Raw genomic sequence first — 46,023 nt, forward strand, 5'->3', positions numbered from 1 at the left:
GCGTCAGGCACTTTCGAGCATTGCCGCATCATTTAGCAACCGTTGAATGCGCTGGCGAGTCTCCTCTGGAATACCTTGCACAGACGAGTCAGGTCCGGGCCTGTTTGGCTGCTGCTGGGTGCCCGCGATGACCCGCACGACCATGCCCAAATTTCCTGGTGTCACGATGTCGATGGCTGCGCGATCACCCAGGTCCGGATGTGGGCGGGTCAGCATCCGGTACAGGTCCCACGGATCCGCATGCGGGCACTGGTTCATGAGCACCTGTGCCAGCTTGTGCTTGAGGGGTACCAGCTGCCAGTCGGGCACGCGTTGCCCGCGGTTGCCCAAGCTGATGGACAGCAGCTTGCCCGCCTTCAGCTCGCGGTTGATCTGGTCCTTGGACTTCCCGGCCAACTTGCCGAACAGCGGGACCGGCAGACTGCTCGGCGATTCGTAGATGACCAGCATTTCCTCGCGCTCGCGCTGGATGACAGACACCTCCGGCTCTGGCGCATGCGTCGGGGGCGGTGGTACCTGCGACAGTCGCTGGAATGTGATTCCCCCGTCGTTTGGCGTCACGACGATGGGTTCGGCCACCACAGGCGGAACGGATGCCGCAGAAGCAGCAGCGACGATGGTGTTGGGCTTGTCCTCCTCTGCCATGGCCGGCACGCCCTCGATATGGATCGTGAGGTGCGCGCTGGCCGCTTCCACTTGGCCCTGTTCGAGCAGATCGAGACGATCCGCCCAGTCCTGCATCATCCGGCGGCGCGGCTCAACATACTTGGCGTGGTTGTAGGCCGAACTCACCTTGTTCGGGTCCGAGTGCGAAAGCTGCGCGTCCACCCAAATCTTGGGATAGCCGATCTCGTTGAGCGCCGTCGAGATGGTTCCGCGGATGCCGTGACCGGTCAGTTGATCCTCGTAGCCCATTCGTTTCAAGGCCGCGTTGAGGGTGTTCTCGCTGATGCGCTTCTTGAGTTCGCTGCGGTGCGTGAGCAGATGGACCTGGGCCGGCCTCATCACACCCAACAGGTAGCGCACGATCTCGATGGCCTGCACGGACAACGGCACGATGTAGGGCGGAACGTCCTGCGGGCGCTTGCCGGCCTTGCGCATCTCGTCTTGGAGTTGCTTGACGATCTGCGGCGGGATGATCCACAGGCCACGGTCGAGATCGAACTGGTCCGGGGTCGCCAGCCGCAGCTCGCCGGTACGCACGCCGGTCAGGAACAGCAGCCGGATGCCGAGTTGGGTCTGCCAACCACGAGGGTTGTAGAGCCTGAGCTTGTGCAGGAACTCGGGAAGCTCCGGAAGATGCAGGTAGGGGTTGTGGTTCACCGGGGGCTTGGGCTCGGCCACCACGTCCAGGTCGGAGGCCGGATTGGCTTCCAGCCCCTCCACGATGACGAGGGCATAGCGGAACAACTGCCCCAGCCAGGTGCGGACCTTCTCGGCAGTGGTGAACGCCTTGCGCTCCTCGATCCTCGCCAGGACGCCCAGGAGTTGGGGCCGGCGAATGTCGTAGATCGACATCTGCTTGAGGCTAGGCAGCACGTCCTTGTTGAAGATCCGCAGGATTTGCGACAGCGTGCTGTTCCTGCCCTCCTTGATTTCCTTGCGGCGATGCTCGACCCACGCATCGAAGACGGCCTTGAAGGTGTAGTCGGCCGCAAGCTTGACCGCGTGTCGCTTCTGTTTCCGATCGGTATGGGGGTTGACGCCCTTTGCCAGAAGCGCCCGGGCTTCGTCGCGCAAGGTGCGCGCTTCGCGCAAACCGATCTCGGGGTAGTTCCCCAGGGAGATGCGCTTTTGCTTGCCGAGCCAGTAATAGCGCAAATGCCACGACTTGCCGCCGGTGCGGGCGACCACCAGGCCGAGGCCATCGGTGTCGGGGATGCTGTAGGTTTTCTCGGCGGCCTTGGCTTGCCGCACGGTCAGATCAGAGAGTGTCATCATCAAGCTCCTAAGTCTTGGACTTAGGCCCGATGCTGCTTGTCATCCCGATCCAACCCCAGCAACAACCCGGAACCGGCACGACCCGCATTCTTTGGCCTTGTTTTTGGCCTCAAAAATGGTGGCTGTCAGTGGACTTTCGTGGCTTTCGCTGGAATGAAAAAAGGAGCCGAAGCTCCTCTTTTCAATGACTTACAGACGTCAGTGGAAGTCTGTAGATCATAAATTGGAGCGGGAAACGAGACTCGAACTCGCGACCTCAACCTTGGCAAGGTTGCGCTCTACCAACTGAGCTATTCCCGCAGATTCTTCGACCTGCGTCGAAGGAGCGCTATTGTGTCCAAATTCCTTCACGTCGTCAACAGTCTTCACACGATGCGGTCACGGGCGTCCGCGCTGGGGTACGCTGCCCCGCCCAGTTGCCTTCGGCCATGTTCCTTCGCGGCAAGCCCCTGTTGATCGCCCTGCTGCTGCACCTGCTGGTGGCGCTGCTGTACTGGGCGCTGATTCCGCTGGGGATGAACACCTATCGCGACCATTTCGGATTCACCTCCCATCGCGACATCGGCCTGGGCATCGCCCAGTTCCACCTGTTCTGGATGTTCCTTGCCGCCCAGCCATTGATCGCAGCCCTGCGGCCACTGTTCGCGAAGCTGCTGGTACTGGCGATCCCGCTGGCGTTCGTGACCTGGACGCTGATGCACAACCACCCGCTGCGCCTGTTGTACTTCACCATCGGGCCCGGCCTGCTGGCGCTGGGCGCCATCGCGGTGAGCCTACGTTATTCGTCGCTCGGAACCTCACGCCCCACCACGGACATCGCCGATGCCTAGACGCTACGTCCGCCTGTTCTGGCTGCTGGTCTCGCTCACCTGGCTGGCGCTGATCGCCGCGCTGGTCAATGCCGGCTTCACCCCTGACTACTGGCTGCTGCATCGCCTCGAAGGCATCGAGCCGCGCTACCCCACCAGCAGCGTCATCGTGTTCGCGCTGCTCGGAACGGTGGAGCTGGTGGTGACCACACTCATCGTGCGGCCCTGGAAGCTGAAGCGGCTGTGGCTGCGCCTGCTGATCGCCTTCGCCCTGCTGCTGGCGTGGTCGGTGCCGTGGATGCTGTCGGCCATGCACCAGCCGCCCGTGCACGGCATGCATCTGCTGTGGTTGCTGCTGCTGGACGTGGGGCTGCTGCTGGCACTGTGCGGGGTGTCGCTGGTCAGCGTCCTCGGACGCCTTTCCACCAGGAAGAAGGCCCGGATTGCGGTTCCGTAAGGCAATGGCTTCGAGTGCTTTGACGTTTCATCTTTCGGACCTTTTGCATGGATAGCGGCAGGCCAATCCAGGAAGGTTGAAGATCCTCCAGCAATGACCGCCTGAATCGTGCCCTTGCCCCTCGTATTCCGCGCCTCCCCAGCCTTCTGGATGTTCGCGTTCCTCATCTGGCTGCTGCTGGTTTCCGCACTCATCCATGCCGGCTTCCAGCCGGATCATTGGCAGCAGCCTGACACCGTGTACGGAGTCGTGCCGTATCCCACAGGATCCGTCATTTCCTTCGCATTGATCATCCTGGCTGAGATCGTTGCAATGGGCCTGATCGTGCAGCCATGGAGGTTCGGACGCCTGTGGCTGCGAATGCAGCTTGGCATATTTCAATGGCTGGCCTGGACGGCCTACTGGAGCGCGATCTCCATGCATCAATCACCCGTACGCGGCGTACATCTGCTCTGGTTGATTGCCGCCAGCGCCATCCTACTGCTTGCGCTGTTCGTGATCGTGCCGGCCTCGCTGTGGCCGCGCCTACGCCGCTGGCTCGGGAGCTGAGGCCGACGCCTACTTCCGGAACTCCACCCGCACATGCTGGCCGAAGCGCGCCTTGGCCGCGCCGTCGAACTCCAACACGCACTCCACCACCTTGGCCACGCCGCGCCCGGCGTCTTCGGGAAGGCGCGCCTGCGCGAACACCGGGCTGATCCGCACCACGCGTGCGGACGGCAGCGTACTCGTGTTCTCGGCACCATCACTGTCCGGCACCACGGTGGCCTTCATGCCCACCTGCACGGCATCGGCATAGGCGGCGCTCAGCTCTGCACGCACCTGCAGCGGGCGCGCCGGCAGCAGCGAGATCGCTGGCTTGCCCGCCTGCACGAAGGCGCCGAGGCCCGGCACCTGGCCGACCACGGTGCCGGCTTCGGGCGCGCTCAACGACATCTGCTGCAGTTTCAGTCTGGCGTGTTCCAGCTTGTGCTGGGCCATGTCGACCTGCGCGCCGGCCACGTCGACGTCGGCACGCACGCCGGCCAGCTGCTGCCTGGCCGCGTCGGCCTGCTGATTGGACGACACGCCTTCGCTGGCGCCGGTAGACAGGCGGGCAGCATTGCGCTCCAGTTCGCGCAGCTGTGCCTGGCCGCCCTTCAGCCGGTCATTGGCCAGCGCGAGATCGGCGGTGGCCATCGCCACCTCCTGCTGCAGCAGCGCACCGTCCAGCGACAGCAGCAACTGCCCCTTCTTCACCGTGGCGCCCTCCTTCACCGGCGCGGCGGTGATCGATCCATCCACCGGCGGCGCCAATGCGATCAGCCCGCCCTCGACATCGATGATGCCGCGCGCCACCGCGACCTTGCCGGCGGTGGCAGTGCTTGCTTTACCTGCAGGTGCCTGGGCGGGCGCGTCTTTGGAACAGGCGCCAAGCAGCAATGCCGCGGACAGGGCCAGGCTGAGGGGGAGCAGGTGCGACGTCTTGGTCATGGGGCGGACTCTACAGTTTCGTTCTGGCGGCGGTCATCACGGACCATGCCGTCTTCCATGGCGATCACCCGATCGGCATGCCGGATCAGGCGCGGATCGTGGCTCACGCACAGCACGGTGGCGCCATGCGCACGTGCGTAGCGATGCAGAATGTCGATCACGCGCTGGCCGTTCTCGGCGTCCAGCGCGCTGGTGGGTTCATCGGCGAAGATCAGCGTCGGTGATTTGGCGAAGGCGCGGGCGACGGCCACGCGCTGCTTCTCGCCGCCGGACAACTGCGCCGGGCGCATATGGCTGCGATGGATCAAGCCGACTTCTTCCAGCGCCCTGCGCGCCAGCGGCTCGCTTTCGCGATTGCTCATGCCACGGTAGCCCAGCGGCAGCTGCACCTGCTCAAGCGCGGTCAGCGCCGGGAACAGGTTGAAGCCCTGGAACACAAAGCCGACATGGTGCAGGCGGAAACGCTCGACCTCGCTGCGGGTCATGTGACCCACATCCTGGCCCAGCGCATGCACGCGGCCACCATCGGGTGAAGACAGGCCGGACAGCAGCGACAACAGCGTGCTCTTGCCGCAGCCGGACGGGCCCGACACCAGGGTCAGCTCGCCGGGGTAGATGTCCAGCGACAGGCCGCGCAGCACCGGTACCTGCACATCGCCGGACATGAAGCCCTTTTCCAGTGCGTCGGCCTGCAGGGTCGGGGCGACGGCGGGTGTGGAAGTCATCGGCCGGTCCTCAACGCAGCAGCAACGATGGATCGGAGCGGACCACGCTGCGGACCGCCATGATGCTGGACAGCATGGCCATCACCGCAACCAGCGCCACGCAGCCGATGATGACCATCGGCGTCAGCTGCACCGGCACGCGCTGGGTCTGCGCGATCAACAGCACGACGGTGCTGAACGCCGCCGCCAGCAACATGCCAACCCCACCGATCAGCAGCGCCTGCTCGAACACGACCCGCGCCAGCGCGTAGCGGCCGGCTCCAAGCGCATTGAGCGTGGCGTATTCGCGCACCGAGCCGGCCACCACCGAAGCAAACGACTGGTTGGTGATCACCGCGCCGACGAAGCAGACGATGACCGCCATGAACAACACCGCGATGCCGGCGCCGGTATCGAACAGCCAGTACTGCTGCGATCGGCTGGCAAACTCGGGCGCCGTCCAGAACTCGACCGGCGTGGCCTGGCCCATCGACGCGGCCAGACGATCGCGCACGCGGTCGGCCAGCTCCGGCGAACGCAGGCCCGCCACGAAATAGGTACTGCCTTCATGCGGGTCGGTACCGGCAATGGCACGCGCGGTATCCAGCGACGCCAGCACGTTGACGCCGCCAGGGCCGCGCAGCCCCGGCTGTGCGGCAACCACGCGCACCGCCTTGCCGTTGATCCAGGCACGGTTGTCCTGCAGGTCCACGCCCAGCGTATCCAGATCGGCACTGTCGACGATCACCGCGCCCGGCTCGCGCAGCTGCGCGCGCAGGTCGGCCGGCAGGATGCGCGCGAACATCATCGCGTCATCCTGGGTGGAGATACCGGACAGGTAGACCGACACGTTACCGGTACCCTGCGCGCTGGAGCGCCATTCGCCATCGACCCATTCGTAGGGTTCGACGCGGGTGACATCCGGGTCCATGCGCAGGTGGCTTTCCACGTCCGCGCTGATTGCATGGCCGTAGTTGACGCTCTGGGTGCCGGGGAAACCGGCCCAGATGTCGGCCGAGGATGCCTTCACATAGATCGCGGCGGTACCGAAGATGCCCAGCACCAGCGCCGCCTGCACGATCAGCAGCACGCCGGCGAAGCACATCGCCAGCACCACCGGCAGGAACCGGCGCCACTCATAGGCCAGGGTTTTCCGCGCCAGCGCGATCATTGCGGTTCGCCCTCGCCCTCGACGGGCAGCGGCGCGCCGCCAAGTGCGCGATACAGGGAGGCGAATGCCAGCACGCGCGCGCCCTGCGCACCGATCAGATCGGCCTGCGAAGACAACGCAGCGCGCTGGTTGTCGAGGCCATCGAATTCGCTGGACAGGCCCAACTGCACCTGCCGCGCCTGGCGCTTGACCTGCTGGCCGGCGGCATCATTGGCCGCACGCAGCGACTGGATGCTGCTGTCCTGGCGTGCCAGGCTGCCCAGTGCGCCCTCCACTTCGCTCACCCCTTCCAGCACCGCCTTGCGGTAGCCGAGCAGCGCGGCATCCAGCTGTTTCTCATCGGCATGGAACCGCGCGCGGCGCTGGCCCCAATCCCACAGCGGAATATCGATGTACGGGCCGATGGAGGGACTGGAATCGGAATTGGAGCGGGCGTTCTGGGTGAGGTTGTAGGCGTACAGGATCGAACCGCCGAGGCTGACCCGCGGATACATCGCGGCACGCGCGGAACCCTTGCTTGCCGCAGCCTGCATCACTTCCGATTCGGCCAGCAGGATCTGCGGACGGTGACGCAGCAGGTCGGCCGGCACCTGCTGCAGCGAGAATGCGCCCAGCTTCGGCGGCGTGCGATACGCACGCCAGGCCGGGTCCGGGCCATCGCGGCCCAGCAGCAGGGCCAATGCACGGGCGGCATTGTCCGCATTCTCGCTGGCCTGCGCCGTGGCCGCGCGGGTGGCTGCCTGGCGAGCCCGCAGCCGATCAAGTTCGCCTGGCTCATCCAGGCGCAGGCGCTGGCGAACCAGCGCCAACTGCTCGCCGCGATCATCCACCGCCTGCTGCCGGGCCAGCAGGTCCTGCTGGGCCTGCGCCACGGTCAGATCCAGGTAGCTGCGCACCACGTCGGCGATCACCGCAACCTGCGCAGCACTGCGCAGCGCCTCGGCATTGCCTGCCGAAGCCTGCGCGCTCAACTGCGCACTCTCGGCGGCACCGAACAGGCCCAGGTCCCAGATCGCTTCAATGCCCGCATGGAAGTAGGTATCGACGGCGGCGGCGTCCTGCACCTGCTTGGCGCTGGCCGAGATCTCCGGCAGGAAGCGCGAGTCCGACGTGCCGGCGACGATCCGCACCGCCTGCAGGCGCAGCGTGGCCTGCTGCAGGTCGAGGTTGCCGGCAATGGCCTGGTTCACCAGGCCATCCAGCGCCGGGTCGGCCAGCACCTTCCACCATTGCCTGGCGTCCACCGCCACGCCCTGCCCCTGTGGCAGCTGGGCCCAGGCGCTGGGCGTGCGGTCGGGCAGGTCCGGCACCGGCACCGACATGCAACCCGCCAGGGCCAGGCTGGCCAGCAGTGCGCCGGGGCGCAGCACCGCCTGCAGGGAAAATCCGCGCCCGGTCCTGGGCACTGCCACTGGAGTGATACGCCTGACCACCAGCCCGCCAACGTGTAGAAGGAGCATGAAGGCTACCGTGCGATTGTGGAGCGAACATGGAGAATTGGTCCGAAAAACGTCACAGCACGCGTGCGGTTCAGGCAACGCTGATGCTGGCCTTTCGCCAGCCTTTCAGCACGCGCGACGCGCAGAACGCTGGTGCAGATTCCAAGCCATTGAACCCTGCTGCCACCCACCCTCGAGCCTTGCACCCGCGATCGTCCCCACGACCGCATGCCCCGCCATTCCGATTGCGACACTGATGTCGGGATCATCCCGCAGGCGCACTGATACCACGCCCTCCATGAAGATGCCGTGGCGCGGCTGTGGCGACTGCAGCTGCCAGCATCGCGACAAACGAAAAAACGCCCCCTTGCGGGAGCGTTTTTCCTGAATCTGGAGCGGGAAACGAGACTCGAACTCGCGACCTCAACCTTGGCAAGGTTGCGCTCTACCAACTGAGCTATTCCCGCAGATTTCGTTCGACCTGCGTCGAAGGAGCGCTATTGTGTCGATATTGCTGCACGGCGTCAACAGGAATTTTCACGTGGCGTAAGCGGCCTGGCTTGGGCGCCCCGGCCTGCTCCCTTCACGTGCGAAGACCGCGACGGTGGAAGTAGATCTGCTCGGCGAGGCGCCGCGTGGCTGCCGTATGCAGCAGTACGTTGAGGGGCCAATCGGCCTGCAGATGATCCATCGCCCAGCCCAGCAGGCGCTTGCCATGGAACGCCGGCGCCACCTGCCGCGCCACATGCTCCGGCTGTGGGCCGGTGCCGCGCAGATGCCGGCCAATGGCATCGCCCACGGCCCAGCCATGCCGCCACGAGGAGTGGATACCGCCGGCCGAGAGCGGCGAGACGATGCCCGCGGCGTCGCCGGTCAGGATCACGCCAGGGCCGGTGATCGGGCCGTCCGGCCGGCCGCACGGCACCAACCCGGCGCGGGTGGCCGAAGGCCGCGCGGCGGGCGGAATGCCGACCACATCGCGCACGTGCCCAAGGAAGCCATCGATATCCGGCGGCCGCACCTGTGCCGGGTCATGGCGCAGTGCCAGGCCCACCTGCAGGCCCGTCGGATTCTGTGCGACCCAGCCGATATAGCCCGGTGCGAAGCGCTTGCTGACGAAGCAATGCAATGCATCGCCCTGTGGCAATTGCAGGCCAGCGAACTCGCGTTCGACGCCGTAAAGGTTGTCACGCACCCGACCGAGGCCGGTGCGCTGGGCCACGCGCGAACGCGCGCCATCGGCACCGACCAGATAGGCGCAGCGCCCCACTCCTTCCACATCCCAACCTTCGCCACTGCGGCGGGCACCGGTGAAGGACTGTTGCAGGTGCAGGTCCACGCCGTTCGCACGCAGTTCGCTGGCCAGCCAGCGCATCAGGTTCGGCGTATCGGTGGTGAGGAAGTAGTAGCCGGGTGCAGTCAGCAGCACGTTGCGCAGGTTGGGCGCGTACAGGCGCACATCCGCGACGCGTTGCAGCAGGTGCTCCGGCATACGCCCCAGCCACGTCTGTTCCATCGCTTCCTTCACCACGATGCCGGTGGTGTGCAGGCGCTCGCCGGGATCGGCCTTGCGTTCCAGCACGCACACGCGCAGGCCGTACTGGGCAGCAGCCAGCGCACAGGCGGCACCGGCGAAACTGGCGCCGACGATGACCACGTCCTGGTCGTAAGCGGAGGGAATGTGGGGCATTGCTGCAAGGCCTGCTGGAAATCAGGGATGCAGCTTCAAGCCAGCGCATGGCGGGGCGATGGGGTGACGGTGAAGTGGGGATGAAGCGGTGCTTTGCACGTGCTGCGCCATGAGGAGCACCACTCCCTTCAGGGAGCGGTGCTTGCTGAACGTCCTGGCGCTGTCAGGCAACCACGATGCGAAGCGGGTCGGCCAACGCCAGGATCTCCGCACGCTCACCACTGGGCGGATAGATCCATTCGGTGTTGATGCGGGTCTTCAGCGCCTTGGCCTCCGCACCGAAAAGCACCACCTGGCGGTCCCAGCCCTCGGTGTAGACGGCGCCCCACGGCCCCAGGTCCAGGCAGGTCACGTACTTGGGCTGCGCGTAGGGAATCATCGCCTCCCCGATCAGGTCGGCGGCCGCATTGTGGCCGGCCGAGCGTCCCAGGTTCATCGCGTGCTGGCAGGACATCATCGCTACGTTGCCATCGTCGTCCGTGGCGGCGTGCGCGCAGTCGCCAGTGGCGAATACCGCGTCGACACCCGTCGCCTTGAGGGTGCGATCGACGTGCAGGCGACCCACGGCGTCGTGCTGGCCGGGGATCTGTGCGGCCAAGGTGCTGGCACGTGCACCGGCCGTCCAGATGACGGTCGCGGCGTCGATGCGTTCACCGTTCTCGAGGGTCACGCCTTCGGCATCCACGTGGGCCACGCCCGAACCCAGCCGCCACGACACGCCCAGCTCGGTCAGGGCCTGGGTGATGACCGGCCGTGGGCCTTCGCCGAGGTCCGGACCCAAGGCCTCGGCACGCTCGACCATGATGACGTTCACTGCGGCATCGGCACCGAGCACGTCGCGCAGGCGGTCCGGCATCTCGGCTGCGGTTTCGATACCGGTGAAGCCGGCACCCGCGATCACCACCGTGTTGCGTCCTGCGTTTTCGGGGCGATCGGCAAGATGCTCCAGGTGCACCTGCAATCGCGCCGCGTCGGCGATCTGATCGACATTGAAGGCGTGCTGCTGCAGGCCCGGAATCGGCGGGCAGTTCAGGCGGCTGCCGGCGGCCAGCACCAGGCGATCGTAGTGCAGCGTCTGCGATGCGGCATCCGCACCATGGCCCACCACCTGCACCTGCTGGTTGGCAACATCGATGTGCTCGACGCGGCCGGCAAGGTAGTGCACGCCGACGGCATCGAAGATCGGCTGCAGCGGGGCCTTCATGCGCTCCGGCCCCTTTTCGTACAGGCGTGGGCGCACATGCAGCTCAGGGGACGGCGCTACCAGCACGATCTGCACATCATGGCGCGCGGCCTGATCGAGAAGACGGGCGGCGGCCAGCGCGCTCCACATGCCGGCAAAGCCGGCGCCGATGACAACAATGCGTTTGGACACGGAGGTAAGTCCTTCTGGGAAATGAGATTCAGGCACCCATGCGCGTGGATGGCAGGGGCGTGAGTGATGTGGTGCGCCGGCACGCCACATAACGCGGATCATATGAGTCCGCGTTATGTGACGCAAGCAGTCGATGGCGGACCGTTCAGGCCAGCACGCCCCTGCCGTGCGCGTTCCCCCAGCCACAACGCCAATGAAATCAATGCCCTGCATGGGGCACTACTCGCTTGCGGCCAGTAACTCAGGCCCCTATAGTCCGCGTTACATTTTTCTGGACCGGTCCCATGGCCCACATCGGAACGGGCGTCGAGTACGCCCTGCACTGCCTGCTCTGGCTGGTCCCGCCGCTGGAACAGCGGCCCAGCAGCCGCGACCTGGCCGAACTGCAGGGCGTGCCGGCAGCCTTCATGGCGAAGATCTTTCCGAAGCTGGAGAAAGCCGGCATCGTCGAGTCCACCGGCGGCATCCGCGGCGGCTACCAGTTGGCGCGTGCGCCCGAGGACATCAGCGTGCTGGATGTGGTCGACGCCGTTGAGGGACAGAAGGCGCTGTTCGACTGCCAGGAGATCCGCGGGCGCTGCGCGCTGTTCGATGGCAACCCACCGCGCTGGGCCAACCGCGGCGTGTGCGGCATCCACGCGGTGATGATCAATGCGCAGAAGGCCATGCGCGAAGAACTGGCGCGTTCCAGCCTGGCGTCGATTGCCGAGGGCGTGCAGGGCAAGGGACGCCCGGCGAGCTTTGCAGGCGATGTGCAGGACTGGTTTGCCGACCGCCAGATTGCACGCGAAGAAGCGCGCATCACCGGCATGCGCGCACGCACGTCGGCACAGGACGATGATTGATCGCAGTGGCGCGCACGCAAACGAAAAACGCCCCCTTGCGGGAGCGTTCTTCTTGAATCTGGAGCGGGAAACGAGACTCGAACTCGCGACCTCAACCTTGGCAAGGTTGCGCTCTACCAACTGAGCTATTCCCGCTTGGGAGGCGAAATTCTACCTGTTCCAGGAATGGCGTCAAGCGGTTTTTTTGGCGTATGCGAGGCACCTGGCAGTGCGTATCCACGCCTGGCATGGATGCAGCATTTCCAGTAGATCCACGCCATGCGTGGATGTCGCGCCCGATCAACCGTTGCCCAGCTTCTTCTGGCGCGAACGTTCGCGTGCGGCGCGTTCGTCTTCGCGCAGGCTTGGCCAGGCGGCGTGCAGGTACTGCAGGCCCGACCACAGCGTCAGCACCGCCGCAATCGCCAGGGTCCAGTCGCCGATGTGGAACACCGGCCAGCCCATCCAGATGTCTTCCACTGGCACGTTCGGTGCCACCGAATAGAGCAGGCACAGCAGCGCGACCATCTGCGCGGTGGTCTTGACCTTGCCGATCATCGCCACGCGCACCTTGGCACGCTGGCCCAGCTCCGCCATCCACTCGCGCAGCGCCGACACCGCGATCTCACGGCCGACGATCACCGCCGCCCAGAACGCCATCCACGGCGTCGGGTGGCCCTGCACGATCAGGAACAGCGCCACCGCCACCATCAGCTTGTCCGCGACCGGGTCGAGGAAGGCGCCGAACGCCGATTCCAGCTGGTAACGGCGGGCAATCCAGCCATCGAGCCAGTCGGTGATCGCGGCCAGGCCGAAGATCGCCGCCGAAGCGAAGTTGGTCCAGGTGTAGGGCAGGTAGAACACCAGCACCAGCACCGGGATCATCACGATCCGCAACAACGTCAGCCAGGTGGGGAGGGTCAACTTCATGGCGTGCGTGCTTCTCTCTCTACTCGGCCGCATCGGGCGTGGCCAACCCGTGCAGGTTAGCGTAGATACGCGCCGCGAGGGCGTCATTGATGCCTTCCACCTTGGCGATTTCCGCTTCGCCGGCGGCTTTCAGGCCCACAAGGCCACCGAAATGCTTGAGCAGGCTGGCACGGCGACGCGGCCCGATGCCGGGGATGTCCTCCAGCTTGCTGGTCATCCGCGCCTTCTGCCGGCGACCGCGATGGCCGGTGATGGCGAAGCGGTGCGCCTCGTCGCGCACCTGCTGGATGAACTGCAGCGCCGGATTGGCCGCACCCGGCCGCAGTTCGCGCCCATCTGGCATCACCAGCGCTTCGTGGCCGGCGCGGCGTTCCACGCCCTTGGCCACACCTACCAGCAGCACCCCTTCCACGCCGAGGTCGGCCAGCGCGGCCTGGGCCTGCGCCAACTGGCCGGCGCCACCGTCGATCAGCAGTACGTCCGGCAGCACGCCCTGCTCTTCCACGGCACGGCGGAAGCGGCGGTCGATGGCCTGGCGCATGGCGGCGTAGTCATCGCCCGGCTCGATACCGCTGATGTTGAAGCGGCGGTACTGCGCGCGCACCGGGCCAGCAGCATCGAACACCACGCAGGAGGCCACGGTGGCTTCGCCGAGGGTATGACTGATGTCGAAGCACTCCACCCGCTTGACCGGCTCGGCCAGGCCCAGCATGTCGCGCAGCGCGTCGCTGCGCGCGTGCTGCGCGTTGCGGCTGTTGAGTTCGGTGGCCAGGGTCAGCTGCGCGTTGCGGCTGGCCAGTTCCACGTAGCCGGCACGCTCGCCACGCACGTTCCACTTCAGCTGCACCTTGCGTTCGGCCGAGGCCGACAGCGCGGCGACCAGCAGGTCGGCATCGGGAATTTCGCGATCCAGCAGGATCTCGCGCGGCGGCTCGAATTCGATGTAGTACTGCGAGACGAACGCGGCCAGCACTTCCTCGGGGCTTTCCTCGCCATTGGTACGCGGGAAGAACGGACGGGTGCCCAGGTTGCGCCCATCACGGAACGCCAGCAGCAGCACACAGGCCTGCGAGCCCTGCATGGCCACCGCCAGCACGTCCAGGTCGGCGGCGCGGCCGTCCACGTACTGACGGGTCTGCATGCTGCGTAGTGAGGAAATCAGGTCGCGCAGGCGTGCGGCCTGTTCGAATTCCAACGCCTCGCTGGCCGCCTGCATCTGCTCGCCCAGCTCGCGGGTCAACTCATCGCTCTTGCCTTCCAGGAACAGCGCGGCACGACGCACCGACTCGGCATATTCTGCTGGCGCCACCAGTTCGACACAGGGCGCGCTGCAACGGCCGATCTGGTACTGCAGGCACGGTCGCGAACGATTGCGGAACACGCTGTCTTCGCAGCTGCGCAGCTTGAACAGCTTGTGCATCAGGTTGAGCGTCTCGCGTACCGCAGTGACACCCGGGTACGGCCCGAAATAGCGGCCGGGAATGGCACGCGGGCCGCGATGCAGCGCGATGCGCGGCCAGTCCTCGCGGGTCAGCAGCACATGCGGGTAGGTCTTGTCGTCGCGCAAGGAAACGTTGTAGCGCGGCGACAACGACTTGATCAGCTGGTTTTCCAGCAGGAGCGCCTCGGCTTCCGAGCGCGTGACAGTGACGTCCATGCGCGCGATCTGCGAGATCATCGACATGATCCGCGCGTTCTTCGGGCTGCCATTGAAATAGCTGCCGACGCGGTTGCGCAGTGCACGCGCCTTGCCCACGTACAGCAAGGTGTCGTCGGCCGCGTACATGCGGTACACGCCGGGTGCGGTGCTGAGATGGGCCGCGAAGGCCTTGCCATCAAAGGCCGGGGCGGGAACGTCGGTCATTCGCTGATCGGTACTTCGCTGAGCACGCCACTTTCAGGGTCCAGGCGCAGCACGGCGTGGGCATCGGTCTCGGCGATCCACACCGCGCCGGCGCCCACCGCCAGCCCGGCCGGGCCCTGCAGGCGACGCGGCAGCGGCTGGGTGGTGAGTTCGCCGCCGCCCAGGCGAAGCGTGCGCAGGCGGCCATTGCCGGAGTCGGCGATCCACAGCAGCGGAGCGTCCGGACTCAAGGCAATCGCCTGCGGGAACTGCAGGCGGGCCTGCGCGCGCGGGCCATCCTCATTGCCGAAGCGCCAGGGCCCCTGCCCGACCAGCGTCTGCACCAGGTCGCCGCGCAACTGCAGCGCACGGATCGAGGACCCCAGCGCGTCGGCCACGTACAGCACCTGCTGCACCACCGCCAGCGCGCTGGGCTGGGCGAAGGCGGCCAGGTGGCCACTGCCGTCGCGCTCGTCGATGGCACCACTGCCGGCGCGCCACTGCAGGCTGCGCTGACCCAGGTGATAGCTCCAGATGCGGTTGTCGCCGGCCATGGCGATATGCAGCTGGTTGTCGGCGATGGCCAGGCCGATCGGATGGTCCAGCGATACCTGCCGCGCCTGCGCAACCGGGCCCTCCACCGGCGCGCCGGGGCGGCCGTTGCCGCACAGCGTGTCGACGATGCCGGTGAGCAGGTTGATGCGTCGCACCGCATGGTTGCCGGTATCAGCCACGTACAGCGCGTCGCGTTCCAGAACCAGCGCCTGCGGTCGATGGAACGCCGCCTCGGCAAGGTTGCCATCCATGAAATCGGCGGTACCCAGCCCGAACTGGCGCAGGATGCGGCCACCATGGCTGCATTCGAGGATGCGGTGATGGCCGCTGTCGGCGATGTACAGGCGCTCGGTGCTGACGGCCAGCCCCAACGGAAAACGCAAGGCCTGGCGCGGCTCCGGATGCAGTTCGCTGCCTCCCCGCGGCGGCGCCGAAGGGGCGCCCTGGCACAGCGCGTTCAAGGCACGCTCAAGCTCACCGGGCGCGCCCTGCCCGACCAGCCGTTGCTGCTCGCGGCCCTGCGCGTCCAGCAGCACCATCGTTGGCCAGGCGTTGATGCCGAAGCGACGCCAGCCATCCCAGTCGGCATCCAGCAGCACCGGCATCGTCAGGCCCTGCCGGCGCAGCAGCTTCAATGCGGCCCCCGGGTCGCGCTCGAAATCAAAGCGCGGCACCTGCAGCACCAGCGGCTGCAGCTTGCCCGGGTGGCGTGACAGCCACTGGCCGAATTCGGCCAGCCGCTGCGCGCTCCAGGCGGAGGCGGCGTTGACGAACAGCAGCGCCACCGGCCGACCGCGCAGTTCGGTCAGGGTGCAGGGGGTGGCATTGAGCCAGGTGGCGAACTCGGGCAGGTCCGGGACGGGCTGGACGTTCATGGCCCGATTATGCCGGAGTCGGCGTCATGCAACAGTCGTGCCACGGCACGTTCTGCCGCAGTGTCGACCAGCGTCCAGACCTGCTCGAAGTGATCGTTGCCACCGGCGTAGGGATCCGGGATCGCCACCCGCCCCTGCCCGCCCGACCACGGCAGGTACAGCGCCAGCTGCTCGCGCTGGGCGGGTGCAGCCAGGCGACCGGCATCGCGCAGATTGGCTTCGTCGGCGCACAGGATCCAGTCGAAACGGTCGAAATCCACGGCCTGCAGCTGGCGTGCACGCAGGCCGCCAATGTCCACACCGTGCCCGGCCGCGCAGGCGATCGCGCGCCGGTCCGGTGGCTCACCGACGTGCCAGTCACCGGTACCGGCCGAATCGACCTGCACCCGCCCGGCCAGCGGCGAGGCGTCCAGGCGTGCGCGCAGCGCACCTTCGGCCATCGGCGAACGGCAGATGTTGCCGAGGCAGACGACCAGCAGTTTCATCGCGCGCCCATCGCCTGCAGCAGCGCTTCGGCGCGCTCGAGGTCCTCGGGAGTATCGATGCCCGGCGGGAACGGTTCCGGCGAGATCGCCACGCTGATCGCATAGCCGGCCTCCAGCACCCGCAGCTGTTCCAGCGATTCGACCTGCTCCAGCTGGCCCGGCGGCATCGCCGCGAACTGCTGCAGGAAGCCGGCGCGATAGCCATAGATGCCGATATGGCGCAGCCAGGCATGGCCTTCCGGCAGGGTGTCGCGGCTGCGGGCGAAGCCATCGCGGTGCCAGGCGATCGGCGCACGGCTGAAGTACATCGCCTCGTTGCGCACGTTGCGCACCAGCTTGACCACGTTCGGGTCGAACAGGGTGTGCGCGTCCTCGACGGTGGTGGCAAGGGTCGACATCGGCGCATTGCCGCCGACCAGCGCGTCGGCCACTGCGCGGATACCAGCCGCAGGCGCGAAGGGTTCATCGCCCTGCAGGTTCACCACCACGGTGTCATCGGCCCAGCCGGCAATGCGCGCGCACTCGGCCAGGCGGTCGGTGCCGGACGCGTGCGAGGTTGCGGTCATCGCCACCTTCACTTCAGCCAGCCCGGACAGCGTGTCGGCGATGCGCTGGTCGTCGGTGGCGACCCAGACCTCGCCAGCGCCCGCCTGCAGCGCGCGGCGCGCCACGTGCAGGACCAGCGGCTCACCGCCCAGCAGGCGCAGCGGCTTGCCCGGCAGCCGCGATGCGGCATAGCGGGCCGGGATGGCGACGACGAATTCGGTCATGCGGGCGGTACTCGGCAGGCTCGTTGCAACAGGAATGCGGCCGGCGGCAGCTGAATGCAAGCGCCGCCGCGCCACTCAGTTCGGTCTCAGCTTGTCCAGGCGATCGGTCAGCGCCACCCAGAACGCAGCTGGCAGCTCGGCGCGCAGCGGGACGGCATAGTGCCAGTCGTTGCCGAACTGACGGCACTTCACCGCGTCCTTCTCGGTCATCAGCACCGGCAGCTGGCTGCCGAAGGACAGGTCCTGCGGTTGATACGCCTGATGGTCGGCGAAGGCATGCGGCACCACACCGATGCCACGCGCCCGCAGCATGTCGAAGAAGCGCTGCGGATGGGCGATGCCGGCCACCGCGTGCACACGCTGGCCCTTGAAATACGACAGCGGGCGCGCACGGCCACCGGCCAGCGGCTGCGCACTGTCGATGTGCAGCGCCATCGGCCACTGCCCGAATCCACAGGCTTGGGCTGCGGCATCCTCATCGGCCTGGCCGAGGTTGACCACCCGGAAGTCGCACTCGGTAGCGCGGCTGACCGGCTCACGCAGCGGGCCGGCCGGAATCATCCGGCCATTGCCGTAGCGGCGCTGGGCATCGACCACTTCAATTTCGATGTCGCGTGCCAACCGGTAGTGCTGCAGGCCATCGTCGCAGACGATCACATCGCAGCCGGCCTCGATCAGCGCCTTGCCAGCGGCAACGCGGTCACGATCCACGCGCACCGGCACGCCGGTCTTCCACGCGATCAGCACCGGCTCGTCGCCGCCCTTGGCGGTCGGCGTGTCGGCCTGTACCCACAGCGGCTTGTCCGCATCCTCGCGGCCATAGCCACGACTGGCCACACCCGGCTTCCAGCCGGCGGCACGCAGGCGCTCGACCAGGGCGATGGTCAACGGCGTCTTGCCAGTGCCGCCTGCGGTGATGTTGCCTACCACGATGACCGGCACCGGCAACGTGTAGTGCTTGCGCCAGCCGCGCCAATAGGCACGCCGGCGCAGCGCGGTGACACCGGCGTACAGCGGCGCCAGCAGGCGCATCGCCCAGGGAACCGGGCTGCCGTCGTACCAGTACGACGGGGTCTGGGTACCCTTGCCAGCCATCAGTCCTGCCTTTCGCGGAACTGCATGCTGTGCAGATGCTGGTACAGGCCACCCATGCTCAGCAGCTCCTTGTGGGTGCCGCGTTCAACGATGCGACCGTGGTCCATCACCAGCACCTGGTCGGCATGCTCGATGGTTGACAGGCGGTGTGCGATGACCAGCGTGGTGCGCTCGGGCATCAGGCGCTGCAGTGCATCCTGTACCAGCCGCTCGGATTCGTTGTCGAGCGCGGCGGTGGCTTCATCGAGGATCAGGATCGGGGCATCACGCAGGATCGCGCGCGCGATCGCCAGGCGCTGGCGCTGGCCGCCGGACAGCAGCGCGCCGTTCTCGCCGACCGGGGTCTGCAGCTGCTGCGGCATGCGTGCGATGAATTCCCACGCATTGGCCGCTTCGGCGGCCGCGCGGATCTGATCATCGGTCGCGTCCATGCCATAGGCGATGTTGGCGCCGATGGTGTCGTCGAACAGCATGACCTTCTGCCCGACCATCGCCACCTGGCGGCGCAGATCGGCCAGCGGATAGTCGTCCAGGGCCACGCCGTCGAGGGTGATGCGCCCACCACTGGGTTCGTAGAAGCGCGGTACCAGCCGGATCAGGCTGGTCTTGCCGCTGCCGGATCGGCCAACGATGGCGGTCACCGTGCCCGGCTTGGCAACGAAGCTGATGTCATCCAGCGCGATGCCACTGTCGGCGCGGTAGCGCAGCATGACGTGCTCGAAGGCCAGTTCACCCTGCACGCGCTGCACCGTGTTGCGGCCTTCGTCGCGCTCGACCGGCATGTCGAGGATGCCGAAAAGGCGCTCGGCAGCGGACACGCCACGCGAGATCGAGGACTGCACGCTGGTCAGGCGGCGCAGCGAGGGAATGATCGCGGTCATCGAGATCATCAGGCCCATGAACTGGCCGGCGTTCAGACGGCCGGCGAGCGCTTCGCGGGTCGACACCCAGACGATCACCGCCAGCGCCAGCGCGGCCAGGAACTGGACCACGCTGGACGCGCCGGCACGGGTGATTTCCACCTTCATGTTCAGTGCCAGCATGCGGTTGGCCAGGCGCGAGTAACGCGACATCTCATGCTGCTGGGTGCCGTGCACCTTCACTTCCTGCTGCGCGGCCAGCGACTGCTCGGCGGTCTGCGCCATCGTGCCCATGCCGTCCTGGATGCCGCGGCTGATACGCCGGTAGCGCTTGCCGACGTAGGACACGATCACGCCGATCATCGGCACCACCACCAGCATCGCCACGGTGACCTTGACGCTCATCTGCAGCATCACCGCCAGCATCGCGATGATGGTCAGGGTATCGGCGACCACGGTCTTGAGCGCATCGGCGCTGGCCTGGGTGACCTGCTCGGTGTCGAAATTCAGGCGGCTGACCATCACCGGGGTCGATTCGGTATCGAAGTGCGAGGACGGCAGGTGCAGGTACTTGGCCAGTACCTGCTCACGCAGGTCGCGCACCACGCTGCGGCCGGTCTTGGCCAGTGCGTAGTCGCTGACCCAGGTGGCGGCACTGCGCATCAGGAACAGGCCGAGGATGGTCAACGGCAGGATCACCGCCATCCTTGGCTCGGGATTGACGAAGCCGCGGTTGACCAGCGGCTCCATCAGCTTGGTGAAGAAGTACCCGGCCACCGACTCCACCGCCATGGCGATGACAGCGGCGACCATCAGGACCCAGTAGGCACGGGTATATCCCAGCAGACGCTTGTAGATCGGCCACACCGGCGCGTGTTTGGAACTCATGGACGCACCTCGGGTGCTGTTGCAATGGCAATACGGCGGAAGCCGAGCTGGCCCAGCGCATCCTGCGCGGTCACCACGGCCTGGTAGGGAGTGCGTGCATCGGCGCGCAGCAGCACGGTCTGCTCGCGATCACTGCCCGCCACGGCGGCAATGGTCTGCTTGACCGACTCGACGTCGCTGCGCAGCACTTCCTGGTCATTGATGAAATAGCGGCCCTCGGCGTTGATCAGCACGCTGAGCGAGCGCGGCGGCTCGTTGGTCTGCTGCTGGCTGGCGGTCGGCAGCTGCACCTGCAGCGTCGAACGCGCATCGAACGTGGTGGTGACCACAAAGAAGATGATCAGCACCAGGATGACGTCGATCAGTGGCACCAGGTCGATATGCGGCTCATCCTGGGACCGGTCGTTGCCGATACGCATCGATCAGGCCTTCGCCGTGGCAGCGTTGGACGAACGCACCGCCGCGGCCGGGTTCATCACTCCGGGGCGACCGTCGAGCGTATCCAGCAATGCGCTGGCTTCCTGCTCCATCTCCACCACGTAGCCGTGGATGCGGCCCTTGAAGTAGCGATGGAACATCAGCGCCGGGATCGCCACGATCATGCCGGTGGCGGTGCAGACCAGGGCCTTGCCGATGCCACCGGCCAGCTGGTTCACGTCACCCACGCCGTGGTCGAGGATGCCCAGGAACATCTGGATCATGCCGATCACCGTACCGAGCAGGCCCAGCAACGGGCCCGCCGAGGCGATGGTGCCCAGTGCGTTGAGGAAACGTTCCATGCGGTGCACCAGGTGGCGGCCGGTGTCCTCGATGCGCTCGCGGATCTGGTCACGCGGGCGATTGCGCGCTTCCAGCGCGGCGGCCAGCAGCGCGCCCAGCGGCGAGTTGGCACGCAGGGTCTGCAGATGGGCCGGATCAAGCTTGCCGCGCGCGGCCCAGTTGCGCACTTCCTGGCCGAGGCCGGGCGGCAGCACTTCCGTCCGCCGCAGGGACCAGAAACGCTCCAGGATGATCGCCAAAGCCAGTACGCCCAACAGCAGCAGCGGCACCATCGGCCAGCCACCGGCCTTGACCAGTTCCCACACGTTTCAACCCTCCGGCCCAACGGCCGCTTGTTCAATCGACGATAGGATAGCAGCCGACCGCGCCCGCCCAGCGGCATCCCACCAACGGGATGCGTGGACACGCTGTTCACGCAGCTGCAGCCCTTGTGCGCCAAGCCATACGCGGATCGCCCCGGCGTCGGCGGTCGCCAGCACTTCGGCCCCCTGCGCCTGCCAGCGCTGGACCACCTCCTGGCGCGGGTGTCCGAAGCGGTTCTGGTGCCCGGCCGAAACCAGCGCCAGCCGCGGTGCCACCGCCGCCACCCATCCCGCGCTGGAGCTGCCGCCGCTGCCATGGTGCGGCACCAGCACCACGTCGGCCTTCAACGCGGTCGGCCATGCCTGCAGCAGCGCCCGCTCCGCCGAACGGCCGATGTCACCGGGCAGCAGAACAACGCCGTGGCGGCTGGCGATGCGCAGCACGCAGCTGTCTTCGTTGCCGCCCTGCCGGCTACCCGGCGCCGGGTGCAATACCTGGAAGTCGACACCGTCCCACTGCCAGCGCATTCCCTGCCGGCAGGGCCTGGCCCCGGCAATCGCGCTGCCGGGCGGTGCCAGCGCATGCAGCCCGGGCAGCTGACGCCGCAGGCTGGGCAGGCTGCCGATGTGGTCCAGATGGTCATGGCTGAGCATCACCTGCTCGGGCGGCCCCTGGCCCAGCGCGCGCAGGGCCGGGATCAGGATCCGTTCATTGCCGTCGGCGCCGGTCGGCGGCCCGACGTCATACCAGAGCGCGTGCCGCGCCGTGCGCACCAGCACCGCCGTGCCCTGGCCGACATCGTGCACCAGCAGTTCCAGCTCACCCTGCGCGGGTGCCCCGCGCGCCGGCCACAGCAGTGGCAGGCAGAGCAACAGCCCCGCCAGGCCACCGCCGGCCCCGCGCGGCAGCAGCCACCAGAACACCCCCAGCAACGCCGCCGGCACCGCCCAGCCCGGCGCCTCGGCCAGCCACCACATCGCCCGCGGGTGCAGCGCCAGCGGCTGCAGGGCCTGCCAGCTGACCTCGAACAACCCGGCGGCGGCACGCCATGCCCATCCTCCGGCGCCGTCGTGCAGGGCGTGAAGAGCGGTCCCCAACAGCGACATCGGCACCACCAGCAACGTCCACCACGGGATGATCGGCAGATTGACCAGCGGCCCCAACCGCGCGGTGCCACCGAACAAGGCCACGCACAGGGGCAGCAGGCCCACGCTCGCCACTCCCTGCGCCGCCAGGAAACCGCGCAGGCCACCGCCAACGCCCTCCGGCGCGGTGCGCGGCAGGCACCACAACAGCCACAGCACCCCGCCAAAGCTCAACCAGAACCCTGCTGACAGGACCGACATCGGCGCCGGCAGCACCATCACCATCGCAGCCAGCGCCAGCCCCTGCCCTGCGGCAACCGGGCGGCGTCCGGCCCGGGCCAGCGCAACCAGGCCGATCATCAGCGCCGCGCGCACGGTCGGCAGCGCGCCACCGGCCGCAACGGCATAGGCGGCCGCAGCCAGTGCGGCGCCCCGCGCGGCGGCCTGCGGCCGTGGCCGGACCCGCCCCAGCGCTGGCCACAACCACCACGACACGCGGCACAACAGCGCACCGAATCCAGCCACCACGCCCACGTGGAATCCGGAAATGGCGACCAGATGGGTCAGGCCCAGCGCGCGCAGGTGCTCCCAGTCGGCGTCGGACACCGCACGGGTGTCACCCAGTGCCAGCGCCTGCACGAACCGTGCAGCCGGATGCGCCACCTGCGTGGCAATCGCGGCGCTGCTGCGTTCACGCCAGGCCTGCAGGCCCCCTGCGGGCAGCCGCTCACGTGCGCTCGCCGGATCACGGACCGTGCCATTGCCGGAAATGCCCCGCTGCAAGGCATGCCGCTCGGCATCGAAGCCGCCCGGATTGATCCGTGAACGCGGCGCCCTCAGGCGCAGTGACAGGTCCCAGTGCGCCCCGGCGCGAATCGCATGGCGCCCGCCCCCGCTGCCAGCGCTTGCAGGCCCGCGCCACGGATCGCTCCAGGTCACCTGCAGGCGCGTACCACGCAGCGACGGCAGCGCCCCGGCCTCGTCCACACGCAGTACGAAACGCGTGTAACCGGGCCCGCTGTGTGGAAGCTCGACCACGCGTCCCTGCACCCGCACATCCTGCGCCGGCGCAGCGGGAGGCATCTGCCGGTGCAGCGCCCAATGCCCGTGCAGCGTCGCCCATGCCAGCCCGAACACGGCCATCGCCCAGCCCCGGCCACGCCAGCGCGCCAGCCAGCAGGCGCCAGCGGCGACCGCCAACGGCGCGCACAGCCACAGCGGCAGCAGCACCGGCAGCTGCATGCAGGCCAGCGCGCCCAGCACCAGCCCTGTGGCACTGCCCCCACCGAACAGGGGTGGAGCGGATCGTTCGGAAACCATCCGTGCAGCCTGCAATCGGTCACGACGGCTTGCCTATCGGGCAACGCCCCGCGCGGCTGTCAGCGCCGAACGGTGCCGCGATGGAAATTGACGCGGAAGCTGGCGCCGCCGCCGGTCGCTTCGCCGACACTGACCGAGCCGCCGTGGTGCTGCACGATCTCCTTCACCAGATGCAGGCCCAGCCCACTGCCACTGCCAGCCGCGCGCAGCCGGTGGAACGGCTCGAAGATCGCCTCGCGATCATTGACCGGAATGCCGGCACCCTGATCGCTGACCTCCAGCAGGCCGCGCTCATCCAGGCGCACGCAGATGGTGCCGCGCCCGCCACCGTGGACGATGGCGTTGTGCACCAGGTTGGCGATCACCCGCCCCAGCGCCAGGCTGTCGCCGTGGATCCACACCGGCGCGTCCGGCGCATCCACCTCGAAGCCATAGCCCGCCCCTACCACCAGCGGCGCCAGCTCGGCAGCGGCTTCGCGCACCAGCAGCGCCAGGTCCAGCCGTTGCAGCGCACCGACATTGCGGTCAAGCCGCTGCAGGTCGAGCAGATGCTCGGCCACGTTGCCAAGGCGGGCGACGTCGGTGAGCAGCTGCGACTTGAGTTCGCCCTGCGGCAGCTGTGACAGGCGCGCCTGCACCACCGCGATCGGCACGCGCAGCTCGTGTGCGGCATCGGCGAGGAACTTGTCGCGCGCCGCGTAGCCCTGCTGCACCTTGTCGATCGCATCGTTGAACGCTTCCACCAGCGGCGCAACCTCGGTCGACACCAGCTGCGCATCCAGCCGCGCGCCCGGCTGGCCGATATCCAGCTCCTTGGCCTGCTGCGCGGAACGCCGCACACCGCGCATCGCGCGGTGGATCACCGTCGGCATCACCAGCAGCGTGACCACGATCAGCGGCAGGAAGAACCACAAGCCAATCAGGCGCAACACCATCAGTGCGCCATCCAGCAGCCCGCCCTTCGGTGCGCCCCCCACCATCACCGTGATGCGTCGGCCATCCTCGTTGCGGATCATGACCCTGGCCACATCCAGGTAGGGCGGCACCAGCGAACCGAGTTCGGTGGCACCCAGCGTCGGCAACCGCGCCAGCAACGGCGCGTGGATGGCCGGAATCGTGCCGCGTTCCAGCCAGATGCCCTTGTCATCGACCGCCGCGAACCAGAGATTGCCTCCCGCATCCGCGTCCAGCCTGCGCCAGCGCGCTTCATCCAGCACCAACCGGCCGCCCTCACTGTGCACGGCCTTGGCCACCGCCTCGGCCATGAACATGTCCATGCCCCAGGAGTCCTTGTCACCCCAGGTCAGGATCAACGCAACCACCGCGAACAGCACGGTGAATGCCTGCGCGAGGAACAGGCGCCAGGCCAGGCCGAGCGTGATGGAACGGATCGGACGCGCCATCTCAGGCCTCCGCCAGCAGGTAGCCGACGCCCCGGATCACGTGGATCTCCACGCCCGCCCCGGCCTGCTGAAGCGCCTTGCGCAGCTTGGAAATGTGCGCATCGAGCGCATTGGACTGGATCTCATCGTCAAAGCCGTACACCGCCGCTTCCAGCGCACTGCGGGTGACCGTGCGCCCCTGCCGCATCGCCAGCGCCTGCAGCACCAGCACCTGCCGGCGCGGCAGCGCCAACGGCTGGCCTTCCACCTGTGCCTGCAGCGATTCGAAGTCGAACTCGAGCCGTCCCAGCCGCAGGCTCGGTGTCACCATCGCGGAAGGCCGCCGCGACACCGCGCGGATGCGCGCCATCAGTTCCTCGATCGCCACCGGCTTGACCAGGTAGTCATCGGCACCGACGTCCAGCCCTTCGACCTTGTCCGACAGCGTGCCCTTGGCCGTCAGCATGATCACCGCCAGGTTCGGGCGCAGTGCACGCGCGGTAGCGACAAAACCGGCGCCGTCACCATCGGGAAGCTGGCGGTCGAGCAGCATCAACTGGTGCACCGGATCGCGCAGCGCGATGGCCGCCTCGGCCAGGCTGCCGACCACGTCGGCCACCACGCCCTGCCGCTCCAGGCCCGATTGCAGGGCACGGGACAGGTCAGGATCGTCTTCGACCAGAAGGATGCGCATCAGGGACTCGGTTGCCGGAAACGGTGCCGATCATAGTGCCTGGCGCCTGCCTTGAGCGTCATTGCGTGCCGATTGCCCAGGCGCAATGTTCTGACAATGTTGGGCCCGCACCATGCACAGCCATCCCCCGCAAAGTGGCTGATCGATGCCGTCGTTGTCCCCGACCCTGCTGCGCCCCCTGCTGTTCTCCGCTGCCATCGGCCTGCCGTTGACCACGCAGGCCGCCGACCGCAGCCCGGGCGTGCAGGCTGGCATCACCGCGGGTGCGACGTCCGGCGCGTATGCGCACTACGACGTCAAGCCTCTGGTCGTACCGGCGATTTCCTGGCAGGGCGAGCGCTTCTTCGCCAGTCCCGGCTCGCTGGGCATGTACCTGTACAAGGGCCAAGGCCTGCGGCTGTCGGCGGCGCTGACGCCCTACACGCTGCGCTTCAAGACCGACGACGTGAATGATCCGCAGCTGCGCCGCCTGCACAGCCGGCAGATGTCGGCCATGGCCGGCATCAATGGTGAGTACAGCGCCGACTGGGGCATCGTAGAGGCCGGCGTGATGCGTGAGATCACCGGGCATGGCGGTGGCTTCGAATCGCGCCTGCATTACAGCTATCCGATCCAGGCCGGCCGCTTCACCTGGGTGCCACGGGTGGGCGTGGTGCACTCCAGCGCACGCCTGCTGGACTACTACTACGGCATCAGCGACGAGGAAGCACTGCGCTCGGGCCTGGCGGCCTACCGCCCGCGCAGCACGACATCGCCGAGCCTGCAGATCGCGGTCAGCACGCCGCTGGGCACCAAGTGGCGTGCAACAGGCGTGGTCGCCAACCAGTGGTTCGGCGATGCGGTGAAGGACAGCCCGATGGCACGACGTGGTACACAGACGTCGGCCTTCGTTTCCCTGATGCGCTCGTTCTGATCGAGCGCCTGCTACGGACAAGGACCCCCCATGGCCTCCGTCTCCCCTGCTGCTGAAGCGCACGCGATCCTGCGTGCTCCCGATCTGGAAAGCGCCGAGCGCGCCTACCTGGGCCTGATGCCCGACCTGGAACACGTCAACGCGTTGGCGCGGCGCGCCCTGGGACTTTCGCGCGTAGCCGATGCAGCGCGCGGCTACGCGCTGTCGATGACCCTGGTCGGGCTGCGCCTGCAGGAGCTGGAGATGGGTGAGGCCATCGCGAAGGAACAGCGCCAGGCGACCCTGCGCAGCCTGCGCCAGGCCTTCGACGCCTGAGCGCAGGGTAGCAACGGCGCCTGCAACCGGTGCAGCAGCGCCGCGCAAGGACTCAGCGGAAGGTCGTCCAGGCCAGGACTGCAGCCAGCAGGGCCACCCAGACCACCGCCTTGAACGTGCCCTCCAGCATGTTGCCGCCGAACAGCAGTTCAAGCACTGGATTGGGCCGGGACACCGGGACATGATCGCTCATCGGGAAATCCTTCTGGTAATGAGGGGAAGGCAGGCGCGCATGCCTGCGCGGGTGCCACTCTAGTACAGGCGCGGCACCCGTGCGCGCGTGGCGAACATCGGCTTAACAACCCGTGCGCCAGATCCGGTATGTTCGGCCCAACGCTGCGTTCAAGGATGATCGATGATCAAGCGCGTCCTGTTCCCCGTTGTGGCCCTGTTGCTGTCTGCGCTGATCGTCGCGCTGGGATGGCAGAACCGCCAGCTGCGGCAGATCAATCAACAGATGGCCTCGCAGCTGCAGGACATGCGGCTTGAAGCGCACGGCCTGGCACTTGGCAGCCTCGCCGCCCCGCTTGCACTGACGACCACGCAGCAGGCCCGCGTGCAGATTGGTGGCCCACGCGCCAGCCCGCAGATCCTCTATTTCTTCTCCACGGCCTGCCGCTACTGCCTGGCCTCGATGCCACATGTGCGGAAGATTGCCGCTGCACGGGGCGCCAGTGAACTGATCGGCGTGGGCCTTCCTCCCTACGATGAACTGGCCAGCTACGCCGGCAGGCACGATCTGCGCTTCCCGATCGCCATCGACAGCGGAGGCGATGCATCGAAGCGCTATCGCGCAACGGTCACGCCGATGCTGATCGTGCTGGGTAACGACGGCAGTGTGGCCTACAAGCATGTCGGCCAGCTTGATGAGCAGGTCGTACATGCCGCCATGACGTCGTTGGCGCCGGACCTCGCCCTGCCCTGACCAGACTGACTCCGATACCTCGTCATTACTCCCGCGCCACCACTGGCACTCACGTGCCTTCGGCAACTGCAACACCACAACGCCAACCAAGGAGATATACATGATCGGAAAGAAAGTCCTTTCGTCCGTCGCCGGTATCGTCGTTGTCGCGGCCATGGCCTTCGGCGCCGCCCAGGCCTTCGCCGTCGCGCCCAAGACCGGCTACGCGCCGGGCTGCGAACCGCACCCGAGCTGTCCGTTCGGCAATTCCGGCAAGCCCGGCCAGGTGCTGTGCTGTGATCCGTTGTAATCCCATCCGTTCCGAAGCCCGGGTTTACTGACCCGTTGCCACCGCCGCGACGCTGTTCCGGCTCCGCGGCGGTGGCAGGGCCACGGGGTACTGGCCACCCCACCCCGGATTCATCCTCCCCGGACCCGCTTGACGCACGCTTTACCGGCTTTCGTCGCATACCGGTTTCACCGCACAGGAGGCAGTGCCACGCTGGACTCCCTTCTCCGGAGCACCGTGCCATGCCGATGCTTGCCCTGCTGCTGTTGTGCGCTGGCTTGTTCGGCCGCGATGCCGATGCCGGGGATGTCTCCCTGCGCCGCCAGATCCTGCAGGCCGATGCCGGGCACGCGGGCGCTCCGGCGGCACGGGATCCGGCCACCCTGCAGCTGTACCGGCTGCGCCAGGACCGCGTACTGCGTGTTGGCTACCAGCCTCTGGCCGCAGACGGCCAGCAGCAACGGTCCAGGCCGGCGCGCTACGCGCAGGTCTGGGAACGCGTCGAGGGCCACTGGAAGCTGCAGCGCATGATCAGCATCGACGAATGGGTCGCGCAGCGCTGATGCGCGGCGAGGCTGCCAGCACAAACGAAAAAAGCCGGCCCAAGGCCGGCTTTCATCGTGATCCACCGCTGCACCGGTCATACCAGGAGCCAGGTGGTGGGCGGTACAGGGTTCGAACCTGTGACCCCTACCATGTCAAGGTAGTGCTCTACCGCTGAGCTAACCGCCCATCTTGTTCTTGCCGCCCGAAAGCTGGCCTTGCTACGTAAAAACCCGGCGCCAGGGCCGGGCTTTGCAGTTCACGACAGCCCCTTTGCAGGGACTTCGTGGTGGGCGGTACAGGGTTCGAACCTGTGACCCCTACCATGTCAAGGTAGTGCTCTACCGCTGAGCTAACCGCCCGTTTTGCTTCTGCATTTCCGCGATTGCGTCGGTGCAGGCCGCGTATATTACGGATGCCAGCCGTGAAGCGCAACACTTTTGTGAAGATGCGGCTGCCCTGCCACGTTCAGCCCAGGCTGGCTTCCTTCAGCTGCCGGATCTGGTCGCGCACGCGTGCCGCATCCTCGAACTCCAGGTCCTTGGCATGCTGGTACATCTGCTGTTCCAGCGCCTTGAGCCGGGTGGCCAGCTGGGCCGGGCTGAGCGACCGGTAGTCGGCCCCTTCCTCTGCCACGCCTGCCCGGCTCTTGCCCTTGCCCTTCTTGGCTTCCTTTTCGGCCGCATCGGACCGGGCGCCTTCAAGCACGTCGACGATCGGCCGTGCCACCGAGCGCGGCACGATGCCGTGTTCCTCGTTGTACTCGACCTGCTTGGCGCGGCGGCGGTCGGTCTCGTCGATCGCCGCCTGCATCGACCGGGTGACCTTGTCGGCATAGAGGATCGCCTTGCCGCGTACATTGCGCGCCGCGCGGCCGATGGTCTGGATCAGCGAGCCGGTGGAGCGCAGGAAGCCCTCCTTGTCGGCATCCAGGATCGCCACCAGCGACACCTCGGGCATGTCCAGGCCTTCGCGCAGCAGGTTGATGCCGACCAGCACGTCGAACTTGCCCAGGCGCAGGTCGCGGATGATCTCCACGCGCTCGACCGTGTCCACGTCCGAATGCAGGTAGCGCACGCGGATGCCATGCTCGGTGAGGTATTCGGTGAGGTTCTCCGCCATGCGCTTGGTCAGCGTGGTGACCAGCACGCGGTCGCCAGCCTTGATGCGCTCGTTGGCCTCGCTCATCAGGTCATCGACCTGGGTACCGACCGGACGGATCTCCACCACCGGGTCGATCAGGCCGGTCGGGCGCACCACCAGCTCGGTTATCTCGTCACCGGCTTCACGATACTCATAGGGACCGGGCGTAGCCGACACGTAGATCGCACGCGGGCAGCGCTCCTCCCACTCCTCGAAGCGCAGCGGACGATTGTCCAGCGCCGATGGCAGGCGGAAGCCGAATTCGACCAGGGTCTCCTTGCGCGAGCGATCGCCCTTGAACATCGCGCCGATCTGCGGAATGGTCACGTGCGATTCGTCGATCACCAGCAGCGCGTCGGGCGGCAGGTAGTCGAACAGGGTCGGCGGCGGCTCGCCGGCATTCTTGCCGGTGAGGTGGCGCGAGTAGTTCTCGATGCCGTTGCAGAAGCCGACCTCGGCCATCATTTCGATGTCGAACTGGGTGCGCTGGGCCAGGCGCTGCGCCTCGACCAGCTTGTTCTCCGCGTACAGCTGCTCCAACCGCTCCTTCAGCTCGACCTTGATGGTGTCCACCGCCGCCAGCACACGCTCGCGGGTGGTCGCGTAGTGGGTCTTCGGGTACACGGTGAAGCGCTGCATGTTGCGCAGCGTCTCGCCGGTGAGCGGGTCGAACAGGGTGATCTTTTCGACCTCGCCATCGAACAGCTCCAGGCGCAGCGCCTCGCTGTCCGACTCGGCCGGGAACACATCGATCACTTCGCCGCGCACGCGGAACGTACCGCGCTGCAGTTCGTACTCGTTGCGCGTGTACTGCAGCTGGGTCAGGTGATTGATCAGGTCGCGCTGGTCGATGCGCTCGCCCTTGGACAGGATCAGGCGCAGCGACAGGTAATCCTCGGGCGCACCCAGGCCATAGATCGCCGATACGGTCGCCACCACGATCGCATCCGGGCGCGACAGCAGGGTCTTGGTCGCGGCCAGGCGCATCTGCTCGATGTGCTCGTTGATCGAACTGTCCTTCTCGATGAAGGTGTCCGACGACGGCACATAGGCTTCCGGCTGGTAGTAATCGTAGTAGCTGACGAAGTACTCCACCGCGTTGTGCGGGAAGAACGCCTTGAACTCGCCATACAGCTGCGCCGCCAGCGTCTTGTTCGGCGCCATGATCAGCGTCGGCTTCTGCACGTTCTGGATGACGTTGGCGATGGTGTAGGTCTTGCCCGAGCCGGTGACGCCCAGCAGGGTCTGCTTGGCGATGCCCGCTTCGAAGTTGCTGGTCAGCTTCGCGATGGCATCGGGCTGGTCGCCCGCCGGCGAGTACGGCGAGACGAGTTCAAAACGGTCGCTCATGGTGTTGCCAGTTCCCGGGAAGGGTGAGTATACGGGGCCAGGAGTGACGGCCGGCTGAGGGGTTTCCGGGCAGCCGAGCGCGGCGCTACCTGATGGTGCAGTTCCTGCGAGGCAGCGAGGCTGGATGCATGCGCCTCCCTCCTGCTTCCAGCCCCGACACACAGCACGGCATGCATCTGCTCGAACTACTGGTGGTGGTGGCGGTCCTTGCCGTCCTGCTGGCAGCCGGCTGGCCCGCCCTGCAGGAACTGATGCTGCATCAACGTGCGGAATCCACCCGCCTCGGCCTGCAGTCCGGCCTGGCCACCGCGCGCTACCAGGCCATCATGCGCAGTGCGCTGATCGGCCTGTGCGCAAGCCCCGATGGGCACCACTGCGGCGACGATTGGAGCCAGGGCTGGATCGTGTACAGGACCGACGGGCGACGACAGCCCCCCTCCTCCGTCGACTCCATCCTGCTGCACCAGTCCGGCCTGTCCAGCGTCAGGATCAGCGCCGCCAGCAGCAGCGGCCGGCCACAGATCTACTTCCAGCCGGATGGCCGCAGTCCCGGAGCGAACCTGACGCTGCGCATCTGCGCGGACGACCGGGAGCGTGCCCGCGTCATCGTCAGCAACAGCGGCAGAATCCGCTCGACCCGCAGCCAGGACGGCCCGCCCTGCTGACAACAAAAAAGGCCTGCGGATAACCGCAAGCCTTTGATGCGTAATGCTTGGCGCCCGAAGTTGGACTCGAACCAACGACCCCCTGATTAACAGTCAAGTGCTCTAACCGGCTGAGCTATTCGGGCGGGGAGGCGCATTGTAATCACCTCGAACAGAGAGTGCAACACTCTTTCACGCAGCCCTGCAGGCAGCTTCCCGCTCGCGTCACCAGCAGTCGGACAGTGTTGCCTGCGACGTCTTCACATTGGCCTGATTGAGCGTCAGGTCGCCACATTTGTCCTTGGTCTGCGCATTGGCCGCCGCTGCCGTGAACGTGAACGTCGACTGCCCGGTCTCCATGGACAGGGTGTAGGCCGCGGTGCCGCCCTCGCGTGGCGAGTTGATGGAATCAGCTCCGCCGGGGAAGGTGAAGCCCACATAGGTGTTGTTGATGGTGTGGTAGCGCTCGGCCAGCTGCGCGTACTCCACCAGATCGGCCTTGGCCTGCGCGCGCCGCGACTTGAGAACATGCGCGCTGTAGTTCGGATAGGCGATCGCAGCAAGGATCGCCACGACCGCCACCACGATCATCAGCTCGATCAGGCTGAAACCGCGGGCCAGGCGGCCCGCCATGAACGGTGTGCGCATTGCAGTGGCTCCTGGTGCCAGCGTAGATGGAACGTCGATCACTGGATCTGCCTCCACGACTGGCGACCGCAGGGGTATGGCAGGTACATCGGATCCGCGCCAGCCACCGAAATCTGCATCATGCAGGCATCACCCGGAGGTTTCGGCGGCGGACTGCCAGGCTTGCCCGCATCCGGCGGCGCCAGCCGTGGCACCACCGAGGTGGTGACATCCCGAACCGGCGCGTTGCCGCCAGTGTTGAGCGCAACACCCGCCGTCCCTGCGCCCTGCGACTTTCCGTCCGGCGCGCCAAAGCGAACCTGCGACATCGATGCCTCGCCACTGCTGGCCTGGAGGCCGAACAACCAGTTCGAGCCATCCACCGAACAGCCCTGGGCCTCGGAAGGAATGTAGGTCGGGAAGAACACCACGCCGGAGACGATGCGCGGATTGCCCACGGCCCGCTCCTTGTTGGCGAGCGTCACTGTCCAGCCACGACTGACCGTGGGAATGCTGCCTGCACTCAGCGTGCGCAGGTTGTCGCTGATGCCGGCGGCATACGAACGCAGGTTGGCCGAAGTCAGTGTCGCGGTCGACAGGCCGACCTCGGTGTCGTTGATGCCGTACAGCGCCTGCAGCGCCGAATCGTTCTCGTCGCCGTAGTAGGAGAAGCTGCCGGTGCCGAAGATCAGCATCACACCGCCGGACGGCCCCGTGGTCACGGTCATGCCGCCGGTGATCGGCTGACGATAGGTCAGGCGATCACTCGCATCGACATGCGTATCGGTGGTGAACAAGGGCACCGTCGGTGCAGCATCGTTACGCAGGTCGAACTTCCAGACCGCGCCGCGCTTGTCGGCCGCATAGACAGTATCTGCCAGGCCATCGCGCACCTGTTCGTTCTGCCCCGCTCCACCCCAGCGATCGACCACGACGATGTTGCCCAGCCCATTGCTGCCGGCCGGCAGGTTGGTACCAGACTCGACGGCTTCGATCATGCGGATGGTCGGCGTGCTGCCGGCCACCATGTCCACCACGAACAGGACCGCCTTGCCGCTGCTGCTTTCATAACCATTGCCGAAGATCGCGCGGAAACTCACCGAACCGTCTGCGTTCTTCATCGGCACGATCACCGGCTTGCCCAGTACATGGCCGATGTTGGCCCGTACTTCGCTGTCCAGCGCCGAGTTCAGATCGCTGATCTCCCACAGCAGCGAACCGGTTCCCCCGAAGCTGCCCGGATCGGACACATCCAGTGCGAACACGCTGCGCCCGCCCGCGCCGGCAGTACCCACCAGCGAGGTGGTCCAGCCATTGCTGCCATAAGTGTCGCTGACCGTTATCGGGCCATCGACGTAGTAGCGATGCTGGAAGCGCTGGGTGTTCTCATTGGTCGGATCGTAGGGCAGCAGCAGATTGCCCATATGGCCCAGCGCGGTGGACGGAATGTAGGCGAACAGCTCCTTGCCGCCGTCACTGTCCATTTCCCCATCCGCGCCCATGCCGCCATCGAAGGCATGCAGCATGCCGTCATTGGCACCGGCATAGACCATGTAACGACGATCATCCCGCTTGGTGGTCATGTACTCGGCGTAGCTGCTGCCGATCGCACCCGGCAGACGGCGGAAACCATAGTCGTCCAGGGGCGAGCTCAGCACCGGCGTGGAGGTGATGATGTCGCCCAGCACGGTGGTGCGGTCACGCAGCTTGCCGCCATTGCGCTTCTCGTTGCCGGTGGCACCCCGCAGATAGGCCACCGCCGTAGCCGAGTCGGTGGCCAGCGTGGTGATCTCGGATTCAGAGCAGATCCTCATGCCCGGATACAGCGAGCCCGACTTGTCGCACAGATTGGCCAGGCTGACGTTGCCACCGGAGAAATCCACCAGCGCGCCGTTGCGCCAGAAACGGATGCGGCGTGAATCGGCCGCCGGCATCTGCGCGGAGGCTTCCCAGGCCTCCTCCGAAATGACCTTGCGGGTGGATTCTTCCACCTTCAGGTTGAAGGCGTGCAGTTTGCCGTACCAGTCGGTGCCGTTGTTGGTCGCTTCGTAGAACGGCTCCACCGACAACGAGCCTACGCCGATGCGCGCGCCGGTCAGCGAACGCGAGCCGGACGGCGTGGCGCCCTGGGCGACATTGCTGATGATGCGGCGCATCGCAGCGGTGATATCGCCCGGACGCGTGGCATTGACCATTTCGCCGCGGGTGTCATACACCGCGTTCCACAACTCATCGACCGCTTCCGGCTTGAGATCCTGCGTCGACGTGGGGAAGTTCGGCTTGTTCACATAGGGATTGGGGCTGAGGACCCACGGCCGTTTCGGCTCCGGCAGGTACTTGACGCCGAACTCCTTGCCCAGCGTACCCAGGGTCACGCCGTAGAAATTCATGTGCAGGTGCGTCTGGCAGTCCAGCGCCGGGTCTGGATTGGCGCCCTTGCACTCGGAAGGCACTGGAACGGAATTGGTCTCCTTGGTATCCACCAGGGACTTTTCGTAGTACGGCGCCACCAGGTCCTTCATCAATGTCCTGTTTTCGGTCTCATTGATGTAGCCGTCGGTGAACAGCATGCCGGCGTTCTTCTGGCACGACAGCAGCACCGGCGCTTTCGCGTCGGTACGCTTGAACTGCTGCCCCAGGTAATCGGCGGCCGATCGATTGGGCGTACTGCTACTGGCCCGCATGTCCTTCATGATGTCATCGAGAAGCGTCGACTTCTCATCATCATTGGTCATGTTGTACATCGTGACGTTACGCCGGTTGTTGATGCGGAACCAGCCGACTCGCAGGTTGGTCTGGTCATGCAGCGCAGTGGTGGCTGCGCCGATCAGCGATTCGCGACGCGTCCGATACAGGCTGAACCATCGGGCGAAGTTGCCCATGGCCTGGTTGTACTTGGCCGTATTGTTGCCGAAATTGGCGAGCTTGATTTCGTACTTGTACAGGGTGCCCGGGCGACCACCGACAGGATTGGTCACCGCGACCGGTGACGCGGTATAGCCATAGTCTTCAGGCAACGTAGCCCGATCCACCAGATAGAACGTGGCCGGGAAGAACACCATGGCCGCACTGCAGTTCCCGGTGAGGGTCACGGCCTTGGAGCCGACCACGCTGAAACCGCCGTCGGTCGAGCTGTTGTTGCGGTTCAGATCACCACAGCGGTCGCGTTCGATACGCGTGCCGGACGGCAGCACCATGCCGCTGTAGAACTGGAATCGCCAGGCCACGTTGCTGCCATTGACCACGATGGCATTACTCGTCGAATCGGCGGTCAGGTTCAGCGTACCCGTCTTCAGAGAGAAGGCGCCGCTCGGCCGAGGATCCAGCGGCGCACTCTTGGGATCGATGCCCTGTTTCGGGAAGTCGGCATTGGGTTCCGGAAGGCCCGTCTTCCAGTAAGAGTATGTTTCGCGTGGATCGAAGTAGGAGGCATTGACGTCCGGAGAGCGTGCGAAACCGTAAGCATCCAACGGCGGAAGTGCCAGATTGGAGTCCCGACCGTAGCTTGGAAACACATAGTGGTACAACAGCCCGCGATCAACGTAGCCGTTGGCCTCGCTGCCCGTGTAGAAGCTCTTGCCGCCCCAGCGGTAAACGCCGTCGCGGGTATTGTTCAGCACTTCCCAAAGCATCGAACCGGAATCGTCCAGCGCCATCAGGAACGCTGGCGGCGTCTGCACCTGGATGTTCAGCGGCGCCTGCGCCAGCGTACCCTGGGCCTGGGCGGCCATCAGGCTGTAGATGAAATAGCCTCCCCCCAGCGCCAGTGCGGCGCCGCCTGCGGCCATGAAGCGGAATTTGCGCGAAGCCATGGCCTGCGTCCTCAGAGTTTGAATACGGTATCGATCACCACCGACGACGAGCTCGCATCGGCATCGTCGGTAGCGAACCCGGTGATCTGGTAGATCGGTGTGGTGTCATCCAGCGGCCGGCCCATGTCCAGCGACGATTCGCCGACCACGCAGCTGTCGATCTGCCGCACGTTGACGGCCGGCGCCGTCTCGTCGCGCCGGTCCTCCGCCCAACTGGCCGGATCGAAACCGTCATCGCAGACACGCGATACGTCCCCCGCCTGCAGCAGACTGCCCTCGCTCACGCTTTCGCGGTTGGTGATCTGCTCGACCGAACGCTCGGCCGCCCGCACCACGCCTTCCGAATTCTGGAAGGCGCGGTTGGCCGCCCGGTAGTTGGCCGCCATCTTTTCCTGCATGCCGGCCACCTGCATGCCGGCAATTCCGAGCAGCGCCAGCAGGATGAGCATCACCAGGGCCACATACAGCACCGCACCGCGCTGCTGGGCGGGAGCGGCGACAGGCCGGAAGGAACGCGGGAAAGGAGTCATGGTCAGTTTCCGAACAGGCGATTGCGCAGCGCAATCGACACTTCATAGCTGGAGCGGTAATGACCGTCGGACTTGTCGCCGTTGGCAAAGCCCACACCGAGCACAGACAGCGCATTGGCCGAGCGGGTCGAGGACGACGGCGACGGACTGCGTGCCAGCAGCCCCACCTGCACCTGTCCCACGCGCAGCCATTGCGCGGCACCCGCGGCATCGGCATCGGTGCTGACGCCATCGGCCGCAGCGAACTGCGTGATGTTGCCGGCTGGCGGCGTGTCCAGGCCGATGTTGGCGGTGTTGTCCAGGCCGTACATCAACTGCAGGCTTTCGATGCCTTCCACCAGTTCTTCGTTGATCGAGTAGGCGCCATCACTGTCGGCACGCGCGCGGCGCAGGCCCGGCTGCTTCGTCTCCGGATTGATGCCCACGTAATAGACCATCGACTCGGCGCGATACAGCATCGTCTGCCCGGTGGGCTGCGCGGCATAGCGCGACAGGTCAAGCGAGGCAGCGGTGACCCGTGCGGCACTCAACGTACCCGCGAACACATCCGCGTGGCCGCAGTCGGCGATGCCGAACAGCGTCGGATCGCCCACGCCACCGCCGGTCAGGCGGGCGACGCGGGTGCTGTCCATGTCCAGCAGCGCATTGCCGCCGTCCGCGGAAATGGCCGTGACCGGCACGCCTTCCGGAGCGAAGAAGCGCAGGACCAGCACATCGCTGCCGCCGGCCGGTGCCGGGATGAGCCCTTCGATCGCGGTAGGCAGGCCGGTCGGAGCCGACCAGTCCGCCCCCAGCGTCAGGCTCCCGCCCGGCGTCGTCTCGGGCGCATCGAAGCCCTGGATGGACACGCTGAAATCCAGCGGACTGCCATCGCCCGAGGTTGCTCCCAGGTGTGACACCGGGTCACCCTGGTTCTTCACCACGTGGGCCTGGTCGTTGACGCAGCCCATGTGTCCGGCCATGCGGATGTCGCGCTCCAGGAAATCCAGCGCGAAACGTGCGTTCTCCTGCACGCGGGAGGCGCCCTCGGACAGGCGGGAGGCCGTCTGCGAGGCGATGAACACCTGGACCACGCCCAGCATCAGCACGAGGCTGATCACCAGCGCGACCATCAGTTCAACCAGCGACAGGCCGGTCATGGCGGCACGACGGTTCATGGCCATGCTCACAGCTCCGTATCCAGGGCGAAGGTGGTGGCCTTGTCCGGATCGTCCGGATCCCAGCGCTGGTCGCTCCAGCTGACGGCCACCCTCACGTTGCCGCCGTTGTAGGTGACTTCCGCGCCGGCGTCATCACCCAGCGCCTTCACCACCTGGCACTGCCAGCGCGCGACCTTGGCGGAAATGGCGACGTCGCCGGTATCGGCACTGCACGCCTTCTCGGCGGTCTTGCTGCCTGCGGCAAACGACGCGGTGGTATACCACGCCGCCTGATAGCGGTTGCTGCGCATCTGCTCGGTCAGGTCATAGGCAAGATTGGTGGCCTGGGTACGGTAGTTGGCGCTCTGCACGAAGCGGACGTTCATGGTCTGCAGCAGCGCGAAACCCAGCAGGCCGAATGCCAGCACGATGATGGCGATCAGCACTTCCAGCAGGGTGAAGCCCCCTGCCTGCCGCGCGCGGACGGAACGGGATTTCATGGGCAGGCTTCCTTGGTGCTGCGGATCTGCCCGGAGGCGTTCACCGTCAATGTGCGCTTGTGCAGCGCGTCCTTGCTGCAGACATCCGGCTCCAGCAGGATCTGCTGATCGGCGCTGGCCCTGCGGCGCCCACGGCCATCGAAGGCGATCACCTCCGACGGCCCGCTGACCGTCAGCTTCGGGCTTCCATTGACGAAGCGCAGGACGGTCTCGCCCGACGACATCTCGCCATCACCGTTGGTATCGGCGAAGGCCAGCATGCCGCCAGACCAGCTGCCGTCGCAGCTGGCGCCATCGCTGCTGCCGCACACGCCGCCGCCGCGGTTGCTGCGGATCGCCTCGCTGCGGGCCAGGCTGAGCAGGCCCAGGATTTCATTGTTGCCCGAGGTCACCCGGCTGGAACGCAGGGTGCCCTGGAAGCTCGGAAACGCGATCGCGGCCAGGATCGCCACCACGGCGATGGTGACCATCAGCTCGATCAACGTGAAGCCGCTTTCCCGGCGCAAAGACATTGGACGCTCCCCAGCGTGTTGATGGCCACGATGGGCCATCGCCCTGCCACCGGCAAGCGGCGGCAGGATGAACGGTCAATCCGGGACGACGGGCGTCAAAGGCTTGACGACCCGCCCTTCCCTTTCCGGCCCGGCGCGAGCCCCATCGCGCCGGCGCAGGCTCAGGCCAGCACCTGGTAGCAGGGCTGGTATTCGCCGGAGATCTTCATCCGGCGCTGTTCGACGAAGGCGCGCAGCAGCGCGTCCAGGGCCTGCATCATGTCGGTGTCGCCGTGGATCTGGAACGGCCCGAACTGCTCGATGCGGCGCATGCCGTCTTCCTTCACGTTGCCGGCCACGATGCCCGAGAACGCCCGGCGCAGGTCGGCCGCCAGCGCGTGCGGCGCACGCCCGTGGTGCAGGTCCAGTGCGGCCATCGCCTCGTGGGTCGGCACGAACGGCTGCTGGTACTCCCACGGAATCTCGATCGACCAGTTGAAGAAGAACGAATCCTTCTGCGCCAGGCGGTGTTCGCGCACGCGCTTGATGCCGTTGGCCATCTTCTTCGCCACCGCCACCGGGTCACCGATGATGATCTCGTAGCGCTCGGCGGCTTCATCGCCCAGGGTAAGGCGGATGAAGCGGTCGATCTGCTCGAAGTACGGCGCGGCCACGGTCGGGCCGGTGAGGATCAGCGGGAACGGCAGGTCCTTGTTTTCCTCGCGCAGCAGGATGCCGAGCAGGTACAGGATTTCCTCGGCGGTACCGACGCCACCGGCGAACACGATGATGCCGTGGCCGATGCGGACGAAGGCCTCCAGGCGCTTCTCGATGTCCGGCATGATCACCAGGTGGTTGACGATCGGGTTCGGCGACTCGGCGGCGATGATGCCCGGCTCGGTCAGGCCGATGTAACGCGTCACGGTACGGCGCTGCTTGGCGTGGGCGATGGTGGCGCCCTTCATCGGGCCCTTCATCGCGCCCGGGCCGCAGCCGGTGCAGATGTCCAGGCCGCGCAGGCCCAGCTCGTAGCCCACCTGCTTGGTGTACAGGTATTCGTCGCGCGAGATCGAGTGGCCGCCCCAGCACACCACCAGGTTCGGGTCGCCCGGGTTGAGGATGCGGGCGTTGCGCAGCAGGCCGAACACCGCGTTGGTGATGCCTTCGGACGACTCCAGCTCGGCCGCATAGGCCGGTCCCATCTCGATGGCCATGTAGGCCAGGTCACGCACCACCGCGAACAGCAGTTCGGCCACGCCGCGGATGATCTCGCCATCGACGAAGGCCATCGCCGGCGCGTTGACCAGGTCGATGCGCACGCCGCGATCCTGCTGCGCCACCTGGATGTCGAAATCGGGATACAGATCGCGCGCCGCACGTGGATCGTCAGAGGCACTGCCGCTGGTCAGCACGGCCAGCGCGCAGCGGCGCAGCAACTCGTGCATGCCGCCGGCGGAGGCATCGCGCAGGCGCGCCACTTCGGCCCGCGACAGCACATCCAGCCCACCGCGCGGGTAGATCCGTGCGTCCTGCACCGGCAGCGCGCGGGCTGCTTTTTCGTTCGTGGTCATGTCCAATTTTTCGCTTCCTTCAAGGTTTCCGACTGTACTGCCGCCCCCTTAAAAAGCAAAACGGCCGGGAAACCCGACCGTTGGATATGTGCTGCCCGTGATCACCTACCCGGGACCGCTTCGGCGGCATTGGCGCCGCGCACATTTCTGGATGCTACGCCCATGCAGAGCCGCCCGCAAGGACTTTCGCCTGAACGGAAAACGGCCGGGTTTCCCCGGCCGTTTCCATTTACATCATCAGGCTCTGAAGGATCAGAACTTGTACTTCAGGGTCAGCTGCATCGACCAACGCGACACGCCGGTATTGCCCTTGTCGTTGTTGTTTTCCCGGATGGTCGGGGTATCGGTGCTGCCGGTGAAGTTGTAGATGTACTTGCCGGTGGCCGGATCGATACCTGCGTAGCTGGCCACGCGGGCGGTCGAGTTGAAGCCGTAATCTTCGATGCGGCCCCACTTCTTGTTGAGCAGGTTGCCGACATTCATGATGTCCAGCGCCAGCTCACCCTTGTGCTCCTTCACGAAGCCCGGGAATTCCTGGGCGATGTGCAGGTCGAAGCTGTTGACCCACTTGGTGCGGAAGGCGTTGGCCGGGGCGATCTGGCCCTGGTACTTCGCCAGCTGCGGGTTGGCGGCCAGCCAGTCGAAGAAGGCCTTCTCCATCGTCGCGCCGCCGGTGAACTTGACGTCGCCCGGGCCGTTCGGCACGTAGAACAGGTCGTTGAAGTAGCCGGCGCCGGTGGTGGCAGCGGCGTCGCCGTTCATGTCGTTGTAGTAGATGTAGCTGAACGGACGACCCGAACGACCTTCGTAGAACAGGCCCACGGTGGTGTTGTAGTTGCCGAAGAACGCCTTCTTCCAGTTGATCGAACCGGTCACGCGGTCCTTGATCGCGTAGCGCGAATCATAGGCCACGTTCTCGTTGGCGGTGCCGATCAGGGTGCTGCCCCAGTTGGAGGTGTTCTGCGAGCTGGTCAGCGGGCTGACTTCCTTCGCGGCGGTGTAGGTGTAGGCCAGCGACCAGCCCCAGTTCTCGGTCAGCGGCTTGTTCAGGCCGACGGTGAACTGGCGGCTGCTGCCCTTGTCGGTGTTGCGCATCAGTAGCACGTCGCCGATGTCATTCGGACGGTTGGCCTTGCCCCCCACGGTGCCACCGCCGACGGCGGTCGCGCCTTCGCGGATCGAGCAGTTGGTGCCGGCGCACGGCACGTAGCCCTGCGGGTTCCAGTACAGCTCACGACCGTCCTGGCCGATACGGGTGTACGACGGGCCACCAGCGTTCTTGTACAGGTCCAGGCGCTCGAAGTAGATGCCGCTCTTGACCTTGGTGTACAGGAACTCAGCCGACGCGACGATGCCGTACCACGGCAGTTCGTGGTCGAAGGCAAGGTTCGACTTCCACACCGACGGCAGTTTCAGGTCCGGCGCGGCGATGTCGACGTTCTGGCGAGCACCGGCACCTGCAGCCGGGATGTACGGCGGATTGGTGTTCGGGGTGAAAATGCCGGTCTGGTTACGAACGGTGTACTCGGTGTAGTTCAGGCCGGTGTTCTGGTAGGCACCTGCCAGCCACACGTTCGGGGCCGCGCCACCGAACAGGCCCACGCCGCCACGCAGCTGGGTCGGACGATCGCTGTCGAAGGTGTAGTTGAAGCCGAAGCGCGGCTGCACCAGCTTCTTGTCGGGCAGCTTGGTGTTGTCGTAGCCGTACAGCTCCATGATGCGCGGGTTGTACAGGCGCTGGTTGCTGAAGTCCGGCATGTCGACGCGGACGCCGCCCTGCACGGTCAGGTTGCTGTTGACCGCCCAGCTGTCCTGGATGAACAGACCGGTGTTCTTCAGGGTGTAATTGGCCGGGATGTCGTCGTAGCTGCCACCCGCGCGCGGGGCACGCACAACGTACTGGTTGACGCGGCCCGCTGCGAAATCAGCCAGGTTGTTGAACACATACGCGCCGTTGACGTTGCGGCCGTAGTAGTTCATCAGGTCGTTCTTGGAGTAGTCGAAACCGAACTTGACGGTGTGGTCGCCGATGTACCAGTTGGCGGCACCGAAGGCGCTCAGCTCCTTGCTCTCGACCGCATTGACATGCGAGTTCTGCTCGGTACCGAAGTACAGCGAGTCATTGCCGCTGGCACCGAAACCACGGACCTGGATCTGCGGCAGGCTGGACGGAGTGGTACGGACCGAGGTGTATTCCTTGTGCGAGATCTTGAACTCGGTCGAGAAGTTCTCGGACCAGTCGCTGAACAGTTCGCCCATCCAGGATTCGTAGGTCTTCGGCTGCTGGTACCAGAAGGTGCTCAGCGAGATCGCGCTGTTGCTGATCTGCGGGAAGCGGACGACGTTCTGCTCGAGCTTGTTGTAACGCACCGCGGCGCGGTGGTTCTCGTTGATGTTCCAGTCGATCTTCAGCGCGTACTCTTCCACCTCGGTCTTGTTGGCCGGGGGATTGAGCGAGCCTGCGTCGAAGCCGTAGCCGGTGGCGATCTGCTGCGCACGGGCGATGTCGGCGTCGGTGATGGTGCCCTTGCCGTACGGCGAATCGGTCAGGCTGACGCCCGGAGCAGAGCGCTCCATCTTCTCGTAGTTGGCGAAGAAGAACAGCTTGTCCTTGACGATCGGGCCGCCGAAGGTCATGCCGTAGGTCTTCTCGTCATCGAAGCCGTTGAAGCGGACGCCGTCCAGCTCCTTGCGGACCATGTCCTTGTCGCGGTACGCGTAGTACACGGTGCCGCCGAAGTTGTTGGTACCCGACTTGGTCACCGCATTGATCACCGCACCGGTACCACCGGCGATGGTGGTGTCATAGTTGGCGATGTCGATGTTGATTTCCTGGATCGCATCCATCGACACCGGCTGACGCTCGGTCGGCAGGTTGTTGGATTCCAGGCCGAACGGGTCGCCGGCGCCGATGCCGTCGATGCGGATGGCGTTGTAACGGGTGTTCTGGCCACCGACCGAGATCGCGCCGTCAGCCTTGCTGACCTGCGAGATGCGCGGATCCAGGCGGATGTAGTCCTGGATGTTGCGGTTCACCGACGGCAGCGACTCCAGCGTCTCGCGGTTGACGTTGGTGCCGGTGCCCATCTTGTAGGCGCTGAACAGATCGCTGCCCACGGCAGCGGCAACAACATTGACAGCGTCCAGGTTGGTGGCAGCCAGGTCACCGCCCAGGTTGGCGTTGACGGTGTTGACCTGGTTCAGGTTCAGGTAGACACCTTCTTCGGTCTTGGTGCCAGCACCCGGCTTGGTGATGGTGATGGTGTACGGACCACCCACGCGCAGGCCGCGCGCATTGTATCGACCCGACGCATCGGTGGTGGCACGCGAAACGGTGCCCGACTCGGTGTGGGTGATGGTGACTTCAGCACCGGCGACAGGCTGGCCTGCGGCGGACATCACCTGGCCGCCGACACCGGCGGAGGTGCTCTGGGCGAAGGCGGGAGCGGCGGCGAGTGCAGCCACGAGACCAAGGGTAAGCTTGGACATCCGGAGTGGGTGGGTCATTTTTCGGTAGCCTCGATGCGAGTTGGCGATGGCGGAAAAAAAGCGCATCCAAACAGCCCTGCGGGTGGCTGGTCGGAGAGTTATCTGGGGTTCCCTACCGCTTGGCTGAAGGCAGCCATAACGGTTAACACTAGATTAACACGCTACGCCATCAATGTGACGGTTGTGCGACAAACGGCACCAGATCGCAACGCAATCGTGACGGGTTCTTCACTCCGCCTTTCCCCGGGGCTCACTCGCCGGGAAACGCTCCGCTGGCATCGAGAATCCGCCCCCGCCAGGCATGGCCGGCGCGGGACAACAGGGTTACCGCCGCGGAGGCTGCGGCTTCCGGGCCCTGCGCGGCCGGATCCTGGTCAACCGAATAGGCCCGGGCACGCAGCGCCGTACGCAGCGGCCCCGGGTACAGGCCACTGACCCGCACCGGGCTGCGGCCGAGCTCGTCATGCAGGCTGGTGATCAGGCCCCGCAGGCCATGCTGGGCCACACCATAGCCACCCCAGTAGGCCTGCCCGACCCGCTCCGGGGCGTCGACGGCAAACACCAGAGCGGCATCCTCACGTTGCCGCAGCAGCGGCAGGCAGGCCTGGGCCAACCACGCCGGGGCGGTCAGGGTGACGTGCACCGCGCGGGCGAAACTGGCCGGATCGGCCAGCTCGAACGGGGTCAATCCGGGAAAGTGCGCGGCGCAGACCAGCAGCCCGTCCAACCGCCCCAGCTCGCGCTGGAGCGCCTGGGCCAGTTCGGCATAGTCGTCCGGGCCTGCTCCTTCCATGTCCAACGGGTACAGCAGCGGTTCCGCGCCAACGGCCTGGACCTGGGCGTAGACCCGATCCAGCCGGCGCGGCTTGCGCCCGAGCAGCACCACCGTGGCGCCGGCGGCCGCGGCAGCCACCGCCGCCGCACTGCCCAGGCCACCGCCCGCACCGGCAACCAGCACCACGCGATCCTGTAACGGGCGGCCATCGAGCGCCCCGTCGGTCAGTGACGTCGATGGCCAGGCACTCATCCCTGGGTCGCCTCTTCGACGATGCGCTTGAGCTCGCCGGACTCGAACAGCTCCAGGACGATGTCGCAGCCGCCGATCAGCTCACCATTGATGAACAGCTGCGGGAAGGTCGGCAGATTGGAGAAGCGTGGAAGGTTGGCGCGGATCTCGGGCTCTTCCAGCACGTTGACGGTGCGCAGGGCGACGGCGCCGGCCGCCATCAATGCCTGTACGGCGCGGCTGGAGAAGCCGCACATCGGGTACTGCGGGGTGCCCTTCATGAACAGCACGAGCGGGTAACGATCGACCTCGGCCTGGATTTGCTGCATCACCGCCACAACCACACTCCTTGCTTCGCCGGACAAACCGACCGCGGTGGTCGGCTAGACTGCCCACGGTAGCCGCCATTGTAAGCGGATGGAACCGGCTGCCGCCGCCCCTCTGGCCACGAACCTGTCCATGCCCGTCGAATTGCCCGCCCTGCCCTACCTTTCCGGCTCCCTGCAGCCACACCTGTCCGCACAGACCCTGGAACTGCACCACGGCCGCCACCACCGCGCCTATGTCGATGCGGTCAACGCCGGCATCCTGGGCACCGAGTGGGAAGAGGCGTCACTGGAAGAGATCGTCCGCCACGCCCAGGGCAAACTGTTCGATGCCGCCGCCCAGGCCTGGAACCACGGCTTCTACTGGCAGTGCCTGCGCCCTCGCGGCGGTGGTGAACCGCAGGGCCGGCTGGCCGAACTGGTCAAGCGCCAGTTCGGCGACGCGCAGCGCCTGCGCGAGGAATTCAACCGCACCGCGCTGGGCCTGTTCGGCTCGGGCTGGGTGTGGCTGGTGCAGCACCCGGGCGGGCAGCTGGGCATCCAGGCCACCCGCAATGCCGGCACCCCGCTGACCGGCGACAGCACCCCGCTGCTGTGCTGCGACGTCTGGGAGCACGCGTACTACACCGACTACCAGAACGACCGTGGGCGTTACCTGGATGCGTTCTGGCAGATGGTCAACT

General features: G+C 66.3%; 42 protein-coding genes and 6 tRNA genes. 11 read left to right on the forward strand and 37 right to left on the reverse strand.

Annotated features, from left to right (window positions below; translation table 11 throughout):
- Positions 1–3: 3 nt before the first annotated feature.
- Complete coding sequence (locus N7590_RS12225) at positions 4–1,938, reverse strand: integrase arm-type DNA-binding domain-containing protein (RefSeq protein ID WP_003097548.1); 1,935 nt, start codon at positions 1,936–1,938, stop codon at positions 4–6.
- Positions 1,939–2,165: 227 nt separating this feature from the next.
- A tRNA-Gly gene (locus N7590_RS12230) sits at positions 2,166–2,241 on the reverse strand.
- 128 nt (positions 2,242–2,369) lie between these two features.
- Between N7590_RS12230 and N7590_RS12235 the strand changes: the two genes are divergently transcribed.
- The 3 genes from N7590_RS12235 (at position 2,370) to N7590_RS12245 (ending at position 3,756) form a co-directional block, all read left to right on the forward strand.
- On the forward strand, positions 2,370–2,771 hold the full coding sequence (locus N7590_RS12235) for a hypothetical protein (protein ID WP_279935558.1): 402 nt from the start codon (positions 2,370–2,372) through the stop codon (positions 2,769–2,771).
- Complete coding sequence (locus N7590_RS12240; protein WP_164240758.1) at positions 2,764–3,207, forward strand: hypothetical protein; 444 nt, start codon at positions 2,764–2,766, stop codon at positions 3,205–3,207. The genes N7590_RS12235 and N7590_RS12240 overlap by 8 nt, the downstream gene beginning before the upstream one ends.
- Before the next feature lie 150 nt (positions 3,208–3,357).
- Positions 3,358–3,756, forward strand: a complete 399-nt coding sequence (locus tag N7590_RS12245) for a hypothetical protein (protein WP_164240769.1) — start codon at positions 3,358–3,360, stop codon at positions 3,754–3,756.
- 9 nt (positions 3,757–3,765) lie between these two features.
- Here the strand turns inward: N7590_RS12245 and N7590_RS12250 are convergent, their stop codons facing one another.
- The 7 genes from N7590_RS12250 to N7590_RS12280 all read right to left on the reverse strand — a co-directional run bounded on the left by N7590_RS12250 (position 3,766) and on the right by N7590_RS12280 (position 11,059).
- A complete protein-coding gene (locus N7590_RS12250; protein WP_164240757.1) occupies positions 3,766–4,680 on the reverse strand; it encodes an HlyD family efflux transporter periplasmic adaptor subunit in 915 nt (304 codons plus the stop codon).
- Complete coding sequence (locus N7590_RS12255) at positions 4,677–5,405, reverse strand: ABC transporter ATP-binding protein (protein ID WP_053512098.1); 729 nt, start codon at positions 5,403–5,405, stop codon at positions 4,677–4,679. The genes N7590_RS12250 and N7590_RS12255 overlap by 4 nt, the downstream gene beginning before the upstream one ends.
- Positions 5,406–5,415: 10 nt before the next feature.
- Complete coding sequence (locus N7590_RS12260) at positions 5,416–6,555, reverse strand: ABC transporter permease (RefSeq protein WP_279935559.1); 1,140 nt, start codon at positions 6,553–6,555, stop codon at positions 5,416–5,418.
- Complete coding sequence (locus tag N7590_RS12265) at positions 6,552–8,015, reverse strand: TolC family protein (protein ID WP_279935560.1); 1,464 nt, start codon at positions 8,013–8,015, stop codon at positions 6,552–6,554. The genes N7590_RS12260 and N7590_RS12265 overlap by 4 nt, the downstream gene beginning before the upstream one ends.
- A gap of 370 nt (positions 8,016–8,385) precedes the next feature.
- A tRNA-Gly gene (locus N7590_RS12270) sits at positions 8,386–8,461 on the reverse strand.
- A gap of 116 nt (positions 8,462–8,577) precedes the next feature.
- A complete protein-coding gene (locus tag N7590_RS12275; protein ID WP_279935561.1) occupies positions 8,578–9,684 on the reverse strand; it encodes an NAD(P)/FAD-dependent oxidoreductase in 1,107 nt (368 codons plus the stop codon).
- A 163-nt stretch (positions 9,685–9,847) separates the two neighbouring features.
- Positions 9,848–11,059, reverse strand: coding sequence for an NAD(P)/FAD-dependent oxidoreductase (locus tag N7590_RS12280; RefSeq protein WP_053512157.1), 1,212 nt, complete (start codon positions 11,057–11,059; stop codon positions 9,848–9,850).
- Positions 11,060–11,343: 284 nt separating this feature from the next.
- On the opposite strand from N7590_RS12280, the gene N7590_RS12285 reads away from it, so the two are divergent.
- A complete protein-coding gene (locus N7590_RS12285; RefSeq protein WP_053512158.1) occupies positions 11,344–11,904 on the forward strand; it encodes an Rrf2 family transcriptional regulator in 561 nt (186 codons plus the stop codon).
- A gap of 59 nt (positions 11,905–11,963) precedes the next feature.
- On the opposite strand, the gene N7590_RS12290 is transcribed toward N7590_RS12285, so the two are convergent.
- The 13 genes from N7590_RS12290 to N7590_RS12350 form a co-directional block, all read right to left on the reverse strand.
- Positions 11,964–12,039 (reverse strand) — tRNA-Gly (locus tag N7590_RS12290).
- 144 nt (positions 12,040–12,183) lie between these two features.
- Positions 12,184–12,813: a CDP-diacylglycerol--glycerol-3-phosphate 3-phosphatidyltransferase gene (pgsA, locus tag N7590_RS12295; RefSeq protein ID WP_053449308.1), complete on the reverse strand. Its 630-nt coding sequence runs from the start codon at positions 12,811–12,813 to the stop codon at positions 12,184–12,186.
- A 19-nt stretch (positions 12,814–12,832) separates the two neighbouring features.
- Entirely contained in the window at positions 12,833–14,677 is a 1,845-nt protein-coding gene (gene uvrC, locus N7590_RS12300; protein ID WP_053511557.1) for an excinuclease ABC subunit UvrC, read from the reverse strand.
- On the reverse strand, positions 14,674–16,086 hold the full coding sequence (locus N7590_RS12305; protein WP_164241073.1) for a hypothetical protein: 1,413 nt from the start codon (positions 16,084–16,086) through the stop codon (positions 14,674–14,676). Before N7590_RS12305 ends, uvrC begins: the two co-directional genes overlap by 4 nt.
- The gene (locus tag N7590_RS12310; RefSeq protein WP_164241072.1) at positions 16,083–16,571 is read right to left on the reverse strand and encodes a low molecular weight protein-tyrosine-phosphatase; all 489 of its coding nucleotides are present in this window, start codon (positions 16,569–16,571) and stop codon (positions 16,083–16,085) included. Before N7590_RS12310 ends, N7590_RS12305 begins: the two co-directional genes overlap by 4 nt.
- Positions 16,568–17,341, reverse strand: coding sequence for a 3-deoxy-manno-octulosonate cytidylyltransferase (gene kdsB, locus N7590_RS12315; RefSeq protein WP_164241071.1), 774 nt, complete (start codon positions 17,339–17,341; stop codon positions 16,568–16,570). The genes N7590_RS12310 and kdsB overlap by 4 nt, the downstream gene beginning before the upstream one ends.
- A 75-nt stretch (positions 17,342–17,416) precedes the next feature.
- Positions 17,417–18,436 (reverse strand): tetraacyldisaccharide 4'-kinase, encoded by a 1,020-nt coding sequence (gene lpxK, locus N7590_RS12320; protein ID WP_164241070.1) that lies wholly within the window; start codon positions 18,434–18,436, stop codon positions 17,417–17,419.
- Positions 18,436–20,184, reverse strand: a complete 1,749-nt coding sequence (gene msbA / locus N7590_RS12325) for a lipid A export permease/ATP-binding protein MsbA (RefSeq protein WP_053449302.1) — start codon at positions 20,182–20,184, stop codon at positions 18,436–18,438. The genes lpxK and msbA overlap by 1 nt, the downstream gene beginning before the upstream one ends.
- Positions 20,181–20,603 carry a biopolymer transporter ExbD gene (locus N7590_RS12330; RefSeq protein ID WP_004152323.1) on the reverse strand — a complete coding sequence of 141 codons (423 nt, stop codon included), beginning with the start codon at positions 20,601–20,603 and terminating at the stop codon, positions 20,181–20,183. Before N7590_RS12330 ends, msbA begins: the two co-directional genes overlap by 4 nt.
- Before the next feature lie 3 nt (positions 20,604–20,606).
- Positions 20,607–21,269 carry a MotA/TolQ/ExbB proton channel family protein gene (locus N7590_RS12335; protein ID WP_006429918.1) on the reverse strand — a complete coding sequence of 221 codons (663 nt, stop codon included), beginning with the start codon at positions 21,267–21,269 and terminating at the stop codon, positions 20,607–20,609.
- Between the two features lie 3 nt (positions 21,270–21,272).
- The gene (locus N7590_RS12340; RefSeq protein WP_164241069.1) at positions 21,273–23,672 is read right to left on the reverse strand and encodes a DNA internalization-related competence protein ComEC/Rec2; all 2,400 of its coding nucleotides are present in this window, start codon (positions 23,670–23,672) and stop codon (positions 21,273–21,275) included.
- Between the two features lie 59 nt (positions 23,673–23,731).
- The gene (locus tag N7590_RS12345; RefSeq protein WP_053511563.1) at positions 23,732–25,075 is read right to left on the reverse strand and encodes a HAMP domain-containing sensor histidine kinase; all 1,344 of its coding nucleotides are present in this window, start codon (positions 25,073–25,075) and stop codon (positions 23,732–23,734) included.
- 1 nt (position 25,076) lies between these two features.
- Positions 25,077–25,748, reverse strand: a complete 672-nt coding sequence (locus tag N7590_RS12350) for a response regulator transcription factor (RefSeq protein WP_053511564.1) — start codon at positions 25,746–25,748, stop codon at positions 25,077–25,079.
- 145 nt (positions 25,749–25,893) lie between these two features.
- Here N7590_RS12350 and N7590_RS12355 point away from each other — a divergent pair, with 145 nt between their 5' ends.
- Together N7590_RS12355 and N7590_RS12360 are read left to right on the forward strand one after the other, a co-directional pair.
- Complete coding sequence (locus tag N7590_RS12355) at positions 25,894–26,661, forward strand: MipA/OmpV family protein (RefSeq protein ID WP_164241068.1); 768 nt, start codon at positions 25,894–25,896, stop codon at positions 26,659–26,661.
- Between the two features lie 30 nt (positions 26,662–26,691).
- The gene (locus N7590_RS12360) at positions 26,692–26,976 is read left to right on the forward strand and encodes a hypothetical protein (protein ID WP_053449297.1); all 285 of its coding nucleotides are present in this window, start codon (positions 26,692–26,694) and stop codon (positions 26,974–26,976) included.
- A gap of 52 nt (positions 26,977–27,028) precedes the next feature.
- Here the strand turns inward: N7590_RS12360 and N7590_RS12365 are convergent, their stop codons facing one another.
- Positions 27,029–27,169: a hypothetical protein gene (locus N7590_RS12365; protein WP_008268513.1), complete on the reverse strand. Its 141-nt coding sequence runs from the start codon at positions 27,167–27,169 to the stop codon at positions 27,029–27,031.
- 162 nt (positions 27,170–27,331) lie between these two features.
- Here N7590_RS12365 and N7590_RS12370 point away from each other — a divergent pair, with 162 nt between their 5' ends.
- The 3 genes from N7590_RS12370 to N7590_RS12380 all read left to right on the forward strand — a co-directional run bounded on the left by N7590_RS12370 (position 27,332) and on the right by N7590_RS12380 (position 28,732).
- Positions 27,332–27,901, forward strand: coding sequence for a TlpA disulfide reductase family protein (locus tag N7590_RS12370; protein ID WP_164241067.1), 570 nt, complete (start codon positions 27,332–27,334; stop codon positions 27,899–27,901).
- A 100-nt stretch (positions 27,902–28,001) separates the two neighbouring features.
- On the forward strand, positions 28,002–28,190 hold the full coding sequence (locus N7590_RS12375) for a hypothetical protein (RefSeq protein WP_008268658.1): 189 nt from the start codon (positions 28,002–28,004) through the stop codon (positions 28,188–28,190).
- A 221-nt stretch (positions 28,191–28,411) separates the two neighbouring features.
- Positions 28,412–28,732 (forward strand): hypothetical protein, encoded by a 321-nt coding sequence (locus tag N7590_RS12380; protein WP_053511567.1) that lies wholly within the window; start codon positions 28,412–28,414, stop codon positions 28,730–28,732.
- A gap of 94 nt (positions 28,733–28,826) precedes the next feature.
- Here the strand turns inward: N7590_RS12380 and N7590_RS12385 are convergent.
- The 3 genes from N7590_RS12385 to uvrB form a co-directional block, all read right to left on the reverse strand.
- Positions 28,827–28,901: transfer RNA gene (locus tag N7590_RS12385), tRNA-Val, on the reverse strand.
- A 98-nt stretch (positions 28,902–28,999) separates the two neighbouring features.
- Positions 29,000–29,074, reverse strand: a tRNA-Val gene (locus tag N7590_RS12390).
- A 106-nt stretch (positions 29,075–29,180) separates the two neighbouring features.
- Positions 29,181–31,205: an excinuclease ABC subunit UvrB gene (gene uvrB / locus N7590_RS12395; protein ID WP_164085853.1), complete on the reverse strand. Its 2,025-nt coding sequence runs from the start codon at positions 31,203–31,205 to the stop codon at positions 29,181–29,183.
- 128 nt (positions 31,206–31,333) lie between these two features.
- On the opposite strand from uvrB, the gene N7590_RS12400 reads away from it, so the two are divergent.
- On the forward strand, positions 31,334–31,870 hold the full coding sequence (locus tag N7590_RS12400) for a GspH/FimT family protein (RefSeq protein WP_268243425.1): 537 nt from the start codon (positions 31,334–31,336) through the stop codon (positions 31,868–31,870).
- A 48-nt stretch (positions 31,871–31,918) separates the two neighbouring features.
- On the opposite strand, the gene N7590_RS12405 is transcribed toward N7590_RS12400, so the two are convergent.
- The 11 genes from N7590_RS12405 to grxD all read right to left on the reverse strand — a co-directional run bounded on the left by N7590_RS12405 (position 31,919) and on the right by grxD (position 45,352).
- Positions 31,919–31,995: transfer RNA gene (locus tag N7590_RS12405), tRNA-Asn, on the reverse strand.
- 79 nt (positions 31,996–32,074) lie between these two features.
- Positions 32,075–32,497 carry a type IV pilin protein gene (locus N7590_RS12410; RefSeq protein ID WP_164241066.1) on the reverse strand — a complete coding sequence of 141 codons (423 nt, stop codon included), beginning with the start codon at positions 32,495–32,497 and terminating at the stop codon, positions 32,075–32,077.
- Positions 32,498–32,535: 38 nt separating this feature from the next.
- Complete coding sequence (locus N7590_RS12415) at positions 32,536–36,288, reverse strand: PilC/PilY family type IV pilus protein (RefSeq protein WP_164241065.1); 3,753 nt, start codon at positions 36,286–36,288, stop codon at positions 32,536–32,538.
- An 11-nt stretch (positions 36,289–36,299) separates the two neighbouring features.
- The gene (locus N7590_RS12420; protein ID WP_006429636.1) at positions 36,300–36,818 is read right to left on the reverse strand and encodes a PilX N-terminal domain-containing pilus assembly protein; all 519 of its coding nucleotides are present in this window, start codon (positions 36,816–36,818) and stop codon (positions 36,300–36,302) included.
- Positions 36,819–36,820: 2 nt separating this feature from the next.
- On the reverse strand, positions 36,821–37,981 hold the full coding sequence (locus N7590_RS12425) for a PilW family protein (protein WP_006429634.1): 1,161 nt from the start codon (positions 37,979–37,981) through the stop codon (positions 36,821–36,823).
- Positions 37,982–37,983: 2 nt separating this feature from the next.
- Positions 37,984–38,457 (reverse strand): type IV pilus modification protein PilV, encoded by a 474-nt coding sequence (pilV, locus tag N7590_RS12430; protein ID WP_164241064.1) that lies wholly within the window; start codon positions 38,455–38,457, stop codon positions 37,984–37,986.
- Positions 38,454–38,969 (reverse strand): GspH/FimT family pseudopilin, encoded by a 516-nt coding sequence (locus N7590_RS12435; RefSeq protein WP_053449290.1) that lies wholly within the window; start codon positions 38,967–38,969, stop codon positions 38,454–38,456. The genes pilV and N7590_RS12435 overlap by 4 nt, the downstream gene beginning before the upstream one ends.
- A gap of 161 nt (positions 38,970–39,130) precedes the next feature.
- Positions 39,131–40,519: a nucleotide 5'-monophosphate nucleosidase PpnN gene (gene ppnN / locus N7590_RS12440; RefSeq protein WP_006429576.1), complete on the reverse strand. Its 1,389-nt coding sequence runs from the start codon at positions 40,517–40,519 to the stop codon at positions 39,131–39,133.
- Between the two features lie 252 nt (positions 40,520–40,771).
- Entirely contained in the window at positions 40,772–44,026 is a 3,255-nt protein-coding gene (locus N7590_RS12445) for a TonB-dependent receptor (protein WP_279935562.1), read from the reverse strand.
- A 232-nt stretch (positions 44,027–44,258) separates the two neighbouring features.
- Complete coding sequence (locus N7590_RS12450) at positions 44,259–45,035, reverse strand: SDR family NAD(P)-dependent oxidoreductase (RefSeq protein ID WP_164241062.1); 777 nt, start codon at positions 45,033–45,035, stop codon at positions 44,259–44,261.
- Entirely contained in the window at positions 45,032–45,352 is a 321-nt protein-coding gene (grxD, locus tag N7590_RS12455; protein ID WP_053449287.1) for a Grx4 family monothiol glutaredoxin, read from the reverse strand. The genes N7590_RS12450 and grxD overlap by 4 nt, the downstream gene beginning before the upstream one ends.
- Positions 45,353–45,473: 121 nt before the next feature.
- On the opposite strand from grxD, the gene N7590_RS12460 reads away from it, so the two are divergent.
- A partial coding sequence (locus N7590_RS12460) for a superoxide dismutase (RefSeq protein ID WP_279935563.1) occupies positions 45,474–46,023 on the forward strand: 550 nt, incomplete at its 3' end.

Source organism: Stenotrophomonas sp. GD04024 (genome assembly GCF_029837545.1).
GTDB classification, from domain to species: domain Bacteria; phylum Pseudomonadota; class Gammaproteobacteria; order Xanthomonadales; family Xanthomonadaceae; genus Stenotrophomonas; species Stenotrophomonas forensis.

Coding starts and splice junctions, on each gene's coding strand:
- N7590_RS12225 (WP_003097548.1), bottom strand. CDS start 1,938: ATGACACTCTCTGATCTGACCGTGCGGCAAGCCAAGGCCGCCGAGAAA.
- N7590_RS12235 (WP_279935558.1), top strand. CDS start 2,370: ATGTTCCTTCGCGGCAAGCCCCTGTTGATCGCCCTGCTGCTGCACCTG.
- N7590_RS12240 (WP_164240758.1), top strand. CDS start 2,764: ATGCCTAGACGCTACGTCCGCCTGTTCTGGCTGCTGGTCTCGCTCACC.
- N7590_RS12245 (WP_164240769.1), top strand. CDS start 3,358: ATGTTCGCGTTCCTCATCTGGCTGCTGCTGGTTTCCGCACTCATCCAT.
- N7590_RS12250 (WP_164240757.1), bottom strand. CDS start 4,680: ATGACCAAGACGTCGCACCTGCTCCCCCTCAGCCTGGCCCTGTCCGCG.
- N7590_RS12255 (WP_053512098.1), bottom strand. CDS start 5,405: ATGACTTCCACACCCGCCGTCGCCCCGACCCTGCAGGCCGACGCACTG.
- N7590_RS12260 (WP_279935559.1), bottom strand. CDS start 6,555: ATGATCGCGCTGGCGCGGAAAACCCTGGCCTATGAGTGGCGCCGGTTC.
- N7590_RS12265 (WP_279935560.1), bottom strand. CDS start 8,015: ATGCTCCTTCTACACGTTGGCGGGCTGGTGGTCAGGCGTATCACTCCA.
- N7590_RS12275 (WP_279935561.1), bottom strand. CDS start 9,684: ATGCCCCACATTCCCTCCGCTTACGACCAGGACGTGGTCATCGTCGGC.
- N7590_RS12285 (WP_053512158.1), top strand. CDS start 11,344: ATGGCCCACATCGGAACGGGCGTCGAGTACGCCCTGCACTGCCTGCTC.
- pgsA (WP_053449308.1), bottom strand. CDS start 12,813: ATGAAGTTGACCCTCCCCACCTGGCTGACGTTGTTGCGGATCGTGATG.
- uvrC (WP_053511557.1), bottom strand. CDS start 14,677: ATGACCGACGTTCCCGCCCCGGCCTTTGATGGCAAGGCCTTCGCGGCC.
- N7590_RS12305 (WP_164241073.1), bottom strand. CDS start 16,086: ATGAACGTCCAGCCCGTCCCGGACCTGCCCGAGTTCGCCACCTGGCTC.
- N7590_RS12310 (WP_164241072.1), bottom strand. CDS start 16,571: ATGAAACTGCTGGTCGTCTGCCTCGGCAACATCTGCCGTTCGCCGATG.
- kdsB (WP_164241071.1), bottom strand. CDS start 17,341: ATGACCGAATTCGTCGTCGCCATCCCGGCCCGCTATGCCGCATCGCGG.
- lpxK (WP_164241070.1), bottom strand. CDS start 18,436: ATGGCTGGCAAGGGTACCCAGACCCCGTCGTACTGGTACGACGGCAGC.
- msbA (WP_053449302.1), bottom strand. CDS start 20,184: ATGAGTTCCAAACACGCGCCGGTGTGGCCGATCTACAAGCGTCTGCTG.
- N7590_RS12330 (WP_004152323.1), bottom strand. CDS start 20,603: ATGCGTATCGGCAACGACCGGTCCCAGGATGAGCCGCATATCGACCTG.
- N7590_RS12340 (WP_164241069.1), bottom strand. CDS start 23,672: ATGGTTTCCGAACGATCCGCTCCACCCCTGTTCGGTGGGGGCAGTGCC.
- N7590_RS12345 (WP_053511563.1), bottom strand. CDS start 25,075: ATGGCGCGTCCGATCCGTTCCATCACGCTCGGCCTGGCCTGGCGCCTG.
- N7590_RS12350 (WP_053511564.1), bottom strand. CDS start 25,748: ATGCGCATCCTTCTGGTCGAAGACGATCCTGACCTGTCCCGTGCCCTG.
- N7590_RS12355 (WP_164241068.1), top strand. CDS start 25,894: ATGCCGTCGTTGTCCCCGACCCTGCTGCGCCCCCTGCTGTTCTCCGCT.
- N7590_RS12360 (WP_053449297.1), top strand. CDS start 26,692: ATGGCCTCCGTCTCCCCTGCTGCTGAAGCGCACGCGATCCTGCGTGCT.
- N7590_RS12365 (WP_008268513.1), bottom strand. CDS start 27,169: ATGAGCGATCATGTCCCGGTGTCCCGGCCCAATCCAGTGCTTGAACTG.
- N7590_RS12370 (WP_164241067.1), top strand. CDS start 27,332: ATGATCAAGCGCGTCCTGTTCCCCGTTGTGGCCCTGTTGCTGTCTGCG.
- N7590_RS12375 (WP_008268658.1), top strand. CDS start 28,002: ATGATCGGAAAGAAAGTCCTTTCGTCCGTCGCCGGTATCGTCGTTGTC.
- N7590_RS12380 (WP_053511567.1), top strand. CDS start 28,412: ATGCCGATGCTTGCCCTGCTGCTGTTGTGCGCTGGCTTGTTCGGCCGC.
- uvrB (WP_164085853.1), bottom strand. CDS start 31,205: ATGAGCGACCGTTTTGAACTCGTCTCGCCGTACTCGCCGGCGGGCGAC.
- N7590_RS12400 (WP_268243425.1), top strand. CDS start 31,334: ATGCGCCTCCCTCCTGCTTCCAGCCCCGACACACAGCACGGCATGCAT.
- N7590_RS12410 (WP_164241066.1), bottom strand. CDS start 32,497: ATGCGCACACCGTTCATGGCGGGCCGCCTGGCCCGCGGTTTCAGCCTG.
- N7590_RS12415 (WP_164241065.1), bottom strand. CDS start 36,288: ATGGCTTCGCGCAAATTCCGCTTCATGGCCGCAGGCGGCGCCGCACTG.
- N7590_RS12420 (WP_006429636.1), bottom strand. CDS start 36,818: ATGACTCCTTTCCCGCGTTCCTTCCGGCCTGTCGCCGCTCCCGCCCAG.
- N7590_RS12425 (WP_006429634.1), bottom strand. CDS start 37,981: ATGGCCATGAACCGTCGTGCCGCCATGACCGGCCTGTCGCTGGTTGAA.
- pilV (WP_164241064.1), bottom strand. CDS start 38,457: ATGAAATCCCGTTCCGTCCGCGCGCGGCAGGCAGGGGGCTTCACCCTG.
- N7590_RS12435 (WP_053449290.1), bottom strand. CDS start 38,969: ATGTCTTTGCGCCGGGAAAGCGGCTTCACGTTGATCGAGCTGATGGTC.
- ppnN (WP_006429576.1), bottom strand. CDS start 40,519: ATGACCACGAACGAAAAAGCAGCCCGCGCGCTGCCGGTGCAGGACGCA.
- N7590_RS12445 (WP_279935562.1), bottom strand. CDS start 44,026: ATGACCCACCCACTCCGGATGTCCAAGCTTACCCTTGGTCTCGTGGCT.
- N7590_RS12450 (WP_164241062.1), bottom strand. CDS start 45,035: ATGAGTGCCTGGCCATCGACGTCACTGACCGACGGGGCGCTCGATGGC.